At 62.9% G+C, this 57,018-nt stretch carries 54 protein-coding genes (2 of these 54 only partly in view); 26 read left to right on the forward strand and 28 right to left on the reverse strand.

The window, feature by feature from the left end:
- The 13 genes from AC2FME_RS10375 to AC2FME_RS10435 all read right to left on the reverse strand — a co-directional run.
- Positions 1-694 carry the 5' portion of a DUF8689 domain-containing protein gene (locus AC2FME_RS10375; protein ID WP_496711362.1) on the reverse strand. Its footprint begins 614 nt before the window's first position, so only the first 694 of its 1,308 coding nucleotides appear in the window; it begins with the start codon at positions 692-694; its stop codon lies off the left edge, out of view.
- Positions 695-812: 118 nt separating this feature from the next.
- A complete protein-coding gene (locus AC2FME_RS10380; protein WP_496800376.1) occupies positions 813-1,358 on the reverse strand; it encodes a prepilin peptidase in 546 nt (181 codons plus the stop codon).
- Between the two features lie 3 nt (positions 1,359-1,361).
- Positions 1,362-2,213 (reverse strand): tetratricopeptide repeat protein, encoded by an 852-nt coding sequence (locus AC2FME_RS10385; protein WP_496800377.1) that lies wholly within the window; start codon positions 2,211-2,213, stop codon positions 1,362-1,364.
- Positions 2,214-2,242: 29 nt separating this feature from the next.
- Entirely contained in the window at positions 2,243-2,824 is a 582-nt protein-coding gene (locus AC2FME_RS10390) for a tetratricopeptide repeat protein (RefSeq protein WP_496681395.1), read from the reverse strand.
- A 4-nt stretch (positions 2,825-2,828) separates the two neighbouring features.
- Complete coding sequence (locus AC2FME_RS10395) at positions 2,829-3,812, reverse strand: type II secretion system F family protein (protein ID WP_496688411.1); 984 nt, start codon at positions 3,810-3,812, stop codon at positions 2,829-2,831.
- Between the two features lie 10 nt (positions 3,813-3,822).
- The gene (locus AC2FME_RS10400; protein ID WP_496681400.1) at positions 3,823-4,791 is read right to left on the reverse strand and encodes a type II secretion system F family protein; all 969 of its coding nucleotides are present in this window, start codon (positions 4,789-4,791) and stop codon (positions 3,823-3,825) included.
- 11 nt (positions 4,792-4,802) lie between these two features.
- Positions 4,803-6,251, reverse strand: a complete 1,449-nt coding sequence (locus AC2FME_RS10405) for a TadA family conjugal transfer-associated ATPase (protein WP_496681403.1) — start codon at positions 6,249-6,251, stop codon at positions 4,803-4,805.
- A 27-nt stretch (positions 6,252-6,278) separates the two neighbouring features.
- Entirely contained in the window at positions 6,279-7,514 is a 1,236-nt protein-coding gene (locus tag AC2FME_RS10410) for a CpaE/TadZ family protein (RefSeq protein WP_496681406.1), read from the reverse strand.
- A gap of 198 nt (positions 7,515-7,712) precedes the next feature.
- Entirely contained in the window at positions 7,713-8,342 is a 630-nt protein-coding gene (locus AC2FME_RS10415) for an OmpA family protein (RefSeq protein WP_496800378.1), read from the reverse strand.
- A 16-nt stretch (positions 8,343-8,358) separates the two neighbouring features.
- Positions 8,359-9,768 carry a type II and III secretion system protein family protein gene (locus tag AC2FME_RS10420; RefSeq protein ID WP_496800379.1) on the reverse strand — a complete coding sequence of 470 codons (1,410 nt, stop codon included), beginning with the start codon at positions 9,766-9,768 and terminating at the stop codon, positions 8,359-8,361.
- A 207-nt stretch (positions 9,769-9,975) separates the two neighbouring features.
- Positions 9,976-10,857, reverse strand: coding sequence for a Flp pilus assembly protein CpaB (gene cpaB, locus AC2FME_RS10425; RefSeq protein WP_496800380.1), 882 nt, complete (start codon positions 10,855-10,857; stop codon positions 9,976-9,978).
- Positions 10,858-11,094: 237 nt separating this feature from the next.
- A complete protein-coding gene (locus AC2FME_RS10430) occupies positions 11,095-11,331 on the reverse strand; it encodes a hypothetical protein (protein WP_496800381.1) in 237 nt (78 codons plus the stop codon).
- A 227-nt stretch (positions 11,332-11,558) separates the two neighbouring features.
- Entirely contained in the window at positions 11,559-11,804 is a 246-nt protein-coding gene (locus AC2FME_RS10435) for a Flp family type IVb pilin (RefSeq protein ID WP_496800382.1), read from the reverse strand.
- A gap of 352 nt (positions 11,805-12,156) precedes the next feature.
- Here AC2FME_RS10435 and AC2FME_RS10440 point away from each other — a divergent pair, with 352 nt between their 5' ends.
- Positions 12,157-13,023: a lytic transglycosylase domain-containing protein gene (locus tag AC2FME_RS10440; RefSeq protein WP_496800411.1), complete on the forward strand. Its 867-nt coding sequence runs from the start codon at positions 12,157-12,159 to the stop codon at positions 13,021-13,023.
- Positions 13,024-13,072: 49 nt separating this feature from the next.
- Here the strand turns inward: AC2FME_RS10440 and AC2FME_RS10445 are convergent, their stop codons facing one another.
- The 6 genes from AC2FME_RS10445 to tldD all read right to left on the reverse strand — a co-directional run bounded on the left by AC2FME_RS10445 (position 13,073) and on the right by tldD (position 20,437).
- The gene (locus tag AC2FME_RS10445) at positions 13,073-13,699 is read right to left on the reverse strand and encodes a CoA transferase subunit B (RefSeq protein WP_496800383.1); all 627 of its coding nucleotides are present in this window, start codon (positions 13,697-13,699) and stop codon (positions 13,073-13,075) included.
- Positions 13,699-14,403 carry a CoA transferase subunit A gene (locus AC2FME_RS10450; RefSeq protein WP_496800384.1) on the reverse strand — a complete coding sequence of 235 codons (705 nt, stop codon included), beginning with the start codon at positions 14,401-14,403 and terminating at the stop codon, positions 13,699-13,701. The genes AC2FME_RS10445 and AC2FME_RS10450 overlap by 1 nt, the downstream gene beginning before the upstream one ends.
- Positions 14,404-14,490: 87 nt before the next feature.
- Positions 14,491-14,889: a hypothetical protein gene (locus AC2FME_RS10455; protein WP_496800385.1), complete on the reverse strand. Its 399-nt coding sequence runs from the start codon at positions 14,887-14,889 to the stop codon at positions 14,491-14,493.
- Positions 14,890-14,907: 18 nt separating this feature from the next.
- Positions 14,908-17,508: a type I DNA topoisomerase gene (gene topA / locus AC2FME_RS10460; RefSeq protein ID WP_496800386.1), complete on the reverse strand. Its 2,601-nt coding sequence runs from the start codon at positions 17,506-17,508 to the stop codon at positions 14,908-14,910.
- A 144-nt stretch (positions 17,509-17,652) separates the two neighbouring features.
- Positions 17,653-18,789 (reverse strand): DNA-processing protein DprA, encoded by a 1,137-nt coding sequence (gene dprA, locus AC2FME_RS10465; RefSeq protein ID WP_496800387.1) that lies wholly within the window; start codon positions 18,787-18,789, stop codon positions 17,653-17,655.
- 226 nt (positions 18,790-19,015) lie between these two features.
- The gene (tldD, locus tag AC2FME_RS10470) at positions 19,016-20,437 is read right to left on the reverse strand and encodes a metalloprotease TldD (RefSeq protein ID WP_496800388.1); all 1,422 of its coding nucleotides are present in this window, start codon (positions 20,435-20,437) and stop codon (positions 19,016-19,018) included.
- A 176-nt stretch (positions 20,438-20,613) separates the two neighbouring features.
- On the opposite strand from tldD, the gene coxB reads away from it, so the two are divergent.
- The 11 genes from coxB to AC2FME_RS10525 all read left to right on the forward strand — a co-directional run bounded on the left by coxB (position 20,614) and on the right by AC2FME_RS10525 (position 30,581).
- Entirely contained in the window at positions 20,614-21,525 is a 912-nt protein-coding gene (coxB, locus tag AC2FME_RS10475) for a cytochrome c oxidase subunit II (RefSeq protein WP_496681428.1), read from the forward strand.
- Between the two features lie 82 nt (positions 21,526-21,607).
- Positions 21,608-22,564, forward strand: coding sequence for a heme o synthase (gene cyoE / locus AC2FME_RS10480; protein ID WP_496800389.1), 957 nt, complete (start codon positions 21,608-21,610; stop codon positions 22,562-22,564).
- Positions 22,561-22,722 (forward strand): cytochrome c oxidase system small membrane protein, encoded by a 162-nt coding sequence (locus AC2FME_RS10485; protein WP_496713077.1) that lies wholly within the window; start codon positions 22,561-22,563, stop codon positions 22,720-22,722. The genes cyoE and AC2FME_RS10485 overlap by 4 nt, the downstream gene beginning before the upstream one ends.
- Positions 22,722-23,297 (forward strand): cytochrome c oxidase assembly protein, encoded by a 576-nt coding sequence (locus tag AC2FME_RS10490; protein WP_496713075.1) that lies wholly within the window; start codon positions 22,722-22,724, stop codon positions 23,295-23,297. The genes AC2FME_RS10485 and AC2FME_RS10490 overlap by 1 nt, the downstream gene beginning before the upstream one ends.
- A 22-nt stretch (positions 23,298-23,319) precedes the next feature.
- Positions 23,320-24,135, forward strand: a complete 816-nt coding sequence (locus AC2FME_RS10495) for a cytochrome c oxidase subunit 3 (protein ID WP_496681436.1) — start codon at positions 23,320-23,322, stop codon at positions 24,133-24,135.
- Positions 24,136-24,307: 172 nt separating this feature from the next.
- The gene (locus tag AC2FME_RS10500) at positions 24,308-24,985 is read left to right on the forward strand and encodes an SURF1 family protein (protein WP_496800390.1); all 678 of its coding nucleotides are present in this window, start codon (positions 24,308-24,310) and stop codon (positions 24,983-24,985) included.
- Entirely contained in the window at positions 24,982-26,370 is a 1,389-nt protein-coding gene (gene thrC, locus AC2FME_RS10505) for a threonine synthase (RefSeq protein ID WP_496800391.1), read from the forward strand. Before AC2FME_RS10500 ends, thrC begins: the two co-directional genes overlap by 4 nt.
- Positions 26,367-27,629, forward strand: coding sequence for a M16 family metallopeptidase (locus AC2FME_RS10510; RefSeq protein ID WP_496800392.1), 1,263 nt, complete (start codon positions 26,367-26,369; stop codon positions 27,627-27,629). The genes thrC and AC2FME_RS10510 overlap by 4 nt, the downstream gene beginning before the upstream one ends.
- A complete protein-coding gene (locus AC2FME_RS10515) occupies positions 27,629-28,213 on the forward strand; it encodes a GNAT family N-acetyltransferase (RefSeq protein ID WP_496681444.1) in 585 nt (194 codons plus the stop codon). The genes AC2FME_RS10510 and AC2FME_RS10515 overlap by 1 nt, the downstream gene beginning before the upstream one ends.
- 92 nt (positions 28,214-28,305) lie before the next feature.
- Positions 28,306-29,124 (forward strand): MBL fold metallo-hydrolase, encoded by an 819-nt coding sequence (locus AC2FME_RS10520; RefSeq protein WP_496800393.1) that lies wholly within the window; start codon positions 28,306-28,308, stop codon positions 29,122-29,124.
- Between the two features lie 38 nt (positions 29,125-29,162).
- On the forward strand, positions 29,163-30,581 hold the full coding sequence (locus AC2FME_RS10525; protein ID WP_496800394.1) for an FAD-binding oxidoreductase: 1,419 nt from the start codon (positions 29,163-29,165) through the stop codon (positions 30,579-30,581).
- A gap of 37 nt (positions 30,582-30,618) precedes the next feature.
- On the opposite strand, the gene AC2FME_RS10530 is transcribed toward AC2FME_RS10525, so the two are convergent.
- From AC2FME_RS10530 to AC2FME_RS10545, 4 genes are all read right to left on the reverse strand, one after another.
- Positions 30,619-31,101, reverse strand: coding sequence for a fasciclin domain-containing protein (locus AC2FME_RS10530; RefSeq protein WP_005977763.1), 483 nt, complete (start codon positions 31,099-31,101; stop codon positions 30,619-30,621).
- Positions 31,102-31,270: 169 nt separating this feature from the next.
- A complete protein-coding gene (locus AC2FME_RS10535; RefSeq protein WP_170337941.1) occupies positions 31,271-31,810 on the reverse strand; it encodes an adenine phosphoribosyltransferase in 540 nt (179 codons plus the stop codon).
- Positions 31,811-31,915: 105 nt separating this feature from the next.
- Entirely contained in the window at positions 31,916-32,545 is a 630-nt protein-coding gene (locus AC2FME_RS10540; RefSeq protein WP_496800395.1) for a LysE family translocator, read from the reverse strand.
- Positions 32,546-32,606: 61 nt separating this feature from the next.
- On the reverse strand, positions 32,607-33,479 hold the full coding sequence (locus tag AC2FME_RS10545; protein ID WP_496800396.1) for an S-methyl-5'-thioadenosine phosphorylase: 873 nt from the start codon (positions 33,477-33,479) through the stop codon (positions 32,607-32,609).
- A gap of 216 nt (positions 33,480-33,695) precedes the next feature.
- Here AC2FME_RS10545 and AC2FME_RS10550 point away from each other — a divergent pair, with 216 nt between their 5' ends.
- Entirely contained in the window at positions 33,696-35,330 is a 1,635-nt protein-coding gene (locus AC2FME_RS10550; protein WP_496688438.1) for a SulP family inorganic anion transporter, read from the forward strand.
- 133 nt (positions 35,331-35,463) lie between these two features.
- On the opposite strand, the gene AC2FME_RS10555 is transcribed toward AC2FME_RS10550, so the two are convergent.
- Positions 35,464-36,069: a flavin reductase family protein gene (locus tag AC2FME_RS10555; protein ID WP_496800397.1), complete on the reverse strand. Its 606-nt coding sequence runs from the start codon at positions 36,067-36,069 to the stop codon at positions 35,464-35,466.
- Positions 36,070-36,141: 72 nt separating this feature from the next.
- On the opposite strand from AC2FME_RS10555, the gene AC2FME_RS10560 reads away from it, so the two are divergent.
- The 5 genes from AC2FME_RS10560 to AC2FME_RS10580 all read left to right on the forward strand — a co-directional run bounded on the left by AC2FME_RS10560 (position 36,142) and on the right by AC2FME_RS10580 (position 39,180).
- Positions 36,142-36,636, forward strand: coding sequence for a GNAT family N-acetyltransferase (locus AC2FME_RS10560; protein ID WP_496688441.1), 495 nt, complete (start codon positions 36,142-36,144; stop codon positions 36,634-36,636).
- Positions 36,637-36,690: 54 nt separating this feature from the next.
- A complete protein-coding gene (locus AC2FME_RS10565) occupies positions 36,691-37,440 on the forward strand; it encodes an EcsC family protein (protein ID WP_496800398.1) in 750 nt (249 codons plus the stop codon).
- Between the two features lie 114 nt (positions 37,441-37,554).
- Positions 37,555-38,040, forward strand: coding sequence for an NUDIX hydrolase (locus AC2FME_RS10570; protein WP_496713058.1), 486 nt, complete (start codon positions 37,555-37,557; stop codon positions 38,038-38,040).
- A gap of 51 nt (positions 38,041-38,091) precedes the next feature.
- On the forward strand, positions 38,092-38,538 hold the full coding sequence (locus AC2FME_RS10575) for a DUF1178 family protein (protein ID WP_496800399.1): 447 nt from the start codon (positions 38,092-38,094) through the stop codon (positions 38,536-38,538).
- A 3-nt stretch (positions 38,539-38,541) separates the two neighbouring features.
- Positions 38,542-39,180 carry an SDR family oxidoreductase gene (locus tag AC2FME_RS10580; RefSeq protein ID WP_496800400.1) on the forward strand — a complete coding sequence of 213 codons (639 nt, stop codon included), beginning with the start codon at positions 38,542-38,544 and terminating at the stop codon, positions 39,178-39,180.
- Here AC2FME_RS10580 and AC2FME_RS10585 read toward each other — a convergent pair.
- Entirely contained in the window at positions 39,174-39,530 is a 357-nt protein-coding gene (locus AC2FME_RS10585; RefSeq protein ID WP_496800401.1) for a hypothetical protein, read from the reverse strand. The two genes, AC2FME_RS10580 and AC2FME_RS10585, sit on opposite strands and share 7 nt — an antisense overlap.
- A gap of 166 nt (positions 39,531-39,696) precedes the next feature.
- On the opposite strand from AC2FME_RS10585, the gene AC2FME_RS10590 reads away from it, so the two are divergent.
- The 6 genes from AC2FME_RS10590 (at position 39,697) to AC2FME_RS10615 (ending at position 48,507) form a co-directional block, all read left to right on the forward strand.
- On the forward strand, positions 39,697-40,935 hold the full coding sequence (locus tag AC2FME_RS10590) for an aspartate kinase (RefSeq protein WP_149775707.1): 1,239 nt from the start codon (positions 39,697-39,699) through the stop codon (positions 40,933-40,935).
- A gap of 46 nt (positions 40,936-40,981) precedes the next feature.
- Positions 40,982-43,225: a phosphoenolpyruvate--protein phosphotransferase gene (gene ptsP / locus AC2FME_RS10595; protein WP_496683355.1), complete on the forward strand. Its 2,244-nt coding sequence runs from the start codon at positions 40,982-40,984 to the stop codon at positions 43,223-43,225.
- A gap of 146 nt (positions 43,226-43,371) precedes the next feature.
- Positions 43,372-44,817 (forward strand): glucose-6-phosphate dehydrogenase, encoded by a 1,446-nt coding sequence (gene zwf / locus AC2FME_RS10600; protein WP_496795600.1) that lies wholly within the window; start codon positions 43,372-43,374, stop codon positions 44,815-44,817.
- Between the two features lies 1 nt (position 44,818).
- Positions 44,819-46,624, forward strand: a complete 1,806-nt coding sequence (gene edd, locus AC2FME_RS10605) for a phosphogluconate dehydratase (RefSeq protein ID WP_496688448.1) — start codon at positions 44,819-44,821, stop codon at positions 46,622-46,624.
- Between the two features lie 4 nt (positions 46,625-46,628).
- Positions 46,629-47,264, forward strand: coding sequence for a bifunctional 4-hydroxy-2-oxoglutarate aldolase/2-dehydro-3-deoxy-phosphogluconate aldolase (gene eda, locus AC2FME_RS10610; protein ID WP_496683347.1), 636 nt, complete (start codon positions 46,629-46,631; stop codon positions 47,262-47,264).
- 52 nt (positions 47,265-47,316) lie between these two features.
- Complete coding sequence (locus AC2FME_RS10615) at positions 47,317-48,507, forward strand: pyridoxal-phosphate-dependent aminotransferase family protein (protein WP_496800402.1); 1,191 nt, start codon at positions 47,317-47,319, stop codon at positions 48,505-48,507.
- Here AC2FME_RS10615 and AC2FME_RS10620 read toward each other — a convergent pair.
- On the reverse strand, positions 48,504-49,613 hold the full coding sequence (locus AC2FME_RS10620) for a pyridoxal phosphate-dependent aminotransferase (RefSeq protein WP_496800403.1): 1,110 nt from the start codon (positions 49,611-49,613) through the stop codon (positions 48,504-48,506). The two genes, AC2FME_RS10615 and AC2FME_RS10620, sit on opposite strands and share 4 nt — an antisense overlap.
- 144 nt (positions 49,614-49,757) lie before the next feature.
- On the opposite strand from AC2FME_RS10620, the gene AC2FME_RS10625 reads away from it, so the two are divergent.
- The gene (locus AC2FME_RS10625) at positions 49,758-50,540 is read left to right on the forward strand and encodes a crotonase/enoyl-CoA hydratase family protein (protein WP_496800404.1); all 783 of its coding nucleotides are present in this window, start codon (positions 49,758-49,760) and stop codon (positions 50,538-50,540) included.
- A 27-nt stretch (positions 50,541-50,567) separates the two neighbouring features.
- Here the strand turns inward: AC2FME_RS10625 and AC2FME_RS10630 are convergent, their stop codons facing one another.
- Together AC2FME_RS10630 and AC2FME_RS10635 are read right to left on the reverse strand one after the other, a co-directional pair.
- Positions 50,568-51,734 carry a benzoate/H(+) symporter BenE family transporter gene (locus AC2FME_RS10630; protein ID WP_496800405.1) on the reverse strand — a complete coding sequence of 389 codons (1,167 nt, stop codon included), beginning with the start codon at positions 51,732-51,734 and terminating at the stop codon, positions 50,568-50,570.
- A gap of 127 nt (positions 51,735-51,861) precedes the next feature.
- Positions 51,862-55,023 carry a valine--tRNA ligase gene (locus tag AC2FME_RS10635; protein ID WP_496800406.1) on the reverse strand — a complete coding sequence of 1,054 codons (3,162 nt, stop codon included), beginning with the start codon at positions 55,021-55,023 and terminating at the stop codon, positions 51,862-51,864.
- A 145-nt stretch (positions 55,024-55,168) separates the two neighbouring features.
- Between AC2FME_RS10635 and AC2FME_RS10640 the strand changes: the two genes are divergently transcribed.
- Positions 55,169-57,018, forward strand: the 5' portion of a protein-coding gene (locus tag AC2FME_RS10640) for a xanthine dehydrogenase family protein molybdopterin-binding subunit (RefSeq protein WP_496800407.1). 442 nt of this gene lie beyond the right edge of the window; only the first 1,850 of its 2,292 coding nucleotides appear in the window; its start codon is at positions 55,169-55,171; its stop codon lies beyond the right edge, outside the window.

Raw genomic sequence — 57,018 nt, forward strand, 5'->3', positions numbered from 1 at the left:
CATAGCGCGAGTCGAACCGCTTGCGGCGGCGCAGGCTGTTGGGGTCGTCTGGTTCGTCTTCGATCGCGTTGTGCACGATCGGATCATAGACGGTAATCACCTGGCCGGCATATTCGATCGCGCGCGGCACATAAACATTGTCGCCCAACGCATCGCGAATCCCGTTCGAGATTGAGGACTTACCGTTGCCCGGCGGACCATACATCAGGATCGAGCGACCGGCGCTGACCGCGGGCCCGAGATGGTCCAGCAGGCTGTCGGGCAGGACAAGATGACCCATGGCGCTGGTCAGTTGCTCGCGGGTGACTTGGATGTTGCGGATCGACTGGCGCTTGACCTGTTCGCGATAGACATCCAGCGGCACGGGCATAGCGCCGAAATACTCGGACTGGCTCAGCGCATCCAGTGCCCGCGCCTTGCCGGCATCGGTCAGTTGATAGCCCATCTCGTTTCCGCTGTTGGCGTTCAGCGTGCCGGTCGCCTCGAGCAGTTTTTGTTCGCGGGCGATATCGACCAGTTCCTGCGTGACCGATGCCGGCAAGCAGACCGCCTGGGAAATCTGTGTGACCGTGTCGACGTTCTTGCGGAAGATGGTCTTGAGAAGGATGTCCCGCATCATCACCAGCGGAAGCTGCATTTCCTCCAGCCCTTTCGGGGAAGGGGGGGCCATCACGGAAGTGGTCTGCATATTCATGAGCGCTGCTCGTCCATCAAAATGTCACACGATAGTCCCCCGTTAAGGGGCGGATGTGGAAAATCTGGCGCAGCTTTGTGGCAGCACCATGGCGCGGGCGCGGCGCAGGAAAGATGGTTTAAGAACCGTAAATGGCGCCGAGAATTAGGTAGATGGCCAGAGCCCCGGCAAGCGCCAGACCCATAGGAAATTTGTTGCCCTGGTCCCAGCTTTCCCATTCTGGCGCGAACCGGCGCAAGCCGGAATGTTTCGCCAGTCGGTGGGTCGTGAACGCTGCCAAGACCGTGGCCATCAGGATGGCGGCAACCGACAGAAGGTCGCCCAACCAAACATAGGGGGCGGCGGCGGCGCAGAATTTGGCGTCACCGGCCCCCATGACGCCTGCGGCGTTCAGCAGGATGCCAAGAAACAGGACTACGATCAGGTGATACAACTGCCAGGCGTAGACCGGCAGCGAAAAGGACAGCGGGCCAAGCGTTCCGGGCAGCCAATCGCCCGACCAGGGTGGAACCGCGATCAGGCCCACCACCGCGAACACGGCCGCCAAGGCGACGACCGCGTGGTTCTTGATGCGCATCTCACGCATGTCGGTAAAGGCGACATACAGGCAAATGGGCAGGACAAAGGGCAAGAACCACAGTGCCGCGGCAGAAGGGATGGTCATCTATCAGGCTTCCTCGAGTGCGCGCAACGATCGCACCGCCTCGTCGAAATACTGCGGGTGCGTCGCGATGGCCTCGCGGAACAGGTTCTTTGCCAGGTTCACGTCGCCGCGCTTGACGGCCGAGATCGCCATCGTGTTCAACAACTCGGCCCGTTCAGCCTGGGTCATGGGAATCACGGGCATGGAATAGTTGCCCTGTGCGGCTCGGGCCAAGACCAAATTGTTCTTGGCGGTGAACAGGTTTTTGTCCTGGCGGATGGCCTCGGTGAACAGCCGCTCGGCTTCGGCATACTGGCCGCGGCTCAGTTTGGAATACCCCCAATTGTTCATGACACCGGCCGGTCGGGTCGTCAGACCCACGGCAGTCTCATAGAAATGATCGGCGCGTTTCCAATCCTTGTTGGCATCGGCGACCAAGGCTTCGAGGCGGTATCGCTTAAAAGTCTCGTGCGTCGGCGGCACGGAATCAAGGACTTCCTTGGCATCTTTCCAGTTTCCGCTGCGGACCAGCGCATCCGCATATTCAACCCTGTCGGCGCTGGTGGCACCGGGCATCGTGGTCACGCGTTTCCACGCGACCGCGGCTTCGGTGCTGCGTTTGGCGCGAACCAGAGAAATGGCCAGGCCACGCTGCAGGTCGATCCGGTCGGGGTTCTTGCTGGCGGCGCCCTGGAAATAGGTGACGGCCTCGTCCGGGTTCGACGCATTCAACATCACGTCGTTCAGGTTGGTCTCGTCGATGACGTTCACTTCCTGGAACGTGCGTTCGACCTTTTCCTGCTCGGTTTCCTTGGCGCAGGCCGTCAAGATCAGCCCGCATGCCGCGACTGTGGGAATCAGAAAGCTGTGGCGCATTTTTGCGTCCCTTGCTGCTCGTGCCTCTGTTATCGGTTCCTGCGCAACAGGAATGCCCCATCCCCTTGTTGCTCAAGCCGGAATTCTTGTTCTTGCGTAGTATTATTAACAGGATTTTCCATTTTTGCGAGTGCCAAGCGCAGATTGTCCCGGATTGCGTCACTTTCGCCATTGTCCAGCGCATAGGCCCGTTGGAACACCTGCGAGGCTTCGGCATATTCACCGGTTTCCATCAGCAACACGCCCAGATTGTTCCAGGCGATTGGCCATTCCGGGTCTTTCTCCACGGCTTCGCGCAACAGCGGTTCCGCCTGGCCAAGACGCCTGAGCCCAAGATTGGCGGTGCCGATCGAGGTCAGGATCTCGGCGGTCATCCCTTCGGCCAGCGCCGCGCGGGTGAAAGACTCCAGCGCCAGTTCGTATTCTCCGGCGGCCATCAGGCGGTTGCCGACGGCAACTTCGTCGACCGGGCCGCCCTTGGGGTCGATCCCCGGGGGGTAGGGGCCTTGGGTCAGGCCTGTCTCGGTACACGAAACCACCGCGGATGCGGCCGCGGTGGTTGTCAGGATGAAAATCCCTGTTCTTGTGACGCGAAGCAGCGACGTCTGCATCCGGCTATTTGCTCATGTTCGTAAAGTCCATGATCCCCTTGGCCGAAGGCCCGATCAGAATGATCAGCAGCGGCGGGACCGTCAGCATCATTGTGGCAAGCGTCATTTTGGTTGGCAACTTGTTTGCGGCCTCTTCCGCGCGCATAACCCGCTTGTCACGCATCTCGCCCGCATAGACCCGCAATGCATCGGCGATCGAGGTGCCGAAAGTCGCCGATTGGATCATCACGGTCACGAACGAGCTGACGTCCTGCACGCCGCAGCGGGTGCCGAAGTCGCGTAGAACCGTGTCCTTGTCCTTGCCCGCCTTCATTTCGTAGGCAACGGTTTCAAATTCCTGGGCGATTTCCGGATAGGATGATTGCATTTCGGACGCCACGCGAACGATGGCCTGATCCAGCGACTGACCCGCTTCCACGCAGACAAGCATCAGGTCAAGCGTATCGGGGAAGCCGGCGGTGATGGCTTCTTTGCGTTCTTCGATGCGGCGCGTGATCCAGTATTTGGGGATGTAATAGCCGATGGCACCGGGCACCAGCACGCGGATCATCATCTGCTGGCCGGTAAACTCCTGCCCGTTGTTGAACACGGTGACCAGCAACACCCCGATGATGATGCCGGAAATTCCCAAAGCGAACTGCGCAAAATGGAAGAACCGAACCGCGTCCTTCGACCGGTAACCGGCCTGACGCAGCTTGAGCTCCATGGCGGAATATTCTTCCTGGTCCTTCGGCTCAAGAAAGTTGGCGAATTTCTCCAGCTGTTCGTTGCGGCTTGAATTGCGCAGCTGGTCCTTTTTGCTCTTTTTTTCGCGCTTGGGCGCCGCGTTGGCGCGCTGCAGCTTCTTCAGGGGGTCTTCGGGCTGGTTCAGCAGAATGGGGATGGTGATTAGGATCATGAACAGGCCCAGCACGCCCACGACGATCAGCGGCCCGAACTCTCCCAACTGCTGGGTCAGAAAATCATTGATTTGGTTCAGGATTTCCATGCTTGCCCCTTCAGACCTTGATGTTGGTGAGGATGCGCATCACGATCAGGTTCAAGGTCAGCATGATGCCGACAACGAAGCAGGCCGGGATGAACCACGGGTGATCAAGGACCGAGTCATAATAATTTGGGTCCTTCACCAGGATAAACAGCAGGCAGCCGACAGGGAACCCTGACAGGAACTTGCCCGACCACTGTGCCTCGGCGGTGATGGCCTTGACGCGCCGAAACAGACGGAAGCGGGCCCGGATCACCTTGGCAAGACCGGCAAGGATTTCGGCCAGGTTGCCGCCGGACTGCTGTTGAATACCCACCGCAACGGCCAAGAAGCGAAGGTCCTGCATGTCCAGACGCTCGGCCATGTCCTTGAGCGCTTCGCCCACGTCGCGGCCATAGGCGCATTCGTCGGCGATCACACCAAATTCGGTACCCAACGGGTCTTCGACCTCGTTGGCGACGATCTGAACGGACGATACGAACGGGTTGCCCACCCGCAGCGAGCGCACCATCAGTTCGACCGCATCCGGCAGTTGTTCCTCCAGCATTGCCATCCGCTTTTTGGCCTTGCTGTTCACCCAAGCATAGACCGCACCGACCCCGATCGCCACCGACAGCGCAACCCGCAACAGTGTCTCGGTGCGGGTGCCGATGCTCAGCCCCATGAAGGCAACGATCGACAGCAGGGCCATCATCATGATCAACTGGCGCGGGCTGAAGGCGATCGCTGCCTTTTGCGCCTTGTCGGCCAACAGGGAATAGAGCGGGATGCTCTGCGATTTCATGTGCTGCTGCATTTCCTTGCGCAGCTGTTCCAGCACCTGTTCGCGACCGACACCCTTGTCAAGCATGTCCAGACGGCGATTGACCTTGCTGTTCAGGCTGATGGACTTGCCGAAAGCCACCAGATAGATGCCTTCGACCAGCGCCAGAACCCCGACGAAGATCGCGACATAGATGAGCGCCTCGGTAGGCAGTTGCATGTCCGGCTCTCCTACATGGTCGTCGGTTCATAGATCGATGCGGGCAGGTCATACCCCCAAAGACGGAACCGTTCCGAATAGTGGCTGCGTACGCCCGTGGCCGTGAAGTGACCGATGATCTTGTTATCGGGTGTCAGGCCAACGCGTTGAAAACGAAAGATTTCCTGCATCGAGATCACGTCACCTTCCATGCCTGTAATCTCGGTGATCGAGGTCATGCGGCGCGAGCCGTCCTGCAGGCGGCTAGCCTGCACGATCAGGTTCACGGCGCTTGCGATCTGGCTGCGCACGGCCTTGATCGGCATTTCGATCCCGGCCATCGCGATCATGTTTTCCAGACGCGAGATACCGTCGCGGGCCGAGTTGGCGTGGATCGTGGTCATCGAGCCGTCGTGGCCGGTGTTCATGGCCTGCAACATGTCGATCACCTCGGCGCCGCGTGTCTCGCCGACGATGATGCGGTCGGGGCGCATCCGCAGGGCGTTCTTCAGACAGTCGCGCGGGCTGACTTCGCCCTTGCCTTCCACGTTGGGCGGGCGGCTTTCCATCCGGCCAACATGGGTCTGCTGCAGCTGCAGTTCCGCCGTGTCCTCGATGGTCAGGATGCGTTCGGCATCGTCGATGAAGCTGGACAAAGCGTTCAGCGTGGTGGTCTTACCCGAGCCGGTACCACCCGACACGATGATGTTCAGGCGGGTGGACACCGCGGCCTGAAGATAAGCGGCCATTTCCTCGGTAAAGGCGCCGAATTTCACAAGGTCGTCGATGCTGAGCTTGTCTTTCTTGAATTTCCGGATCGACACCAGCGATCCATCCACCGCGATAGGGGGGACCATTGCGTTGAAACGCGACCCATCTGCCAGGCGGGCGTCGACATAGGGGTTCGACTCATCGACACGCCGGCCCACGGCCGACACGATCTTGTCGATGATCCGCATCAGGTGCTTTTCATCCTTGAAGGTGACGTCGCTCAACTCTAGCTTGCCGAACCGTTCGACAAAGATCTGATGCGGGCCGTTGACCAGAATATCGCTGACCGTGTCGTCCTGCAGCAGCGTTTCCAGAGGACCGAGTCCGGTCACCTCGTCATACAGCTCTTTGTTCAGCTGCGAGCGGTCTTCGCGGTTAAGAACGATGTTCTTGGCTTCCAGGACTTCGCTTGCGATGGCGCTGATCTCGGCCCGAAGTTCCGCCTCGGACGCGTTTTCCAGCGCAGCCAGGTTCAGGTTTTCCAGAAGCTCGCGATGCAGCTCGATCTTGATTTCGCTCAGACGCTCTTTGCGCTTGCGCTCGCGGTCCATTCCCTTGACTTCGCCCTGTTTTTTGACCGCGGGCTTGCGCGCGACGGCCGTCGAAGATGACGGCTGGGCCGAGCTCGCAGGTGCTTCCGGAGACTTGGCTGTCTCGGTCGGCGTGGCCACCGGCTGAGCGGCTGGTTGCTTCTTGTATCGTGAAAACACGGCGGCTCCTCCCCTTGGGGGCTGTGATTATGCGGCCTCGGCGCTGTTGCTGCCGAGGCTGTGCAATGACTGAGCAAGTTTGGCGATTTCCCGACGCAGCGGGTTCTTGGCGGCGGAATTGGCCAGCGGCAATCCGTGATCGCCGGCCTGAAGAACCGGTTTGCCACCATCCGGCAGCTGCAGGTCGATTGAAATGCCCAGGCTTTCGCCCATGCGCTTGACCCGGCTCTTGCCATTGAGATCGGTGAATTTCGGCGCGCGGTTCAGCGCGAAACGCAACTTGTTGAAGGGCAGTTCCTCGGCCTGAAGCGCCCGCTTGAGACGCAGCGCGTTCTGGGCCGAGCGCATGTCGAGTTCGATCAGGGCGAAATACACATGTGCAGCCTGCAACACCGTTTCGGACCAATGCACCAGCGTCTTGGGCATGTCGATCAGAACGTAGTCATAGTGTTTGCGGGCCATGTCGATCACGCGCTGAATATCTTCGGGCGTGAGCAGGTCCAGCGGCACCATGTCCGACGGGGCCGTCAGCACGTCGAGCTTGTCATCGAATTTCTGCAGCGCCTGTGCGAACACGTCATCATCCATGGCGGCGGTGTCCGACAGCATCTCGAACACGGCTTCGCGGCGGGGAAGATCCAGATAGGTCGATACGGTCCCGTACTGAAGATCAAGGTCGATCAGGCAGACCCGAGGGGCATCCTTGCCCGAAACGGTTGCAAGTTCCCAGGCAAGGTTCACCGCCATGGTCGTGGCGCCGACGCCGCCGGCCAATCCTTGAACCACCAGAAGCGCGCCTTCCTTCGGCGACCCGGCCGCCAGCGGCACGGCGGTTGGTTGCGGCACCGGTTCGGGATCGGGCTGGTTTATTCGGTCGATGGCTTCTTGCAACTCGTTTTCCGGCAGAGGGTAGGGAACGAACTCGTCCGCCCCCTTGCGCAGCAGTTGATGCAGCGCCGCCGGCGTGACGTCTTCGGCGATCAGAACAACCTTGATGTTTTTGTCCTTGGCCTTCGTGATGATCTCGCCCATCAGCGTCAGATCGTCTTCATCCTCGCCATCGATGGCCAGAGCCACGAATTGAAGGGATTCGGCTTCGGGTTGGTTGAAAAAGGCAAGCGCTTCGGCAAAACCAAGATCACCCCAGCGTTCACCCAGGGCGGTTTCCATGTCCTCGATCAGCAGGTCGAAGTTCTGCACGTCCCGGCTGATCGTACATGCCAGAATGGCGGTATCATCATTTTGCGGCGTGGCGCTCGTCATTAACACAATCCTCGTCGTAGGAGCGCAGCAAACGTCGATACGGTCGAGAATCGTGTGTCGGTTTGCTGTCGCCCTGTTGCGGCCAATTTCGGCCGCAGGTCACCCAATTGTTCACAATGTCGCTTGGAACTGGGGCAAGAATGGGGCGCAAAAAAACCAATTGTAGGGAAACGGGCGACGATGTCGCCCGATTTCCAATTATTGTTCGCTGGTCTCGCCCAGCGCCGTCTCGCGGCTCAACTTGCTCGTGTAGGTCGCGCTTTCGACATACTCGCGATAGATGACCTCGGCGTATTTCCCATCCAGGATGTTGGGATGGCGGTCCACAAGGCCGGATACCTCGGTCACGGTGCGCCGGTTGCGGCGGTCGCGATTCGGTGTCGCCACCAAAGGCTTGGTCTTGCCGAACGACACCAACGCCTCGAGGCGCGCGCGTGAGATCCCCTGTTGAACAAGGAAATTCACCGCCGCATTCGCGCGGCGCAGACCCAGGTTGTAGTTGTAGCTCTGCGAGCCGACCGCATCCGTGTGTCCATAGACGCGGAACCGGGCTTCGGGGAACTGTTTGATCCAGTTGGCCTGCTGCAAGAGGATCCGGCGCGCCGACTCGTCCAACTGGGCGCTGTCGAAGGCAAAGTTGATTTGGGTCGGGACCTCGGCCGCGAAGCGCTGAGCCAGGATCTGGCCATAGGACAACTCGCCGTTCATGACCTGAACGTTGTTCAGGGTCGCATTGCCAAAGGCGCCTTGGTCGATCTCGTAGCCGGCTTCTCGGGTGCAGTTGGCAACCGCGACTGCAAGACCCAGTGTGATCATCCACTTTTGCATTGGTCTGTCCTCCCTATCAGTCCAGGACATAGCCGTAGGAGCTGCCGAAATCCTGTTTGGCAACTTCCGACGCCGCGCCGTTGCCCGTGCGCTCGGTGCGGGCTACACGACCATTGACGAAAAGGTCGAATTCGCTTGGCGGTTTGACCCGATCCGTAGGCAAGGCCAGCGCTTCGCCGCGCGTCGGCGACACAAGATGCGCGGTGATGATGATCACCAGTTCGCTCTGCTCGCGCTGGTATTCGGCGCTTCGGAACAACGCGCCCAGCACCGGAACGTCGCCCAGCCAGGGGATCTGATTGCTCAGGTCGGTAAAGTCGTCCTGGATCAGGCCCGCGATCGCAAAACTTTCTCCGTCGCGCAGTTCAACCGTCGTGCTGGTCTGGCGCGTGATGAAACTGGGAACGTTGTCGCCGTTGATGGTGAAGTTCGAGCCGGTGTCGATGCTGGACACCGACGCGGCCATCTCGAGGTTGATCAGGTCACCGTCAACGACCCGCGGCACAAAGTCGATCTCGACGCCGAAGGCCTTGTATTCGATGGCAACCACGCCGTCATCCTGCGGTACGGGAATCGGAACCTCGCCACCGGCAAGGAACGTCGCCTCCTGGCCAGACAGTGCCGACAGGTTCGGTTCGGCCAAGCTGCGGGCCAAGCCTTTTGCTTCCAGCGCTTCGAGCAGCAGGCGAACCTGGGTCGACCCCGCGCCGAAGCCGAACAGAATGGCGCCCGTATTGGACTGGGCCACCGGAATGTTGTTGGCCAAGGCATTGGTCAGGGCGGGCTGGTTGTTCAGCGTGTTGATGCCGCCGGTCACGTCACCGCCGCCAAAGCCCAGTGACGCTGACAGGTTCTTGGCCACCGAGCGGTTCATTTCGGCAAAGCGGACCTTCAGCATGACCTGCTGCACACCACCGACATTCATCAGGTTCGATACGCGTTCGGGGGCGTAGCGCTCGGCCAGTTCCAGTGCCCGCGCCAGCTTGGCCGAGCTGGAAACCGTGCCAGACAGCACGATCCCGTCATTGGCGGTGCGCACCTCGATCGGTTCGTTTGGCAGAATCTGCCTCAGGCGCTCTTTGAATTCGGTCACGTCCGGTGCGACCCGAACACTCACATTGGTGATCAGATTGCCGGCGCCGTCGAACAAGGTCAGCGTCGTCATGCCGGGCGCCTTGCCCAACACATAGATGGTGCGGTCCGAAAGCGACGAAATATCCGCGATGCCCGCATTCGCGATGCTGAGCTCGGCGAAAGGTGTTTCGCTTTCAACCACGATGGCGCGGTTGATCGGCACATCCAGCGTTTCCGCCGTACCTTTCTTGACCACGCGAAGATTTTCGGCCCAAGCGGCATCGAAGCCGGCCGGGCTCGTAACAAGCGCTACCCCCAAAAGGGTTGCGCCAATCCAGGAACGAAATGTCATGTGACCTGCCTCTCCGATCACCACTCAGTTTTTTGTGGGTCTGTTGCCCTATGATGGCGAACTGTGCGCGAATTCGGGTTTTATTGCAATAATCAAGGGTTTCCGGAATTTTCCTTATGTGGAGAATGGGCAACAACCAAAACGAGAGAAGCCGCGCACATGGCGCGGCTTCATTCCGAATTTGGCTGGCAAGCTATTGAGCAAGCATCAGTTTGTGCAGGGGATCGGAGTCTCTACGATCTGATCGCCCCGGCGGGTCCGAATGGTGCAGACCTTCTCCTCTTGCTTGACCGGAGCTGGTGCGCTCTCCTTGATGCCCAACAGCTTACGCTGGTCCATTTCGATGGCGCTTGCGACGGTTTCATCCTGTACGCCCACCAAAGCCAGCGACAGCCGCCCGGTGTTCTGCGCCTGTGCCAGTGCCGCGATCTGTTCGGGGGTGGCGGCCACCGTCACCGTTCGGGCAATGGTCGTGCCCGTCACGTCGGAACCGGCCGTCTGGTCCACGGCTATCAATTCGATATTCGGCTGGATCAGGCGCGTGATCTCGCCGTTCGCGCCCTCGACCGCGCCCCGCAACGACCCGGTCCAGTACACATCGACCACATCCCCGGGGCGCAGGAAGCCCGAAACGCCCGAGGCCACGTCCACACTGATGGCAAAGGCGCGTTTGCCCTTTTCCAGCAACGAGGTCAGGCCGGCTGGTTCACCCGGTTTGGTGATCTTCACCGCCATGATGGCCTCGTCCTTTTCCATCGCACGCAAAACGAACCGCTCGTTCTGGCCCGTTTCGGGGAACAGCGCGCTCATGTCGGTGAACGTGCCTTCGGGAATCGCGTTTTCGGGCCATTCGACCACGCGCACATCCTCGGCGGTCAGCGGTTCACCATATTTCAGTTTGCGATTCGAGACGATGACGCCCACGGTCGGCACCGCGTCGACCTTGGCATTTGCGAGCGCCTCCTGGGCGGCTTGGCGTTCGCGTGCCAGTGCGTTCTGATATTCGGAAATGTAATTTCGGGCCATGTACACCGCGCCACCAGCCAGGGCGACCCCGACGATCAGGACAAGTCCAAAAACAGCTCGCATGCGTTCACCTCTTTATGTTGTTGGTCGCACGTGTATCGGCCCAAACAAGACATTGAAACAGCATATTTGATAAATCCGAATTGTGTCGAAATGTGGGACAAATTCGAGATTTTCAGCAGGGTTGTTTGGGGAAATCTCGAAAATGCCGCGCCACAAGCGCAAACCATGGTGCAATGGCTGGTTGCGTTGGCCGACCCAAAGCCCGACCTTTTGAAAGGCGGGCTGGATTTCGCCGCGTCAATTCCCGCTGATGCCCGCGGTCACGATGCCGCCGTTCCCTCCGGCGCTGGTGCCGGTGCTGACGGTCGAACCGCTCAACGCCGTATCAACGTTGCCGCCCATGTTGGTTGTCGCCGTCTGTATGACCAGATAGGTCACCATCGACAGTCCAACGACCAGCGCGGTTACGACAACCCAATCAACTGTGACAGCGCCGCCTTCGTTGCAAATGAATTTTTTTGCAAAGCGGATCATTGTGTATACCCCTTAACCGTTCGGGTCTCTTGCTTTGCGCCCACTCCGCAGCTGTTGCCGAACGTACCGTTGCTTTCGTCTCCTCGTGGAACCTGACCGCGCGTCCAAGGCGGGCGGCCGACAGGCCGGGCGGCGAGCTATGCCCATTTCGACACTCGGAATCCTGAGTTTTGGCGAAAAAAAAGCCGCGCCAGTTCTGGCGCGGCCAATCTTGCATGGTCCGGGGCTTAGCCGCCGGTGCCGTTTGTGCTTGCGGTGATACCGCCCTCTGTGCCGCCGTTGACTGTCGTGCCGGTGGAAACGGTTGCGCCGGTCAGAGTTGTATTTACGTTTTCGGCCAGGCCGGTCGCACCCGACGAAATCCCTTGATAAGCAACGGTGCCCAGGCCCACGACGGCCGCGGTCAGAACGACCCAGTCAACAGTCACGGCGCCGCTTTCGTCGTTGCGGAATTTCTTGAAGAGCTTGATCATGTTACGTCCCTCCTAAAGGATCACTAAGCTAATAAAACCTCGGGGTCTTTCCAGAGCGTCCTCTCTCAGTCTGCTCATGACCGTCTCGGTATGGCATTATGTTTGCCCTGCCCGCATGGCAGGATTTGGGCCAAACAGATGATTTTCTTCCGCGCGCTTAACTTTTTAGTCATTTTTCTTGGAACACATTGAAGTGTAACAAAAAAAAATTCCTCATATCTTCGGGGTGGGGCGCGTTCCGATGCAAAATTGCGGCAAATGAGGCAAAAACGCCCCAATTCATGTGGTTTTTCTGGCCCGCCGCGCGGATTCGCGTAACAAATCAACGCCAAAAGAAGATGAGGCAGGTAAGATGAGAATCCCGAGCGTACTGACATGCGCCGGCGTTTTGGCGTTTGCAGCAGCTTTCGTTGCACCGGCCCAGGCCACCGATATCGAACCGCGCGGCGTCTACAAACGGATCAAGGCGCCCAAGCCGGGCACGCGTCCGCATGTCACCGTCCAGATATCGGCCGAGGAACATGCCAAGGCGCCATCGGCCCCCAGCACGGGCGCCACGCTTGTCGTGCCCGACATCATTGCCCGCACCAAAGTACCGGCGGCCAACCTTCCGCAGATCCAGCCCGAGAAAACGCCCGAAGGTGCATACAAGGCCTTCTGGGCGAGGATTTCGCCTGACATGGCCCAGGCTGGTCCGGGAAGGCTGGATCCAGCGCTTCAGGCGCTGGCAACGGTCGGGGTCGCTTCGCCGCGGCTCCAAACACTGCAGCGCATCGTCGAGCAGCGCGGCGTGGATATCCTGCGCTCGACCGTGGGCACGAAGGTATCGCCCGCGCTGGTATTGGCCGTGATGTCGGTGGAGTCCGGAGGACGCGAGACAGCCGTCAGCTCGGCTGGGGCGCAGGGGTTGATGCAGCTGATGCCCGCCACCGCCAAGCGGTTCGGGGTGACCGACAGCATGCTGCCGGAGGAGAACATTGCCGGTGGCGTGAAATATCTCGACTGGTTGATGGGAGAGTTCGGGAGCGATCCGATCCTCGTGCTGGCCGGTTACAACGCGGGGGAGGGCGCAGTGCGCAAACACAATGGCGTGCCGCCTTACGCTGAAACCCGCGACTATGTGCCCAAGGTGCTGGCGGCGTTCCAGGTCGCCCGCGCCTTGTGCGCCACACCTCCCGATCTTGTTTCCGACGGTTGCGTGTTTCAGACCATGAAGTGAAAAAGGCCCGCGCAATCGCGGGCCTTTTCAGTTCCCAACGCCAACCGGGTCAAGCGACGATGGTCGCCTCGGTCGCCGCGCGCATCTCTTCTTCGCTGACGCCATCGGCCAGTTCGACGATCTTCAACCCGCCTTCGACCACGTCCAGCACGCCCAGGTTGGTGATGATGCGGTCAACCACGCCCTTGCCGGTCAGCGGCAGGGTGCATTCCTTCAGCACCTTGCTGTCGCCGTGCTTGTTGGTGTGGTCCATCACCACAATGACCCGTCCGACGCCGGCTACCAGGTCCATCGCGCCGCCCATGCCCTTGACCAGCTTGCCCGGTATCATCCAGTTGGCCAGATCGCCTTTCTCGTCGACCTCCATCGCGCCCAGGATCGCCGCCGCGATCTTGCCGCCGCGGATCATGGCAAAGGACGTGGCGCTGTCGAAATAGGCGGTGCGGGGCAGTTCGGTGATGGTCTGCTTGCCGGCGTTGATCAGGTCGGGGTCCTCTTCGCCCTCATAGGGGAAGGGGCCCATGCCCAGCATGCCGTTTTCCGATTGCAGGGTGATGTCCTTGTCGCCCACATAGTTCGCCACCAGCGTCGGAATCCCGATGCCGAGGTTCACATACATGCCGTCTTCCAGTTCCTCGGCCGCACGCGCGGCCATCTGATTGCGGTCCCAGGGCATTACGCTTCCTCCTTCTTGCGGGTGGTGCGCTGTTCGATGCGCTTCTCGTGCTGACCTTGAATTACCCGGTGCACATAGATGCCGGGCAGGTGGATGCAGTCGGGGTCCAGCGAACCGCGCGGCACGATCTCTTCGACCTCGGCCACACAGATCTTGCCGCAGGTCGCGGCCGGCACGTTGAAGTTGCGGGCGGTCTTGCGGAACACCAGGTTGCCGGTGTCGTCGGCCTTCCATGCCTTGACGATGGCCAGATCGGCAAAGATCCCTTCCTCGAGGATATAAGTCTCGCCGTTGAACTCCTTGTGCTCCTTGCCCTCGGCGATCACGGTGCCGACGCCGGTCTTGGTGTAGAAGCCCGGGATGCCCGCGCCACCGGCGCGCATGCGCTCGGCCAGGGTGCCTTGCGGGGTGAATTCCAGCTCAAGCTCGCCCGACAGGTACTGGCGCATGAATTCGGCGTTCTCACCGACATACGAGCTGATCATCTTCTTGACCTGCCGCGTCTGCAGCAGGATGCCGATGCCGAAATCGTCGACGCCTGCGTTGTTCGAGGCAAAGGTCAGATCCTTCACGCCCGACTCCTTGATCGCCTGCAGCAGCAATTCGGGAATGCCGCACAGGCCGAACCCGCCGGCCGCGATCAGCATGCCATCCCGAAGTACCCCATCGAGGGCCTCGGTGGCATTGGCATAGACTTTCTTCATGGAAAACTCCCCCAACGACATGGTGATGGGCAGGTTGTGCCGCCACGTCATTGGGAAGTCAATGAAACCTGCGGGCGGGTGGTATTTCTACCTAGGTGCAGTGGGAGATGAGCTCGGATTCTCCAACCGATATGGCCCGAGCTTCTCGCGCAAGGCCACGGACAGCGAGGGCTTGTGATAGATGCCCTTTCTTACCCAGCTATCAGTCAATTGAAACTGGCGTGTTTCGTTCCACCCCAGCATTTCATCGTGCGGCACGAGATACCAAAAGCCGTCACTAGGGAATGCCATCCAAATGTTTCGACCAATGTATCGTTTGTCGATGGTCCAGCGAGACTTCTGTTGTACCACCCTTAGATCGCCATCGATTTCCCGATAGGCGATCAAATCCACGCCTTCATCAAAAACAGGAATGAAAACGTTATAATTCAACCTCAATAGTGTTGAGCAAAGTTCATTTCTCAGGATGATTTCGTTTTTGCTCACTTTTCACCCCTCCGCCCTCTATTTACTCTTCTTCTTGGGCGCAGCCTTTTTGCGGGTGCCTTTCTTGGCCGCCTTCTCATTGACCAGTTCCACCGCCATTTCGGGCGTCACGTCTTCGGGCTTGATGTCCTTGGACAGGGTCGCGTTGATCTTTTCCCACTTCACATAAGGCCCATAGCGCCCGTCCAGAACCTGGATCGCGCCGCCATCGGGATGCTCGCCCAGTTCCTTCAGCGGTTTGGCCGCAGCCCGCCCACGCCGCCCGGGGTTTGCGCGCTTTTCCGCCAACAGTTCGACGGCCCGGTTCATGCCGATTTCGAACACGTCGTTGGGATCCTTGAGGTTGGCATAGACCGGCTTCGCCTCATCCGGCAGCTGGTGCATGATATAGGGACCGAAGCGCCCGAAATTGGCGCTGATAATACCACCCTCGGGGTGTTCGCCGATCTCGCGCGGCAGGCTCAGAAGGGTCAGCGCCTTCTCAAGGTCCATGGCATCCTTGTTCCAGCCCTTTGGCAAAGAGGCGCGCGGCGGTTTCTTGTTCTCGGGCGTGGCTTCGCCGCGCTGGACATAGGGGCCGAAGCGTCCGGATTTCAGCCAGATCTCATCTTCGCCATCCATGCCCAGCAGACGTTCCTCGCCCTCGGCGCCTTCACCGGCGATGGGGCGGGTATAGGTGCATTCGGGATAGTTCCCGCAGCCCACGAATCCGCCGGTCCGCGAGGTTTTCAGGTGCAGCCGTCCGACCCCGCATTTGGGGCAGATGCGCGGATCCGAGCCATCCTCGCGCGGGGGGTACAGCTGCGGGGCCAGCGCCTCGTCCAGCTTGTCGAGCACTTCTGAAATCCGCAGCTCGGACGTCTCGGCGATCGCGGCCGAGAAATCGCGCCAGAACTTGGATAGCAGGTCCTTGTAGTCGCGGGCGCCGGCGCTCACCTCGTCCAGCTGCTCTTCGAGGTTGGCAGTGAATTCGTACCCGACATACTGGCGGAAGAAATTCAGCAAGAAGATCGTGACGATCCGGCCCTTTTCCTCGGGGATCAGGCGGTTCTTGTCCTTGCGGACGTAACCGCGGTCCTGAATCGTGGTGACGATCGAGGCATAGGTCGAGGGTCGCCCGATACCCAGTTCTTCCATCCGTTTGACCAGTGTCGCCTCGGTATAGCGCGGCGGCGGTTGGGTGTGGTGTTGCAGCGCCAGAACCGTCTGGTTGTCCGACAGGATGGCCTTCTTGTCCGCGCCGTCGGCGGTAGCCTTGTCAAACTGATCCTTCAGCGTGGTCTTGGCAAAGCGCGCCGGATCACCCTGCATGATCTGGGGCAGGCGCTTGTCATCCTCGTCCTCGACATCGTCGCGGCCTTCCTCGTAGACGCGCATGAAGCCGTCGAATAGCACGACCTGACCGGTGGCGCGCAGGCCCACTTGGCCGTCATCGCTGCCGATTTCGACGGTGGTGCGTTCCAGCCGCGCGGCCGCCATCTGGCAGGCGATCGTACGTTTCCAGATCAGATCGTACAGCTTGCGCTGATCGTCATCCGACAGTTTCAGGGCGGCCGCATCCTTGGTCATGTCCGTGGGCCGGATGCATTCGTGCGCTTCCTGCGCGTTCTTGGCCTTGTTCTTGTACATGCGCGGGCTGTCCGGCACGTATTCGGCACCGAACCGGTCCTTGATCGCGTCCCGCGTGGCCGCGACGGCCTCGGGCGCCATGTCGATGCCGTCGGTTCGCATATAGGTAATGTGCCCGGCCTCGTACAAACGCTGGGCCACCTGCATCGTGTGGCGCGCGCCCATACCGAACTTGCGGCTGGCTTCCTGCTGCAGGGTCGAGGTCATGAACGGAGCGCTGGGGTTGCGCGCGGCCGGCTTGGCCTCGACCGAGGTCACGCTCAGCGCGCGGCTGGTGATCGCCTGAACCGCCAGTTCGGCCTGGGTTGCATTGGCGATGTCATGCTTGTCCAGCTTCTTGCCGGCCAGCGTGACTAGCCGCGCCTCATAGGTCTGGCCGCGCGGCGTTTCGAACAGCGCCTTGACCGACCAGTATTCAACGGGCTTGAACGCCTCGATCTCCATCTCGCGCTCGACGATCAGGCGCAGGCAGACCGATTGCACGCGTCCGGCCGATTTCGCGCCGGGCAGCTTGCGCCACAGAACCGGCGACAGGTTGAAACCGACCAGATAGTCCAGCGCGCGCCGGGCCAGATACGCCTCGACCAGAGGCATGTCGACCTCGCGCGGGTTCTGCATCGCCTTGGTCACCGCATCCTTGGTGATGGCGTTGAAGGTCACGCGCCGAACCTCGGTGTCCTTCTTGATCGAGCGGCGTTTGGTCAGCGCCTCCTGCAGGTGCCAGCTGATCGCCTCGCCCTCGCGGTCGGGGTCGGTGGCCAGGATCAGCGCGTTGTCATCCTTGAGCGCATCCGCGATGGCCTTGACGTGTTTGCGGCTATCGGCGGCGACCTCCCATTTCATGGAAAAATCGTGGTCCGGATCGACCGATCCGTCTTTCGGAGGCAGGTCGCGAACATGGCCGTACGAAGCCAGAACCGTGTAGTCGGGGCCGAGATATTTGTTGATCGTTTTTGCCTTGGCCGGGGATTCTACAACAACTACAGGCATTTAGTCTAAAACCTCGCTCGACGGATTGGGCGGCATGTATGGCCGTGCAAGATGTGGAGGGCAAGGCGGATTTGTCAATGCACTGTATTGCGCGTCCGAATTCCGGTGCGCTGCGAGCCGGTGAAACGACAAATCGAACCCGGGTCAGACGGCCAGAGACAACAGCCCGCCCGCCTGTCTTTGGATGCGCCCCGCCAGCTCCAGTTCGACCAGAATCGGGCCGACGGCGCTGGCCGGAACCTGCACGTCCCGGATCAGTTGGTCTTCGGCCACCGGCGAAGGACCAAGGCGCGACAGGATCATACCCTGCAAGTCGTCGGTCGAAATCGGATGCACCTGATCCGGAGCGGGCTGCGGGGAAGCGGACGCATCGAACAGATCGGTTGTCTGTGGAGGCAGGGCTTCGATCACGTCGTCGACCGATCGCACCAGCGTGGCGCCTTCGCGGATCAACAGGTTGCACCCCGCCGCGCGCGCGTCGAACGGATGGCCCGGCACGGCCAACACGTCGCGCCCCTGGTCCAGAGCGTCGCGCGCAGTGATCAGGCTGCCGGATTTGGCAGCGGCTTCGACCACCACCACCGCCTGCGCCAGGCCCGAGATGATCCGGTTGCGACGGGGAAAATGCCGGGCTTGCGGGGTGACGCCCATGGGCTGTTCGGACAGGCGCAGACCCCGCAGCGCTATATCGCGGGCCAAATCCGTGTTCTCGGCCGGATAGATGACGTCGACACCACCGGCCATCACTGCGACCGTTCCAGATTCCAACGCGACCTTGTGGGCAGCGGTATCGATTCCCCGCGCCAACCCCGAAACCACGACATAGCCTTGTGCGCCCAGCCCGTCTGCCAGTGCGCGGGCCATCCGTGCGCCCAACGACGAACAGTTCCGAGCCCCGACAAGGGCAATCATCTTCCGATGCAGGATTGACGTATCCCCAATTGCCCAAAGCAGGGGGGGCGCATCGGACAAGTCCGCCAGCATTGAGGGGTAGTCAGCCGAGCCAAGGCACAAAAGCCGCGCTTTGGCGGCTTTTGCGGCCTTGAGCTCTGCCTCGATCATGCCGGGTGGGCATGTTTCATACCCTTTGACTCCGGCAGCGCGTGCCACTTCCGGCAGCGCGGCCAGCGCATTCTGCGCCGAGCCATGTTCGTGCAGCAGGCGCCGGAACGTGGCCGGGCCGACCTTGCGCGAACGCATCAGACGAAGCCAAGAAAACCGGTCCTCTTCCGTGGTGGGTGGGAGTGGGGGGTGAATGGAAGATTGCTGCTCTTCGGTCATCCGTGGCTCCGCCTGATTGCAGAACTGGTTTACGGCTGGCCGGGTTAACAGCGCGTGAATCTCGAAAAATTTTAGGAGTTAAGGCGAGTGTTTCAGGCGTGATTGTCGATATAATATTGAAAAGATAACAAAAATTTTTTTCCTGCCTGGCGTCCGCGCGGGTGCGAAATGTTTGGAAGGGCGGCCCCGGTTAACCGAGCCGAGGCCGCTCCGACATTGATTCGCCTCAGGCGGCAGACCCGCCCACGGTCAGGCCATCCATCAATACTGTGGGTTGGCCCACACCGACCGGAACCCACTGGCCGTCCTTTCCACAGGTCCCCATACCCGGATCCAGCGCCATGTCATTGCCCAGACCCCGGATACGCTTCAGCGCCGACGGGCCGTCGCCGATCAGCGTCGCGCCCTTGACCGGGGCGCCGATCTTGCCGTTCTCGACCCGGTAGGCCTCGGTGCAGCTGAACACGAACTTGCCGTTTGTGATGTCGACCTGGCCGCCGCCGAAACCCACGGCCCAGATGCCGTCCTTGATCTCGGCAACCAGATCCGCCGGGTTGGCATCGCCGCCCAGCATGATCGTATTGGTCATGCGCGGCATTGGCTTGTGCGCATAGCTTTGCCGCCGTCCGTTGCCGGTGGGGGTCACCCCCATCAGGCGCGCATTCTGGCGGTCCTGCATGTAGCCGGTCAGGATCCCGTCCTCGATCAGCACGGTGCGCGAACTGGGCGTGCCCTCATCATCCACGGTGATCGAGCCCCGGCGATCGGGGATGGTCCCGTCATCGACCACGGTCACGCCCTTGGAGGCGATCCGCTGCCCCATCAGCCCGGCGAAGGCCGAACTGCCCTTGCGGTTGAAATCTCCTTCCAAGCCGTGGCCGATCGCCTCGTGCAACAGGATGCCAGGCCAGCCGGGGCCCAGTGCGACTTCCATCACGCCGGCCGGAGCTGGAACGGCGTCAAGGTTGACCAAAGCAATGCGCAAGGCTTCGCGGGCCTTGTCCTGCCAATCGGCCGGATCAAGCAGCCCGTCGAGCCCGACCCGTCCGCCGCCGCCGGCCGAACCGCTCTCGCGGCGGCCGTTCTGCTCGACGATGACCGAGACATTGACCCGCGTCATCGGGCGCACGTCGCGCACCAGGGTCCCGTCAGGGCGCAGGATCTCGACCTCCTGAACCGATGCGGCAATCACCGCGCTTACCTGAACAACGCGCGGATCAAGGTCGCGGGCGAAGCTGTCGATCTGGCGCAGGGTCTCGATCTTGACCGGAAAGCTGGCGGATTCGATCGGGTCCTCGTCGGTGTACAGGTTCTTGTTCGTCGCTCGCGGTGAGTCGGCAAGTGTCCCTCCACCATCCCCGACGGCCAGCCGCGCGGTTTCGGCCGCGCGTTTCAATGCCGGGATGGATACGTCGGTAGAATGGGCATATCCTGCCACTTCACCCTGAACCGCCCGCAGGCCGAACCCCTCGGACGCATCGTACGAGGCCGACCGCAGACGACCGTCATCAAAGACCAGAGATTCGGACTTGCGGCGCTCGACGAACAGTTCGCCGTCCTCGGCGCCATCGGTGGCCGACCGCAGCACGGTCAGCGCCTCGTCTTGCGGCAAAACGGTTTCGAACGGGCGAAACGGGGCGTGAGTCATTGGTTGCGGCCTTTCGGATTTGATCCAGATCAAAAATAGCGTCTGTTTGACGCAAGCATTTTGCTTTATCTAGCCCCCGGAATATGGTTTTTAACGCGGCCAAAGACAACGGGAGAGGTGTGACCGATTCACACCTGTTCGCCAGAGACGCAAAGATCAAACGATCAGGACAGAAAATGAAGAATGCTTTGATGCTTTCGGGGGTGTTCGCAGCCCTCTCCAGCCTTCCCGCCATGGCTCAGGACCTTGAGATCATCGGCAAGCCGGTCGACGGCGGCATGGGTTTCCAGCCCGCGGCCACCAGCCTGGCCGAAGGGATTCAACGCCTTGACGGCATGATTCTGGTGATCATCACCGCGATCTGTCTGCTGGTCGCAGGCCTGCTGGTCTATTGCATCGTGCGCTACAACCAGCGTGCAAACCCGACGCCGGCGCGATTCTCGCACTACACCCCGGTCGAGATCGCCTGGACCCTGGGCCCGATCCTGATTCTGGTGTTCATCGGGGCATTCTCGCTGCCGGTTCTGTTCAAGCAGCAGGAAATCCCCGAGGGCGACGTCGTCATCAAGGTGACCGGCAACCAGTGGTACTGGACCTACGAGTATGTCGATCACGAATTTGCCTTCGACAGCTATCTGCTGGGGCACCCCGCCACCCTGGACGAAAGCGCCCGTCCGGCCGATGCCGAAGTCACGCCGTTCGTTCTTGATGACGCGATGCGCGCCAAGCTGGCCGATGCCGGCTACAGCGAGGATGAGTGGCTGCTGGCCACCGACACCGCCGTCGTGGTGCCCGTCAACAAGGTGGTGGTGATGCAGGTCACCGCGGCCGACGTGATCCACTCGTGGACGATTCCAGCCTTTGGCGTCAAGCAGGACGGTATTCCGGGCCGCTTGGCCGAGCTGTGGTTCAAAGCCGACAAGGAAGGCATCTATTTCGGTCAGTGTTCCGAGCTGTGCGGCAAGGACCACGCTTACATGCCGATCACCGTCAAGGTCGTCAGCGAAGAAGCCTATGAGGAATGGCTGAAATCGGCGCAGGAAGAATATGCCGGCCTGCCCGCGTCGTTCCAGATCGCTGCGAACTGACCGCCTTAGGGCCTGAGGCCCGATCGAAACCAAGGACAGGCTGCGCGGGTTTCGCGCAGCTTTCGCACCACAAGGACCTGTCATGACCGACGCGAGCATCAATGCCAGCACACTTGCCGCACAACCCCGTGCGGACGAGGCCGGCTTTGGCGACTATTTCGCGCTGCTCAAGCCGCGGGTGATGTCGCTTGTCGTGTTCACCGCGTTGGTGGGGCTGCTGGCCGCACCTGTGTCCGTGCACCCCTTCGTCGGGTTCTGCGCGATCCTGTTCATCGCCATCGGCGGCGGCGCCTCGGGTGCGCTGAACATGTGGTGGGATGCGGATATCGACAAGGTAATGAAGCGCACCAAGGGTCGTCCGATCCCGTCGGGCAAGGTCGAACCCGGCGAGGCGATGGCGCTGGGCCTTGCCCTGTCGGGCCTGTCGGTGATCATGCTGGGCTTGGCGACCAACTGGTTCGCGGGCGCGTTTCTGGCCTTTACCATCTTTTTCTATGTCGTGATCTACACGATGTGGCTCAAGCGCCTGACGCCGCAGAACATCGTGATCGGCGGCGCCGCGGGAGCGTTTCCCCCGGTGATCGGCTGGGTTGCCGCCACGGGTTCGATGACGCTCGAACCGTGGCTGATGTTTGCCCTGACCTTCATGTGGACACCGCCGCATTTCTGGGCGTTGGCGTTGTTCATGCGCTCGGATTATGATGACGCAGGCGTGCCCATGCTGACAGTGACGCATGGACGCCGCGTCACACGGACCCATATCCTAGTCTATACCGCATTGCTGGCCCTGCTGGCCGTGGGCACCGCTTTCTCGGGCATCGGTGGCCCGATTTACTTGGCTGTGGCTGTAGTTTTGAACGCGCTGTTCCTGCAGGGGGCTTGGGCCATCTCGCGTCGCACTGAAGACGATGCCGAGGCGGACAATTTCAAGGTCGAGCGCAGCTTTTTCAAGCTGTCGCTGATGTACCTGTTCCTGCATTTCGGCGCGATTCTCGTCGAGGCGTTGCTGAAACCCTACGGGTTGGGAGGCTGGTCATGAGCCTGCGCAAAAGCCATGAGCTGCACCAGCGCCGGTTCGGCCGCAACCTGGGTGTTGGGCTGACGTTGGCGGCGTTCATCGTGATCATCTTCGGCCTGACCATAGTCAAGGTCTCGGGCAGCGATTTCGGTGCGGACATCGAGGAGGTTCAGAACTGATGGCTTTGACCGGACCGCAGAAGACCGTTGCGCAGACCGTTGGTCTGGTTGTTCTGATGGGCAGCCTGGCCTGGGCGGCTGTGCCGTTCTACGACTGGTTCTGCCGGGTCACCGGGTTCGGGGGCACCACCGGAGTGGCTGAGGCCACGCCTGATGAGATCCTCGACCGGGTGGTGACCGTTCGCTTCGACGCGTCCAAGGCCAAAGACATGCCGTGGGAGTTCAAGCCCGTCGAGCGCGAGATGAAGGTGCGTATCGGCGAGACCGGTCTGGCGTTCTACGAGGCGTACAACCCGACGGACAAGCCAGTTGCGGGACAGGCATCGTACAACGTGACGCCTTATTCCGCCGGAGGATACTTCCAGAAAATCGCCTGTTTCTGCTTTGAAGAGCAGGTTCTGGAGCCCGGTGAGCGGGTCGAAATGCCCGTAACTTTCTTCGTCGACCCCGAAATGGTGGAAGACCCCGAAGCTCAGTATGTTCATACGATCACGCTGTCGTATACATTCTACGAAATCGACCTGCCCGAGGGCTATGCCGCCCTTGATGCGCAGGCAGAAACAAACACGAACTAACGCCTGTAGGTGAGGGACGCTGATGGCACACGCAAAAAACCACGATTACCACATTCTGGCCCCGTCGATCTGGCCGCTGATCGGCTCGATCGGTGGCTTCGTCATGCTGTTCGGAGCCGTCTTGTGGATGCACGGAGTGACGTCCTTCGTGTTCTGGGCCGGTCTTGTGGCGGTTCTGTACACGATGTTCGGCTGGTGGTCGGACGTGGTGGCCGAAAGCCGCGCCGGTGACCATACACCGGTCGTGCGCATCGGTCTGCGCTACGGCTTCATCCTGTTCATCATGTCCGAGGTGATGTTCTTCTTTGCCTGGTTCTGGTCGTTCTTCAAGCATCGGATGTACCCGATGTACGAATATGCCGGTACTGAATACGTCCAGCCGGATATCCACGCGGTGGATCCGTTCCACCTGCCGCTGATCAACACGCTGATCCTGCTGCTGTCGGGTTGTGCCGTGACCTGGGCACACCACGCCCTGGTGCACGAAAATGACCGCAAGGCACTGGTCCAGGGCCTGGCAATCGGCATCTTTCTTGGGGTCGTTTTTACGGCTTTGCAGGCCTATGAATATTTTGAACTGCTGGCCCACGAAGGATGGGAATTCGGCGGCGACCAGTTCTATTCGAACTTCTTCATGGCCACCGGCTTCCACGGTGCACATGTGATCATCGGCACCATCTTCCTGACGGTCTGTCTGATCCGTGCGATGCGGGGCGATTTCACTCCGGAAAAACACATCGGCTTCGAGGCGGCTGCCTGGTATTGGCATTTCGTCGACGTCGTCTGGCTGTTCCTGTTCTTCGCGGTTTACATTTGGGGCCAAGCACCGCTGATGTAACGCCCGCGAGGCTGTCGAATTGCAAAAGCCGCCCCTCGGGGCGGCTTTTTCTCGATCAGGGGCGCATGGGATTGCGCCCCGTACAATTGCACGGTTGCATTTCCGTGCGCACAGACCGTAACAAGACGCCGGCTTGACCCCGAGCCGGTATGACACGCAACAAGGGCCAGATATGCGCCGCATCCTGTTTCTGCTGATTTTCGGGCTCGCCGGGCTGGCGGTTCTTGTGTCTCTGGGCACTTGGCAGGTTCAGCGTCTGGCGTGGAAAGAGGGCATTCTGGCCGACATCGAAGCCCGGATCGCCGCCGATCCGGTATCGCTGCCCGAGGCGGTCGATCCCGATGCCGACCGTTATCTGCCCGTCGAGGTTTCGGGCGAGATGCTGCCCGGCGAAATCCATGTACTGGTTTCGGTCAAGCAGGTCGGGCCGGGCTATCGGATCATCGCGCCGTTCCGAACTGGTGATCGCACGATCCTGGTGGACCGGGGCTTTGTCCCCACAACGGCCAAGCAGGCCGAGCGCCGGACCGGACCCATGCAGGTTGTCGGAAATCTGCATTGGCCGGATGAGATCGACAGCTACACCCCCGATCCGGACCCGGCGGGCAACATCTGGTTTGCCCGCGACGTGCCCGCGCTGGCCGATGCGCTTGGGGCCGAACCGATCCTACTGGTTGCCCACAGCCAGACCGATCCCACCATCACGCCGCTGCCGGTGGATACGGCGGGTATTCCCAATGACCATCTGCAATACGCGGTGACATGGTTCGGCTTGGCGCTGGTCTGGGCTGCAATGACCGGATATTTCCTGTGGCGCGGCCGCGCCCCATCAGAAAGTGACGCGCAATGAAATACATCTCGACCCGCGGGCAGGCGCCCGAACTGAGCTTTGAAGAGGCGATGCTGACCGGTCTGGCCCGCGACGGTGGCCTTTACCTGCCTGCGGAAATTCCGGTTCTGAGCCAGGACGAGATCGCCGCGCTGGCCGGGCTGCCCTATGAGGAGATCGCGTTCCGCGTTATGTGGCCGTATGTCAGCGGCTCTTTCGCCGGGGACGAGTTCAAAGAGATCATTGCACGCGCCTATGCCGGGTTCGGTCACGATGCCCGCGCGCCGTTGAAGCAGCTGAACGAGAACCACTTTCTGCTGGAGCTGTTTCACGGGCCCACGCTGGCCTTCAAGGATTTCGCCATGCAGCTGATCGGTCAGCTGTTCCAAGTGGCGCTGAAACGGCGGGGCGAGCGTGTTACCATCGTGGGCGCCACCAGCGGTGATACCGGATCGGCCGCGATCGAGGCGTTTCGGGGGCTGGATGCGGTCGATGTGTTCATCCTGTTCCCGCATGGCCGCGTGTCCGAGGTGCAGCGCCGCCAGATGACCACCCCCGCCGACAGCAACGTGCACGCGCTGGCCGTCGATGGCGATTTCGACGACTGTCAGGCCGCCGTGAAGGACATGTTCAACGATTTCGACTTCCGCGACGGGGTCAAGCTGGCGGGGGTGAACTCAATCAACTTTGCCCGGGTGCTGGCGCAGGTGGTCTATTATTTCTCGGCCGCGACCAGCCTGGGTGCGCCGCACCGCAAGGTCAGCTTCACGGTGCCCACCGGCAATTTCGGCGACATCTTCGCCGGCTATATCGCCAAGCGGATGGGTCTGCCCATCGACCGTCTGGTGGTGGCGACCAACCAGAACGACATCCTGCATCGCTGCCTGTCGGGGCAGGGCTATTTCAAGGGAGACACCATCCCCTCGATCAGCCCGTCAATGGACATTCAGGTCAGCTCGAACTTTGAACGCGCGCTGTACTATGCCTATGGCGAAGACGGGCGGGCCGTGGCGCAGTTGATGGACGAGTTGAAACAGGGCGGCTTCCACGTCAGCCAAGGCGCGATGGAGGCTCTGCGCGAAAGTTTCGACTCGGGTCGTGTGTCCGAAGCGGAAACGCTGGCCACGATCAAATCCACGCTGCAACACAGCGCCGAGTTGGTCTGCCCGCACACTGCCGTGGGCATCAAGGTGGCCGAGGACACCCGCGCCGCCGATGTGCCGATGGTCACGCTGGCCACCGCGCACCCTGCGAAATTCCCCGCCGCGGTTGAGCAGGCCAGCGGTGTGCATCCGCCTCTTCCCTCGCGCATGTCCGATCTGTATGAACGTCCGGAACGGGTGACCCGCATCGCCAACGATCTGGGCGCCATCGAGGATCATATCAAAAGGCACATTGCTGAGTGACTGTCAGACTGGACCAACTAACGAACGGCTTTCGGATCGTCAGCGAACAGATGCCGGGGCTGCAATCGGCCGCCATCGGCATCTGGGTGACCGCCGGCGGGCGGCACGAGCGGATCGAACAGAACGGCATCGCGCATTTCCTCGAGCACATGGCCTTCAAGGGCACCGAGCGGCGCTCGGCCCTGCAGATCGCCGAGGCGATCGAGGATGTGGGCGGCTATATCAACGCCTATACCTCGCGCGAGGTGACGGCCTATTACGCCCGGGTGCTTAAGGATGACGTGGCGCTGGCGATGGACGTGGTCGGCGACATCGTCCTGAACCCCGTCTTCGACCCGCGCGAGATCGAGGTTGAGCGCGGCGTGATCCTGCAGGAGATCGGCCAGGCGCATGACACGCCCGACGACGTGATCTTTGACTGGCTGCAGGAACAGAGCTATCGCGATCAGCCGCTGGGCCGCACCATCCTGGGGCCGACCGAACGGGTCAGCGCCTTTTCGCGCGACGACCTGTCGGCCTTCGTGGCCGAGCACTATGCGCCCGACCAGATGATCCTGTCGGCGGCGGGCGCCGTCGATCATGACCAGCTGATGAAACTGGCCGAAGAGATGTTCGGCCATCTGCAACCCCGCAAGGGGCTGCTGCCTGAGCCCGCCCGGTTCACCGGCGGCGAGGCGCGGCGGGACAAGGTGCTGGAGCAGGCGCATTTCGCGTTGGCGCTGGAAAGCCCGGGCTATCGCGATGACGAGATCTATACCGCGCAGATCTATTCGACCGCGCTGGGCGGCGGCATGTCCTCGCGCCTGTTCCAGGAAGTGCGCGAGACTCGCGGCCTGTGCTATACGATCTTTGCCCAGACCGGCGCCTATGCCGACACGGGAACGACCACGATCTATGCCGGCACCTCGGCCGATCAGGTGGGCGAGCTGGCCACCATCACCATCGACGAGATGAAGCGCGCCGCCGAGGACATGAGCGACGAGGAGGTTGCCCGCGCCCGGGCGCAGATGAAGGCCGGGATGCTTATGGGGCTGGAAAGCCCCTCGAACCGGGCCGAGCGTCTGGCCCGGCTGGTGCAGATCTGGGGCCGTGTTCCACCGCTCGAGGAAACCGTGGCCAAGATCGACGCGGTCAACACCGCAGACGTCCGCGCCTTTGCCGAGAAGATGGCGGTTCAGGCCCCGGCGGCGCTGGCGCTTTATGGGCCGGTCGGTAGTGCGCCGACGCTCGAGCAGTTGCAGGAGAGGCGCGCGGCGTGATGCTGTTGGGCAGACGCAGGCTGAAACTCGAGACCGAGCGGTTGAGCTTGCGCCCGCCCGTGCATTCCGACTTCAACGACTGGGCCGCGCTGCGGCTGGCCTCGCGCGAGTATCTGACCCCGTGGGAGCCGATCTGGGCCAAGGACCATCTGACCCGCAAATCGTTCACCAACCGTGTCTACTGGGCGCAACGCTCGGTGGCCAATGGCACGGCAGTTCCGCTGTTCCTGTTCCGCCGCGCCGACGACGTTCTGGTGGGCGCCATCACGCTGGACAACATCCGCCGGGGGCCGGCGCAGGCCGGAACCCTGGGATATTGGACCGGGCAGGTTTTTGCCCGGCAGGGGTATATGCGCGAGGCCATCGGCGCCGTGGTGCATTACGCCTTTACCCGCCTGGACCTGAGCCGGATCGAGGCCGCCTGCCTGCCGGAAAACGCCGCCTCTCGCGGGCTATTGGAAAGCTCGGGCTTCAAATACGAGGGCGTCGCGCAATCCTATCTGCAGATCAACGGGCGTTGGCGGACGCATGTGCTCTATGCGTCGCTGCGATCGGACCGGCGCGGGCGGACGGACGCGGGCTAGGCCGCCCGTTCGGCGCTGGTGCTGGCGGGACTGTTTGCAAAATCTTGGCCCCGTGACGTGACTCGGGTACCGGATGCGCTAGACTGTCTGGCATGAGGAGTATTTTGACGGGTCTGATCTTGCTGGCAGGGACGGCGGTGGCGCAGGAGCGTCGGCCGAGCCATTGCATCGCCATCGCCCAGAACACCCCCGGAATCCAGTATCTGCACAAGGCGGCGTGGCAGGATCCGGTGCCCGAATTTTCGGTCCGGATTAGCTATGTCGCGCATGCGTCCTTTCTGATCCAGACACCGGGCGGGCTGAATGCGGTGACCGACTATACCGGCTTCATCGGCGGCGCGGATCTGATCCCCGACATCGTGACGATGAACCACGCCCATGACACCCATTGGACCGCCTATCCCGATCCGGCCATACCGCATGTGCTGCCGGGGTGGGGCGAGTTCGGGCAGGGCATCGAACACCATCTCGATCTGGGCGAATTGCTGGTGCGCAACGTTTCGACCGATATTCGGTCCGCGTATGGCGGGGTGGAAGAGCGCGGAAACTCGATCTTCGTGTTCGAGGTCGAAGGCCTGTGCATCGGCCATCTGGGGCATCTGCACCATGTGCCATCCGACGAACAGTTCGCGGCCTTGGGGCGGCTGGACGTGGTCATGGCGGCGGTGGACGGGGGCACGACCATGCCCTTGCCCGAGATGATCTCGGTACTGCAACGGCTGAAAAGCTCGGTCATCATTCCGATGCACTGGTTCTCGGGATATTCGCTGGACCGGTTCCTGGCCGATATCCGATCCGACTTTCCGGTGCGCCGGGACGGGGTTTCGGAAATCGAAGTATCGCTGCGGACCTTGCCGGACCGCCCGACGGTGGTGGTGCTCGAGCCGCGATACTTGATGGAGCTGGAATAAGCCTTGCCGTCCGCCGCAGGCTTGGGCATGCAGAGGGCATGCATTTGAACCCTGCCGACGAAACCTTTGCCGAAACCATCCGCGCCTGCCTGGGTGACGATATTCTGCGCTCGGTCGAGCCGCGTTATCTGGAAGAGCCGCGCAGCCGCTTTGCCGGGCATGCGGGTCTGCTGGCCTTGCCTCGCACGGTTGAGCAGGTCGCAGCCTTGGTGCGGTTGGCGTCCGAGGCCCGCGTGCCGGTGGTGCCATACGGTGGCGGTACTGGCCTTGTGGGCGGGCAGGTCATGGCGGATGGCCCCGCGCCCCTGATCCTGTCGCTCGAGCGGATGCGCGCGATACGGGCCGTTTACCCAACCGAAAACATCCTGATCGCCGAGGCTGGCGCGGTGCTGGCCGACATTCAGGCCGCGGCCGGGACGGCCAACCGGCTGTTTCCGCTGTCGCTGGCGGCGCAGGGGTCCTGCCGGATCGGGGGAAACCTGGCCACCAATGCCGGGGGCGTGAACGTCCTGCGCTATGGCAACGCGCGGGATCTGTGCTTGGGGCTCGAAGCGGTTCTGCCCAACGGGGACATCTGGCACGGGCTGGGGCGGCTGCGCAAGGACAACACCGGCTATGACTTGCGCAACCTGCTGATCGGGTCCGAGGGCACGCTGGGGGTCATCACCGCCGCCTCGCTCAAGCTGTTCCCGCGTCCTGCCGGGCTGGGCACGGCGATCTTTCAGGTGACCAGCCCCGAAGCGGCGATCGACCTGCTGGCCCTGGCCCGGGACCATCTGGGCGAAACCGTCAGCGCGTTCGAAGTGATCCACAGACAGGGGCTGGATTTTCTGGCAGAGGTCTTGCCGGACGTGCGGCAACCCTTTGACACACCGCCGGAATGGTCAGTCCTGATCGAGCTGGGATTGCCGACCGGGCACGAGCCCGAGGCGGCGCTGGAGTCCTTGTTCGTCGCTGCCGAGGCCCGCAGTCTGGTGTCAGACGGCGTCATCGCCCAGAGCGCCGCGCAGCGCGACGCGCTGTGGTCGGTGCGCGAACGTATCCCCGAGGCGAACCGGTTGATCGGTTCGGTGTCCAGCCATGATATCTCGGTTCCGATTTCGCGGATCCCCGACTTCATCCGCCAAGGTGGCAAGGCGATTGCGGCCCTCGGACCGTTCCGGGTGAACTGTTTTGGTCATTTGGGGGACGGCAACCTGCACTACAACGTCTTCCCGCCCAGAGGCCGCGACCGGGGTGAGTTCGATGACCGGCGCGCCGCGATCAAGCGCGCGGTTCATGACCTGGTGCATGAATTTGAAGGATCGGTCAGTGCCGAGCATGGGGTGGGCCGTCTGAAGACCGGCGATCTGGAACGCTATGGTGATCCGGCCAAACTGTCGGCCATGCGCTCTATCAAGGCTGCTTTGGACCCGCTCGGCATAATGAACCCGGGCGCCGTCCTGTCAAATGCGTGAGTGCGGCCCGGTGCGCCGGGCCGCAACTACCAATCCGTTACGATGCGGGCAGGATAACCTTGTCGATGACGTGGATCACGCCATTGCTGGTTTCGATATCTGCCTGAACGACATTTGCGTCATTGACCATGACACCGTTGTCGAGGTCGATTGTGATCTCTCCACCCTGAACGGTGGCGGCGGTCATGTCGTCGGACAGATCACCCGACATCACCTTGCCCGGTACCACGTGGTAGGTGAGGATCGCCACAAGCTGATCCTTGTTCTCGGGCTTCAGCAGCGTTTCCACGGTGCCTTCGGGCAGAGCGGCAAACGCCTCATCGGTGGGCGCGAAAACGGTGAAGGGGCCTTCGCCCTTCAGCGTGTCAACCAACTCGGCCGCCTGTACGGCTGCGACCAGAGTGTTGAAACTGCCGGCGCTTACAGCGGTGTCCACGATGTCTTTGCCGTGGCCGTCGGCCATGGCAGCGGTCGAAAACAGGATACTGGCGACGCCGGCAACAGCGAATTTGCGAAACATGATCTACTTCCCTTGTTGAGGATGTCATCGGCGACATCAGGGGCGATACGGCGACAGGCCGGAAAAAGATCACGCGTCGGCGGCAAAAAACCGACTGGAAAACGAACGACCCTGCGCTAAGCACGCGGTGTTTCCAGCGGCAAGTCACGAAATAGTGACTGTTGTCTGTTCACAGCCCTTCGAATTCGCACAGGACATGGACGTCCATGCCCATCTCCTCCAGCACCTTCCGCCCACCCAGCTCGGGCAGGTCGATGATGAAGGCGCAGCTTACGATTTCACCGCCCAGACGTTCGATCAGCTTGATGCCTGCCGCAGCAGTGCCGCCGGTGGCGAGTAGGTCATCGACCACCAAAACCTTTTCGCCGGGCTGGATCGCGTCATCGTGGATCTCGACGATAGCCTCGCCGTATTCCAGCTTGTATTCCTCGCTGATCGTGGTGCCCGGCAGTTTGCCCTTCTTGCGGATCGGAACGAAGCCGACACTCAGCTGGTGCGCGATCGCGCCCCCCAGGATGAAGCCACGCGCCTCGAGCCCCACAACCTTGTCGATGCGTTCGCCGGCATAGGGGTGCAGCATCTGATCGATGGCCATGCGAAACCCACGCGGATCGGCAAACAGGGTCGTCACGTCGCGGAACATGATCCCTTCGTGGGGGAAATCGACGATGGTCCGAATGTAATCCTTGACCGTTTTGCTTCTGGACATGGGGCGACCCTTCTTGCGTCAGAACACGGCGGTGTTTGGCGCATCGCGGCCAGTCATGCAAGCGGCAGTTGCCGGCCTGCGCGTTTTTGCTGCGGAGGGGGCGGCTCAGGTCGGGCGGCGCAGTACCGCCGTGGCCACGCCCATTCCGATCAGGGTCAGTCCTCCGAAACGGGTCATGCCGGTGATGATGCCGGGGTGGCCGATTACGCGGCGCAGCCGGTCGGCCAGCAGAGCATAGGCCAGGGCGTTCAGCCCGGCCAATCCCACGAAAGTGGCGATCAAAATGGCGAATTGCGAGCCCAACGGCTCGGCCGGGCGCAGGAATTGCGGCACGAAGGCGATGAAGAAAGCGATGGATTTGGGGTTCAGCGCAGTGACAGCGGCCGCATGGCCGAACACGCCGCGCGCGGTGACGGCGCGCTTGGTAGCAACCGCCTGCATACCGTCGGACGGCGCACTGCGCAGCAGCTTGATGCCCAGCCAGACGAGATATGCGGCGCCTACCCATTTCAGCACCGAAAACAGCGTGGCCGACGCTAGCACCAGTGCCCCAAGCCCCAGCAACGACGCGGTCATGGCGATCAGGTCCCCCAGCGCAACCCCTGTGGCCGAGGCCACGGCCACGCTGCGCCCTTTGGACAGCGCATAGCTCAGCACCAACAGAACCGTCGGTCCCGGGATCAGCAGAAGGGCGGTCGAGGCGGCGACGAAGGCCAGCCAAAGTTCAAGATCCATCACGCACCTCAGTCAGATCCGCCGCAGCAAGCCTGAAAAAACACTCGGCCTAAAGGGCCACTCATAACACCCGGCCTGCCACCGCATCCAGCTTGGCCAGCAATAGCGGGTCGCGCTTTTCCGGAGCTGTCAAAATCGCGTGGTCCAGCGCCCGGTCGCAGCCATGCGGGCAGGGCGCGCGGTCTGCTCCCAGCAGGGCGGGCAGGCCTTTGACCAACGCGCGCGCCTTCTCGGCATTACCGGTCAGCGTCGCGATGATCGCGGTCACGTCCACCTCGCCGTGATCGGGGTGCCAGCTGTCATAGTCGGTAACCATCGCTACCGAGGCATAGCAAAGCTCGGCCTCGCGGGCCAGTTTGGCCTCGGGCATGTTGGTCATGCCGATCACGTCGCAGCCCCACTGCTCGCGGTACATCTTCGATTCCGCCAGCGTCGAGAATTGCGGCCCTTCCATCGCCAGGTAGGTGCCGCCACGGTGCACGGTGATACCGGCCGCCCGGGCAGCGGATTCACAGGCATCGCCCAGGCGCGGGCAGGTTGGATGGGCCACGCTGACATGGGCGACGCAGCCGGTGCCGAAAAAGCTTTTCTCGCGGGCGAAGGTGCGGTCGATGAACTGATCGACGACCACGAAATCTCCCGGCGCCATGTGCTCGCGGAAGGACCCGCAGGCCGAAACCGAGATCACGTCGGTCACCCCCAGCCGCTTCAGCGCGTCGATATTGGCGCGATAGGGCACCTCGGTCGGTGAATGCACATGCCCGCGCCCGTGGCGGGGCAGAAAGGCCATCCCTATGCCGTTCAATGTCCCGGTCAGGATCTGGTCGGACGGCGCGCCCCAGGGCGTTTCCACGGTAACCCATTGCGGCGTTTCCAGCCCATCGATGTCATAAATTCCCGATCCGCCGATGACGGCAATCTTTGTCTGGGCCACGTTCGTTCTCCGCTGCGATACCTGCCTGTGGGAATTTCTGCGGGCTTGTCGGGCATTTGGCAAGGCTTGCCGGTGTTTTTGCGCCCCACAGGGGCCACAAGGCGCGCGGCCTTGCAGTTTTTGCATGACAGCCTGCCATCGATGGGCTAGCAGACAGCGCCGAAGGCGGGTATACGACCGCCTTCGCGCGAACATTCTGACCCACAGGACCATTTCATGCCCCGAGCCTTGCTGGCAAGCTTTGCCAATCGCCTCGCTATTCCCGATCTGAGCTGGATGCCGGACGAAAAGCTGACCCCCGCCCGCCTGCGGATCGAGCTTCTGTCGGGCCTGACCGTCGCCCTGGCCTTGGTGCCCGAAGCGGTGGCCTTTGCCTTCGTCGCCGGGGTTCACCCTCTGGTGGGCCTCTACGCGGCGTTCCTGGTGGGGCTGATCACCGCGCTGATCGGGGGCCGTCCGGGTATGATCTCAGGCGCAACCGGTGCGCTGGCGGTCGTCATGGTGGCGCTGGTGGCGCAGCACGGGGTCGAATACCTGTTCGCCACGGTGGTCTTGATGGGCATTCTGCAGATCATCGCGGGGGCCATGCACTGGGGCCGGTTCATCCGACTGGTGCCGCATCCGGTGATGCTGGGCTTTGTCAACGGCCTGGCCATCGTAATCTTTCTGGCGCAACTGGGCCAGTTCAAGGTGCCGGGCACGATGGAAAACACTGGCCACGGCATGAGCGGCGGTGAATGGCTGTCCGGGATGCAACTCTATACGATGCTGGGGCTGGTCGCGCTGACCATGGCGGTGATCTGGGTGATGCCGCGCATCACGCGCATCGTGCCAGCGCCGCTGGCGGGCATCGTCGTGGTTGCCGCGTTGGTGATTGGCATGGGGCTGGATGTCCCGCGCGTCGGTGACCTGGCCTCGATCGAGGGCGGACTGCCGAAATTCCATATCCCCATGGTCCCGCTGAACTGGGAGACCTTCGAAATCATCCTGCCCTACGCCGTGATCCTGGCCGCCATCGGCCTGATCGAATCTCTGCTGACGCTGAACCTGGTGGGCGAGATTACCGGCAAGCGCGGCGGTGCATCGCAGGAATGCATCGCGCAGGGCACCGCCAACGTCGTGACCGGGTTCTTTGGCGGCATGGGCGGCTGTGCGATGATCGGGCAGTCGATGATCAACGTGAAGTCCGGCGGCCGCACGCGCATCGCGGGGATCGCTGCCGCGCTGTTCCTGCTGGTGTTCATTCTTGTCGGTTCGCCTCTGATCGAACAGATCCCGCTGGCCGCGCTGGTTGGCGTGATGTTCATGGTGGTGATCGGCACCTTCGCCTGGAACTCGTTCAACATCCTGCGCAAGGTACCGCTGACCGACGCCTTCGTCATCGTTCTGGTCACCGTCGTCACCGTGATGGAAGACCTCGCCGTGGCCGTCGTGGTCGGTGTGATCGTTTCGGCGCTGGCCTATGCCTGGAACAACGCCAAGCGCATCCACGCGGTCACCCGCGACTCCGAAACCGAGAAAGGCGCCAAGGTCTACGAGATCAAGGGCCCGTTGTTCTTTGGCTCGTCCGAGGGGTTTGTTGAACTATTCGATGTCCAGAACGACCCGGAAACGGTGATCGTGGACTTTGCCGACAGCCGAGTGGTTGACCAATCGGCCCTGCAGGCCATCGAAAACGTCGCCGCGAAATACGAGGCGGCAGGCAAGCGTGTCATGCTGCGCCATCTCAGCCGCGACTGTCACAAGCTGCTCAAGAAAGCGGGTCACCTGATGGTCGATAGCGACGATGACCCGGATTACGGCCTTGCGGTCGACTATTCTGTTCGAACCGGCATTCTGGGCGGCCACTGAGGAAATGCGAGGCTCTGCCTCGCGCTCCGGGATATTTACAGCCAGATGAAGAACGCGCGAGTCCTTCATCTGGCCAAAATTATCCCGGGGGAGTCGCGCACAGCGCGGCGGGGGCAGAGCCCCCCAACCCGGCTCAATCGTCTGGACGATTGAGGGAAAACAATTCCGTAACCACCGAGTAGTCGCGATAGCCAAGCCGCGACAATGGTTGAAAGGTGGTGACGTCGAACTTGCCGTCCTTCAGGCAGTCATCGCGCAGGTGCACGCCGATGACCTCTCCGAAAACCACCCGGTTGGCTTGGCCAGGCAACGTGACGATCTGGGTCAGTTTGCATTCCAGCGCGGCAGGGGCGCCTTCGATGCGGGCGCATGGGATGGTTTCGCATTCCACCGGTGTCAAGCCGGCGTGGGCGAACTCGTCCACCTCTTTCGGAAGGCTGGCTGAGCTTGCGTTCATCGCATCCCGATGGGCCTGGGCCACCACGTTGACGCAAAAGACGCCGGTCGCCTCGATATTGGCGATGCTGTCCTTTCCGCTGTCTTGGTCGTGCTTTGTGCCGGTGGAGGCGAACATTACCTGCGGAGGAGTATAGGCGACCCCGTTGAAGAACGAATAGGGCGCCAGGTTGTTGATTCCGTCCGCGCTGCGGGTCGAGATCCATCCGATCGGGCGCGGCGTGATGATGGCGTTGAACGGGTTGTGCGGCAATCCGTGACCGTCTTCGGGGCGATAGAACATCTGATCTCCAAGCGTTTGCTCAAGGCCTAGCGAAGTGCTAGGGCGATTTCCAGAGTCGAAAAGAGGGCCGCGGTGCAGCAGTTCGGGATCAGGCCGGAAGAGCCGGAGGATTGGTGGGAAGTCGAAGCCCTCTACGACCTGTGCTTTGCGCCGGGGCGCGAGGCGCTGTCGTCCTACCGCCTGCGCGACGATGTTCCGCCAGTGTCAGGGCTGTCGATGGTGGCTCGCGACGGGCAGGGGATTTTGGCCGGGGCCATCCGATTCTGGCCGGTTCATGTTGGCGCACACGATGCGCTTTTGCTGGGGCCCGTGGCCGTCCACCCAACCCACCAGGGCGAAGGGTTGGGTGGTTTTCTGATCCGTGAAGGCATCGAAGCGGGGCGGGCCAAAGGGTGGGAGCGGGTCATGCTGGTCGGTGACGCGCCCTACTATTCACGCTTTGGGTTTGCCCGGCTCGAGGGGGTAGAGATGCCGCCGCCAACCAACCCGGATCGTGTGCTTGGCCTGGATTTGGCGCCCGGCGCCTGGAAGGGAATAGGCGGAGAAGTCACGCGTTGGACACGCTGACCTATTGAAAGCGCACGCACTGATGCCGATCTTTCGGGTGCAGGAGGAGACCGGATGCACGATATTTTGCGAGTGCAGTGCCCTGACCCCGAAGCCGAGCTTGACCGACTTGCGGGATACTATCGCGACGCCGGGGGCGCCGGCGTGAAGTTTCTGAACCGCATGGGCGGATCGGCGGAATCATTGCTCGAGCAATTGCCAGCTCCGGTTCGATCGGGTCTGACGGGGGCTACCGAACAGGCGCTGTGGGTGGCCGTCCGTGCGGCGAACGGATCGCGGCGCGCAGTCCCGGATCAAGAGCCGTGGGTCAACACGATCGTCGCCACCACCATGGGCGCAGTTGGCGGTACGGGCGGCTTGACCACCGCGCTGATCGAACTGCCGGTCACGACGACCATGCTGTTGCGTGCGATCCAGGGGGCTGCCGCCCGCGAGGGGTTCGATCCATCGGCCGAAAACGTCAAGTTCGACTGCGTGCGGGTTCTGTCCGCTGCCGGCCCGCTGTCGCATGACGATGGCGCCGACCTGGGTTTCTTCTCGGTGCGCCTGACATTGACCGGCCCGGCGATACAAAAGCTGATCGCGGCCGTTGCGCCCAGACTGTCGGTGGCGCTTGGTCAGAAATTGGCCGCGCAGACCCTGCCGGTGCTTGGGGCCGTTGCCGGGGGCGGCATCAACTATGTCTATTCCCGTTATTACCAGCAGATCGCCCGGGTTCACTTCGGCCTGCGTCGGTTGGCCGTCGACGCCGACATTCCACATGAAGATCTGGTTCAGCGGCTGGAGCGCCGCATAATTGGGTGACAGATCGCCCCAAATTGGACAATTCCGCCCGAAGTGGTAGTTTGAAACTGACCGACCTGCGGGACAAGCGGGCGGTTTAGCAGGAAAATGAGGCCTGTCGAGAGGATGCTGAACGTGAAAGACGCCGGGATTTCGTCGGACGGCGCATTCGCCTCCGAGCCACTGCCGGTCATTCGGCAAGTGGCGGCCTTGTGCCATCGACAGACGCAGGCAGGGCTTGAAGTTCTGTTGATATCTACGCGCGGGTCCGGCCGCTGGATCATTCCCAAGGGTTGGGCAATAACCGGGCTGAGCGACGCGGAGTCCGCCGCGCGCGAGGCTTGGGAAGAGGCCGGCGCGACCGGCCATTGCGACACCCGGCGTATCGGAAGTTTCGCCCATGCCAAGCACCACAAGCGGCTGGGGCGCGTGATGTGTCTGGTCGACGTCTTCCCTCTGCGGGTCACCGAGGTGGCCGAAATTTTCCCCGAGGCCGGTCAGCGGCGCAGGGCATGGTTCAAGCTGGACGAGGGGGCCGACAGGGTTTCCGGGCGGGACCTGTCCGCATTGCTCCGGGGCTTTTCGCCTGCTGAGGCCCGAGGCTCAGCGAGAAAGGCTTGATATCGCCATGTCTGACGGTATCTATTCAACAACCGACTTTTGGGACGCAAGATGATTCAATACGCCCTGAAATGCAGCAACGGTCACGGGTTCGACAGCTGGTTCCAGTCGGCCGATGCCTATGACAAGCTTGCCAAGGCGGGCATGGTATCCTGCGCGCAATGCGGCTGCACGTCTGTTGAAAAAGCGATCATGACGCCTCGCGTGCAAACAGGGCGCACGGCCGAACCCCAAATCCCGCGATCCGCCCCCGACCCTGGCGCAGCTCCGTCCCGTGTCGAAATCGAACGCGTTCTGAAAGAGCTGCGCACCAAGGTCGAGGCCAACTCCGACTACGTCGGGCGGGATTTCGCGCGCGAGGCCCGCAAGATTCATCTGGGCGAAGCACCCGAGCGTCCCATATATGGCGAGGCCAGGTTGGAGGAGGCGAAGGCGCTGATCGAAGATGGTGTGCCGGTGGCGCCTCTGCCTTTCGTGCCCAGCCGAAAGACGAACTGAGCGATGCATGTTCTGATCACCGGCGCCAATCGGGGGATCGGACGGGCTCTGGCCGATCTCTACCAAGGGCAGGGCCACCAGGTCACCGGCACCGCCCGCGATGGCAGTGCCAAGGTCAAACTGGACGTGACCAATCCGGCCGATCATGCGGCTATGGCGCGCGCGCTGCACGGGCAACCGGTTGACCTGCTGGTGTGCAACGCGGGCGTCTATCTGGACAAGGGCCAGACGATCGAGGGCTATCCGGCCGAGATGTGGGCCCAGACCTTCGCCGCCAATGTGACCGGCGTGTTTCTGACTATTCAGGCCCTGCTGCCCAATCTGCGGGCCGCCCGCGGCAAGATCGCGATCATCTCGTCGCAGATGGCCTCGCACACACGGGCGCCAGGAGGGAGTTATATCTATCGTGCTTCAAAGGCTGCCGCGCTGAATCTCGGGCGCAACCTGGCGGTCGATCTGAAGCGGGACGGCATCGCCGTCGGTATCTATCACCCCGGATGGGTGCGGACGGACATGGGCGGTCAGGCCGCCGACATCACCGTCTCACAGGCCGTTGCCGGGCTGGCCGAGCGTTTCGAGGCGCTAAGCCTGGATACCACCGGGTGTTTCGAAACGTGGGACGGGCAGGCGCATCCTTACTGAGCTGCCAGCGCTGCTTTGGGAATCTCGTAGACTTCACCGGGATCGATGAAGATCACCAGAATATCGCCGCGGGTTTCCGACGTGATCTGTGCGGTTGCGCTGCTGGAATCCGGCTTTCCATCGGTGAAATAGATGCGGCGCACCTCGCCAGTGGGCAGTTGTACCGCCAGCGTGGCGGTTCCGTCCTCTTTACGGCGCAACTCGGCCGGGCAGCTTTGCAGGGGTTGGCCGGACAGGGCAGTGCAAGGCACGGTTCCCAAGGCGTTTTGACCATCCGTGCCGGACAGGGTGGCCACCTGGGCCACCGCAGGTGTGGACATCAGGGCAAGGGCGGAAGCGAAACGCAGCATGAAAAACCTCATGGTGTAAACGGCTGATCCCACGCTGGCATTGCCGGCACCGGTTGTAAAGCGGCCGCGCGCCGCAGGGCGCGCCCCTTTGCACTCTTGCCCTATCGGGTCCCCTCGCATAAGACGCACGGGACCGGAAATCCAAGGCGCGGAGACATTTGCCCCCATGCCCGTACTCGTGATGAAATTCGGCGGCACATCCGTCGCCAACCTCGACCGCATCCGCCGCGCAGCCAAGCGCATCGGCGTCGAAGTGGCCAAGGGCTATGACGTCATCGTCATCGTGTCGGCCATGTCGGGCAAGACCAACGAACTGGTAGGCTGGGTTGACGAGATCTCGCCGCTGTATGACGCGCGCGAATATGATGCCGTAGTTTCCTCGGGCGAGAATGTCACCGCCGGTCTGATGGCACTGACCTTGCAGGAAATGGACATCCCCGCCCGCAGTTGGCAGGGCTGGCAGGTGCCGCTGCTGACCGATGGCGCCCATTCGGCGGCGCGGATCCTGGACATTCCAACCGACAACATCAACCAGAAGTTCGGCGAGGGCATGAAGGTCGCCGTGGTGGCGGGTTTTCAAGGCCTCAGCCCCGAGGGGCGGATCACCACGTTGGGTCGGGGTGGCTCGGACACCACCGCAGTGGCTTTTGCCGCGGCCTTCGACGCCGAACGCTGCGACATCTACACGGATGTGGATGGCGTCTATACCACCGATCCGCGCATCTGCGAGAAGGCGCGCAAGCTGGACAAGATCTCGTTCGAGGAAATGCTCGAACTGGCCTCGTTGGGGGCCAAGGTGCTGCAGACCCGCTCGGTCGAGCTGGCGATGAGGTACAAGGTGAAACTGCGTGTTCTCTCGAGCTTCGAGGAACAGTCCGACGAGGCCGGAACCCTGGTCGTCGACGAGGAGGAAATCATGGAATCCAATGTAGTCTCGGGTGTGGCCTATTCGCGGGACGAGGCCAAGATGACCGTCGTGTCGGTCGCCGACCGCCCCGGCATCGCCGCGATCATCTTCAACGCGCTCAGCGATGAGGGGATCAATGTCGACATGATCGTGCAGAACATCTCGGACGAGGGGCGCACGGACATGACCTTCTCCTGCCCAACCAACCAGGTGGCGCGCGCCGAAAAGGCGCTGCTGGCGGTCAAGGAGCGTGGTGATCTGAACTATGCCGAACTGGTCGCCGATACCGATGTGGCCAAGGTTTCGGTTGTGGGAATCGGCATGCGCTCGCAATCGGGCGTGGCGGCCAAGATGTTCAAGGTACTCTCGGATGAGGGGATCAACATCAAGGTCATTACAACCTCCGAGATCAAGATTTCCGTGCTGATCGACCGGAAATACATGGAACTTGCCGTTCAGGCGCTGCATGATGCCTTTGAACTGGACAAGGCGGCCTGAGCGTTTCGGCCAAGGTCCCGCCTGACACCGCAGGATAGACCGGGCGATGGCAGACGGAATGGAAACGGAATCCCGCAAGCTGCTGGGGCGGCTGCGCGAGGAGATGGCAAGCGAGGCGGCCGGTCAGGAGCGTCTTGACCGGATCACGCACCTGATCGCGGACAGCATGCGGTGCGAGGTGTGCTCGATCTACCTGTTCCGCGACGACGAAACCCTTGAACTCTGCGCGACCGAAGGGCTTGCCCCTGAAGCTGTGCACCAGACCCGCATGCGACTGGGCGAGGGCCTGGTGGGGCGCGTGGCCAAGTTCGGCAAGGTGATCAATACAGCCGATGCGCCTTCGGAAAAGGGTTTCCGCTACATGCCGGAAACAGGCGAGGAGCGGTATTCGTCGTTCCTGGGCGTGCCGATCCAGCGGCTGGGCCAGAAGCTGGGCGTTCTGGTCGTGCAGTCGCGCGACGCGCGCGAGTTTTCCGCCGACGAGGTCTATGCGCTGGAAGTGGTCGCGATGGTGCTGGCCGAGATGGCCGAGCTGGGCGCCTTCGTGGGCGAAGGGGCGGCCTTGTCGCCGTTGCACCAGCAATCGCGGCTGTTGCGGGGTGGGCCCGCGCAGGAAGGGTCGGCCGAAGGTCATGTTTGGCTGCACGAACCGCGCGTCGTGGTCACCAACCCCATCGCCGATGATCCGCACCGCGAGCTTGAGCGCCTGAACGCGGCGGTCGAAGAACTGCGCGTGGGCGTCGACAAGATGCTGGAAATCTCGCGGGGCGGCGATACCGAACAGCTGCAGGTCCTAGAAGCCTATCGGATGTTCGCCAATTCCAAGGGCTGGATGCGGCGGATGGAGGAGGATATCGCCCGCGGCCTCAGCGCCGAGGCGGCCGTTGAAAAGGAGCAGTCGCAGGCCCGCGCCCGGATGAACCAGGTCACCGACCCTTATCTGCGCGAACGGCTGGCCGATCTGGACGATCTGTCGAACCGCCTGCTGCGCATTCTGACGGGGCAGGGCCGCGACAACGGCAAGGAGATGCCGCCCGATCCGATCCTCGTGGCGCGCAATATAGGCCCCGGCGATCTGCTTGAATATGGTCGGTCGCTGAGGGGCATCGTGCTCGAGGAAGGCTCGGTCGGCAGTCATGCCACCATCGTCGCCCGCGCCTTGGCCATCCCGCTGGTTGTGCATGTGGGCCGGATCACGACTGAGGCTTTGAACGGCGACCACATTTTGGTCGATGGCGACGAGGGGGTGGTGCATCTGCGCCCCGAGGATACTGTGGTCAGCGCCTTCCGCGACAAGATGGCCATGCAGGCCGAAGCGCAGAAACGCTATGCCTCGATCCGTGAAACCCCGACCGTGACCAAGGATGGCGAGCGGATAAACCTGGTGATGAATGCCGGCCTGATGGCCGACCTGCCGTCGCTCAAAACGTCTGGGGCCGAGGGCGTTGGCCTGTTCCGCACCGAATTGCAGTTCCTGATCCGCAACCAGATGCCGAAGCGGTCCGAACTGGTGGCGCAGTACAAACGCGTTCTCGATTCGGCCGATGGCAAGCGCGTGGTATTCCGAACGCTGGATATCGGGTCGGACAAGGTGCTGCCCTACATGAAGCATGTCGCCGAGCCCAACCCGGCGCTGGGCTGGCGCGCCATACGCGTGGGCCTGGACAAGCGCGGGGTCATGCGCATGCAGCTGCAGGCGCTGATCCGCGCCGCGGAGGGGCGACCGTTGACGGTGATGTTCCCCTTCGTGGCGCAAGCCGATGAATACCGCGAGGCCCGGTGGGAGGTGAACAAGACCATCGAGCGCGAAAAGCGCCTGGGCCATGTTCTGCCTGAAACGCTTGAAATCGGGGCGATGTTGGAAACACCGTCATTGGCCTTTGCCCCCCAGAAATTCTTTGACGAGGTCGATTTCATCTCGATCGGTGGCAACGACCTGAAACAGTTCTTCTTCGCCGCCGACCGCGAGAACGAGCTGGTGCGACGCCGCTATGACACCCTGAATGTCAGCTTCCTCAGCTTGATCGAGCGCATCGTCGAACGGTGCGGAATTTCCGACACGCCGCTGAGTTTCTGCGGCGAGGATGCCGGCCGCCCGATCGAGGCGCTGTGCCTGGCGGCGATGGGCATCCGCACCCTGTCGATGCGCCCGGCCTCGATCGGCCCGGTCAAGAGCCTGCTGCTGCGGTCCAACCTGCAGGAGGTCCGCAAGATCATCGCCGACGCCCGCCATCGCGGCGAACAATCGGTGCGCCCGGCGATCATGGAGTATCTGCGCGCCAACGGCTGAAGGCATGATGGCCGCGAAAAAGGGCCCGTTAGCGAATTCCGGGCTTGCTTTTTGGGCTTGGTCTTTCTATCCAAGCCACAAATGTTAGCGGTAACAGGGTGTCTGGCTGCAGACTGCGCCGGATTGTCCGAAAAAGGGAGCCAGCCATGGTTTCACGCGTAATCCCCGTAGATCCATTCGATCTGGTCCTGTTCGGCGCGACCGGAGATCTGGCCCAGCGCAAGATCCTGCCGGGCCTCTACCATCGGTTCGAAGTAGGGCAGATGCCCGAAGATGCGCGCATCATCGGGACCGCGCGGTCGGATATGGACGATGACGGGTTCCGTGCTCAGGTGCGCAAATCGATGAAGGAATTCGCGCCGTCCTTCAAGAAAGACGTTCTGGACCGGTTCCTGGCCCGGGTCGAATACGTGCCCGTGGATGCGCTGGGCGAAAACGGTTGGGACAAGCTGGCCAAGTCACTGCGCCCCGACGTGGTGCGCGCCTTTTACCTGTCGGTCGGTCCGAAACTGTTTCCCGGCATCGCGCAGCGCCTGCATGATCACGGGCTTGCCACGCCCGACAGCCGCATCGTGGTCGAGAAACCCTTTGGCCATGACCTGGCCTCGGCCAAGGCGCTGAACGAAGGTTTGCGCGCCTGTTTCGAAGAACATCAGATCTATCGGATCGACCATTACCTAGGCAAGGAAACGGTGCAGAACCTGATGGCGCTGCGCTTTGCCAACTCGCTGTTCGAACCGCTGTGGAACGCGACCCACGTGGATCATGTCCAGATCACCGTGGCCGAAACCGTCGGGGTCGAAGGGCGTGGCGCCTATTACGACCAGTCCGGCGCGATGCGGGACATGGTGCAAAACCACCTGGTGCAGCTTTTGTGCCTGACTGCAATGGAGCCGCCTTCGACCTTTTCGCCCAACGCGGTGCGCAGTGAAAAGGTCAAGGTGATCGAAGCACTGGAACCTGTGGCCTCGACCGACATCGCCCGCGGCCAGTACCGGGCGGAAAAGGGCGGCGACGGGTATGTCGATCATGTGGGCAACCCTGACAGCCTGACCGAAAGCTATATCGCGCTGAAGGTGCGCGTAGGTAATTGGCGCTGGGCGGGAGTTCCGTTCTATCTGCGCACGGGCAAGCGTCTGCGCGCGCGTGAATCCGAAATCGCGGTGTTTTTCCGCGACCCGCCGCACACGATCTTTCCCAATGTCGGCCCGCTGCACGGCAACGTGCTGGTGATCCGCCTGCAGCCCGACGAGGGCATCACCCTGCGCACCACGATCAAGGATCCCGGCCCGGGTGGCTTCCGCCTGACGGATGTGGCGCTGGACATGAGCTTTGCCGAGGCGCTGGGTGCCGATGTGCGCGCGCAGGACGCCTATGAGCGGCTGGTGATGGACGTGATCCGCGGGGACCAGACCCTGTTCATGCGCGGCGACGAGGTCGAGGCCGCCTGGGCCTGGGTCGATCCCATCATCAAGGGCTGGGAAGAGCGCGGCGACCGTCCCTCGCGCTATGATCAGGGCAGTTCCGGCCCGGAAGACGCATTGATGCTGATGCATCGCGACGGGCGCCGCTGGCGCCAGATCGGAGGTTGAGATGGTTCACAACGTCATCACCGATGTCACCCAAAGAATAATCGAGCGTAGCGCCGATCCCCGCCGCACCTATCTGCAGCGGATGGAGCAGGCTCGGTCCGAAGGGCCGGCACGCGCGCATCTGTCCTGCAGCGGCCAGGCCCACGCCTATGCCGGGGCAGGGGCCGATCAGCAGACGCTGGCCACCACCAGCGTGGGCAATCTAGGCATAGTCACCGCCTATAACGACATGCTGTCGGCGCATCAGCCGTTCGAGCGCTATCCCGAACTGATCCGGCGCGCGGCCCGTGCCGCGGGCGGCACCGCGCAGGTGGCGGGCGGGGTGCCGGCCATGTGCGACGGGGTCACGCAAGGTGAGGCCGGGATGGAACTGTCGCTGTTCTCCCGCGACGTGATCGCGCTGGCGGCGGCGGTGGCGCTCAGCCACAATACATTTGACGCGGCGGTGTTCCTGGGGGTCTGCGACAAAATCGTGCCGGGGCTGGTGATCGCAGCGCAGAGCTTTGGCCATCTGCCGGCGGTGTTCCTGCCCGCCGGCCCGATGACCAGCGGCCTGCCCAACGACGAAAAGGCCAAGGTGCGCCAGAAATTCGCCGCCGGCGAAGCCACGCGCGAAGAACTGATGGCCGCCGAAATGGCCGCCTATCACGGGCCGGGCACCTGCACCTTCTACGGCACCGCCAACACCAACCAGATGTTGATGGAGTTCATGGGCCTGCACCTGCCGGGCTCCAGCTTCGTCAACCCCAACACGCCGCTGCGCGATGCGTTGACCGAGGAAGGCGCCCGCCGTGCCCTGTCGCTCAGCGCGCTTGGCAACAATTACACGCCGGTGTGTCAGATCCTCGACGAACGGGCTTTCGTGAACGGCATTGTGGGGCTGATGGCTACGGGCGGGTCGACCAATCTGCTGATCCACCTGATCGCCATGGCCCGTGCCGGGGGTATCGTGCTGGACTGGCAGGATTTCTCGGACATCTCGGGCGTCGTGCCCCTGGTCGCGCGGGTCTATCCCAACGGTTTGGCCGACGTGAACCATTTCCATGCCGCGGGCGGGCTGGGGTATACCATCGGCACGTTGCTGGACGAAGGCCTGTTGCATCCCGACACGCTGACCGTGGCGGGGCAGGGGCTGCATCATTACACGCAGGAACCCAAGCTGATCGATGGCGCGCTGGTCTGGGAGGACGGCGCCGGCCACAGTCTGAACGAAAAGATCCTGCGCCCTGCCAATGACCCGTTCCAGCCCACCGGTGGCCTGTCGCGCCTGAGCGGCAATCTGGGTACCGGCGTGATGAAGGTCTCGGCCGTGGCGCCCGAACACCAGGTGGTCGAGGCCCCTGTGCGCGTCTTCCACGACCAGGACGAGGTCAAGGCCGCGTTCAAGGCCGGCGAGTTCACCGGCGATGTCATCGTCGTGGTCCGCTTCCAGGGGCCCAAGGCCAATGGCATGCCAGAGCTGCACTCGCTGACGCCGATCCTGTCGATCCTGCAGGGGCGCGGGCAGAAGGTGGCTCTGGTGACCGATGGCCGCATGTCGGGGGCCTCCGGCAAAGTGCCCGCGGCGATCCATGTCTGCCCCGAGGCGCTGGATGGCGGCCCGATCGCCAAGCTGCGCGATGGCGACCTGCTGCGCGTCGACGCGGTGCAGGGTCAGCTTGAAATCCTGACCCCCGGCGTGCTGGACCGCCCCGTCGCCACCGCCGATCTTTCGGCGCATCAATACGGGGTCGGCCGCGACCTGTTCACCACGTTCCGCAACGCCGTCGGCTCGGCCGATGCCGGTGCCAGCATTTTCGGAGCCTGATCCTATGTCCGCAAAAACCCAACGCACCCGCGAGATCTGCGGATTGGCGCCCATCGTCCCGGTTCTGGTCGTCGATGACGCCGCGCATGCCCGCCCGCTGGCCGAGGCACTGGTGGCCGGTGGCTTGCCCGCGCTCGAGGTGACCTTGCGCACGCCCGCCGCGCTGGACGCGATCCGCGCCATGGCGCAGGTGCCCGGCGGGGTCGTGGGGGCCGGCACACTGGTCACGCCCGAAGATGTCCGCGCCGCGAAAGAAGCCGGCGCGCAATTCGGCGTATCGCCCGGTGCTACTGATGCCCTGATCGCCGCCTGTGAGGCCGAGGGCCTGCCGCTGCTGCCCGGCGCGGCCACCGCGACCGAGGCGATGCGCCTGCTCGAGCAGGGCTATGACATGCTGAAATTCTTCCCGGCCGAAGCTTCGGGCGGGGCGCCTGCGCTCAAGGCGATCGGCGCGCCGCTGCCGCAGATCACCTTTTGCCCGACAGGCGGCGTTTCGCCCGCCAACGCGCGCGACTACCTGTCCCTGCCCAATGTGATCTGTGCGGGCGGCAGCTGGGTCGCGCCGAAACAGATGGTGGCGCAGGGCGAGTGGGCGAGGATCGAAGCCCTCGCGCGTGAGGCGGCCGCGCTGATGGATTGACCTCGCCTGACCCGGCGCTAGGGTGGGCTCCATATCAGGCAGGTTGATCCACATGACAGACAATATATCCTTGGCCCAAGGGCGAAGTTATCTGGCCATTCCGGGCCCTTCCGTGATTCCGGACGCGGTGCTGCAGGCCATGCACCGCCCGTCGCCCAATATCTACGCCGGCGAGTTGGTCGAGATGATGCCCGACCTGACGGCCGACCTGCGCCGCGTGGCCCGTACCCGGCACGAGGTGGCGATCTACATCGCCAACGGCCACGGCGCGTGGGAGGCGGCACTGTCCAACGTTCTGGCGCCAGGGGAAACCGTGCTGGCTCCGGCTTCGGGGCGGTTCACCCATGGCTGGGCGGAAATGGCCGAGCGTCTGGGCGTGAAGGTCGACCTGATCGATTTCGGCCCTTCCAACCCGTGGGACATGGACCGGATTGCACAGACCCTGCGGGCTGATGCCAACCACCGGATAAAGGCGGTTCTGGCGGTTCATGTGGACACGTCCAGCTCGATCCGCAACGACATTTCGGCGCTGCGGGCGCTGCTGGACGATCTGAACCACCCGGCATTGCTGATGGCGGATTGCATCGCCTCGCTGGGCTGCGACCGTTTCGAGATGGATGACTGGGGCGTCGATGTCATGGTCACCGCCTGCCAGAAGGGGCTGATGACCCCGGCGGGCATGTCCTTCGTGTTCTTCAACGACCGGGCCAAGGCCAAACGGGCCGCGATGCCGCGGGTTTCGGGCTATTGGGACTGGCAGCCACGATCAGAGCCCGACTGGTTCTATCAGTATTTCGGCGGCACCGCGCCAACCCACCACCTGTATGGTCTGCGCGCCGCCCTGGATCTGATCCATGCCGAAGGGATTGAGCAGGTCTGGGCCCGCCATGCGCGGCTGGCACAGGCCGTCTGGGCCGCTTGCGAGAGGTGGGCCGAGGGCGGGGCGCTGCACCTGAACGTTGGTGATCGCACGCATCGCAGTCATGCCGTCACCGCCCTGCGCCTGACCGAGGGTCGCGGCACGCCCCTGCGCAGCTATACCGAGCGGCATTTGGGCCTGACCTTGGGTATCGGGCTGGGCATGGCGGACGAGGACGCGTGTTTCCGGCTGGGCCACATGGGCCATCTGAACGGTCACATGGTCATGGGCCTGCTGGGCGGCATCGAAACCGCCATGGCCGCGTTGGAGATCCCGCGCGGGTCCGGCGCGCTCGAGGCTGCGGCGGCGGTTCTGGCGGGCTAGGCGTTGCGCGCTGCCGCCAGCGCCTGCGGCAGGGCGGCGGCAAAGGCGTTCAGGTCGGCTTCGGTGCCGCAACTGACGCGGATGCAGCGGTTCTGCGGGGCTGCAAATGGCATCCGCACGAAGATCCCCTGCGCCACCAGCGCATCCAGCACCGCCTTGGCAAATGCTCCGTCGCGCCCGCAGTCGATCGCCACGAAATTGGTGGCCGAGGGCAGCGGGCTCAGCCCGTTGTCACGCGCAATCGCGCCGATCCGGTCGCGGGCCGAGACTATCCGCGCCTGTACCTGCTTCAGCCAGTCTTGATCGTGCAGGGCGGCCAGCGCCCCGGCCTGCGCCATGCGGTTCATGCCGAAATGGTTGCGCACCTTGTTGAAGGCCGAGATCAACCCGGGCGCTCCGATCGCATAGCCGACCCGCGCGCCGGCCATGCCGTAAACCTTGGAAAAGGTGCGCATCCGGATCACGCGCGGATCATCCGCCGCGACCGGCGCGGCGGTGCCGTCAGGCGCGCATTCCACGTAAGCCTCGTCCAAAACCAGCAGACAGCCGTCCGGCAGGGCGTCCAGCGCCGCGACGATGTCCGCGCCGCGATGCCAGCTGCCCATCGGGTTGTCCGGGTTGGCCAGATAGACCAGCTTGGCCCCGACCTCGGCCGCCTTGGCGAACAGGGCGGTCAGGTCTTCGTGATCGTTGGCATAAGGCACCTTGTGGATCGCCCCGCCATAGCCTGCGACGTGGTAGTTGAAGGTGGGATAGGCCCCGTCCGAGGTCACGACCGCATCGCCCGGACCGACCATCAGGCGCACCAGATAGCCCAGCAGCCCGTCGATGCCTTCGCCGACCACGATGTTGTCGGGGTTGAACCCGTGGTGATCGGCCAGCGCATGGCGCAGATCGTGGTTCTCGGGGTCGCCATACATCCAGATGCCGTCAGCGGCCTGACGCATCGCCTCGATCGCGCGGGGCGAGGGGCCGAACACGCTCTCGTTCGCGCCCAGCCGGGCGACGAAGGGCGCACCGCGCTGGCGCTCCTGCGTCTCGGGGCCGACGAAGGGCACGGTTGCAGGCAGGGATTGGGCAAGCGGGGTGTATCTGGGTCCGGTCATGGGCGCAGATAATCCCAAGGGCATGGCCGGGGCAAGCCTTGCATGGGGCCGGGGCGTCCGCACTGATCTGCCCTCACGTCGGGCTGGCGTCGGCTGCGGGTTTCGGGGCATGGTTTGCCCGGAACATCAAACCCGGAGGCCCAGATGGCGCGCGTATCAGTCGAATACAGGAACCACATCGCCCACGTCACCCTGACCCGCGGCGACAAGATGAACGCGCTGGATGATGCGATGATCAAGGCGATCCTGGCAGCGGGGCAAGAGGTCGCCGCCTCGGACGCCCGTGCCGTGGTGCTGTCGGGCGAGGGCAAAAGCTTCTGCGCGGGGCTCGACATGGCCAGTTTCGCGACCATGGCGCACAAGGACCCGACCGAGTGGCTGATGACCCGCAGCCATGACGACGCGAATGAGATGCAGGAACTGGCGCTGGTCTGGCGCCGCGTGCCGGTGCCGGTGATCTGCGCCATTCAGGGCGTGGCTTATGGTGGTGGCCTGCAGATCGCGCTGGGCGCCGATATCCGCATTGCCTATCCCGACGCCAAGCTGGCCGTGATGGAGATGAAATGGGGCATCATCCCCGACATGGGCGGCATGGTCCTGTTGCCGAAACTGGTGCGGTCGGACGTGCTGCGCCTGCTGACCTACACCGCGCGGCCCATCGGTGCTGCACAAGCCGCCGATTGGGGGTTGGTCACCAGCCTGTCGGATGATCCACTGACCGAAGCCATCGCACTGGCCGAGGATATTGCGGGCAAGAGCCCCTCGGCCATTCGCGCCGCGAAACGTCTGATCGAGGTGGCCGAATGCAAGTCGCGCGCCGAGGTTCTGCTGGCCGAATCCGCCGAACAGGTCGAATTGATCGGCAAACCCGACCAGATGGAAGTGGTGATGGCCCAGATGCAGGGCCGTAAGCCCGAATTCAAATAGAGCTCGCGGGGCGCAGCCAGTTAGCCCTCAGCCCCGCAGGCGCGTCGTCACCCCATAGGCGATGCCGCCTGCCAGCAGACCCCAGACCGCCGCGCCCAGGCCGAACACGGTGATGCCCGAGGCGGTGATGGCAAAGGTCAGGATCGCGGCTTCGCGCTCGGCCGGAACCTCGAGCGCGGCGAAGGTGGCATTGGCCATGACGCCAATCAGCGCAACGCCGGTCAGCGTGCCCATCAGCATCGGATCGGCATGGGCGGCAAAACCGGTGATGGCCACAGCGAATACCCCGAACAGGCAATAGAACACCCCAGCCATGACCGCAGACCAATAGCGCTGATCCCGGTCGGGGTGGCTGTCCTCGTTCGAACACATGGCGGCGGTGATGGCCGCGAGGCAGGTCGCAGGCGCGCCGAAGAAGGCCGACAGGATGCTGGCCCCACCCACGGCCGAGAACAGCCGTCCTGCGACCGGGGCATAGCCAAAGCTGCGCATGACCGCGATGCCGGGGATGTTCTGAGTGGCCATCGTGACCACGAATAGCGGCACCCCGATGCCAATCATCGACGGGACCGAGAAGGTGGGCGTGGTCCAGACCGGCGCGGCCAGCAGGTGGTCGGGGCGGACCGATGGGCCGTCAGAAAACAGAACGACGACCAGCGCGGCGGCCAGAACGGCGGTGGGGACCGCCAGCAGTCTGTGCACGCGTCCAGCGATGAACCAGGTCAGGATCACCGGCAGGGCCTGCCAGGGGATCTCGACCGCGGCCTTGAACGGGACGATGCACAGCGGCAGCAGCACCCCGCCCAGCATCGCCTGCGCCAAGGAGGTGGGAATGGCCGCGGCCAACCGCCCCACAGGGCGCCACAGCCCGGCCAACACGGTCAGCGCACCTGCAAACAGGAACGCGCCGGTGGCACCCGAGAATCCCGCAGCCGGCGCGGCCGAAACCGCCAGCAGCGCCGCACCGGGCGTGGACCAGGCTACGCTGATCGGTTGGCGGTACCACAAGCTGAGCAGGATGGCAGCCAGCCCCATGGCAAGGGCGGCCATCATCAGCCCCGATGCCGCCTGCGGCCCCGAGGCACCCATGGCGTCCAGCCCCTGCAGGACAATCGGAAACGAACTGAAAAAGCCGACTATGGCCACGACCAGCCCGGTTGAAACGGTCTGCATCGGCGGAAAGGGTCTGGACATGGGGCCCTCGGTGGATTGGTCCCGAGATTGCTAGCAACCGTTTGGCACGGTGAACAGGGGCGGGTGGAAAAAACCCCGCCGGCGTGCGCGGCGGGGTTTCGTCGAGCGAGTGCGGGGGGCTGACGGATCAGGCGATCTCGGCCAGTCGGGCCAGCGCCTCGTTGATGCGGGCCTCTTCCTCTTCGCGGGCGGCTAGGTTGGCCTTGGCCTCTTCCACCACCTCTTCCGGGGCCGAGGCCACGAATTTGGGGTTGTTGAGACGCCCGCGCAGACCGCCCAGTTCCTTGGCCAGTTTGCCCTTGGCTTTTTCCAGCCGTTCCTTTTCGGCGCCGATGTCGATGATGTCGGCCAGCGGCAGGCCAAAGGACGCGCCGGGCGCCGCGATCGAGATCGTGCCCTTAGGCAGCGTATCGGCCTTGGTCAGGCTGTCGATCCGGGCCAGCCGCTTGATCAGCGCCTCGTTCCGGTCCCAGGCGGCTTGGCCGTGGGCGTCGATCTCGGTTACCAGCATCGGCACGTACAGGCCCGCCGGAACGCGCATCTGGGCGCGGGCCGAGCGGGTGTTCTCGATCACCGAGATCACCCAGTTCATCTCGCGATCCGCGTCGGCATCGACCAGATCGGCAGCGGCATAGGTTGGCCAGTCGGCATGCACCAGCATCTTGGCGCGGGTGCCGGTCAGGCCCCACAGCTCTTCGGTGATGAAGGGCATGATCGGGTGCAACAGGATCAGGCACTGATCCAGAACCCAGCGCATGGTGGCGCGGGTCTCGGCCTGGGCCTCGGCATCGTCGCCCTGCAGCAGCGGTTTGGACAGTTCCACGTACCAGTCACAGACCTTGCCCCAGACGAAGGCATAAAGCCCGTTGGCGGCATCGTTGAAGCGATAGCTCTCCAGCGCCGCGTCGACCTCTTCGCGCACGCGGGCGGTTTCGCCGATGATCCAGCGGTTCACGGCCGCCTTGGGCTGCAGGTCGGCCACGTCAAGCTGCGGCACGGCGTCGGTGAAGACCTCGTTCATCTCGGCAAACCGGACGGCGTTCCACAGCTTGGTGCCAAAGTTGCGATAGCCGGTGATGCGCTCGCGCGACAGTTTCAGCACGCCGCCGATGGCTGCCATCGAGGCGTTGGTAAAGCGCAGCGCGTCGGCGCCGAACTCGTCCACGATTTCCAGTGGGTCGATGACGTTGCCGGTGGTCTTGGACATCTTCTTGCCCTTCTCGTCGCGGACGAGCTGGTGCAGATAGACAGTGTGGAACGGGATTTCGTTCACCACGGCCAGCTGCATCATCATCATCCGGGCGACCCAGAAGAACAGGATGTCGAACCCGGTGATCAGGACATCGGTGGGGAAGTAGCGCTCCAATTCCTCGGTCTGTTCGGGCCAGCCCAGTGTGCCGATGGGCCACAGGCCGGACGAGAACCAGGTGTCCAGCACATCCGGGTCGCGCCAGACCGGATAGACCAGCTTGGTCGGATCGCGGTCGATCGCGTATTGCGCCAAGCTTTCGGCGAACCGGTGGATCGCCTCGTGCTTGTCGGCCACCTCGATCACCGTGGCGTGGCTGAGCGGGCTGGGAATGTCGGCATTGTCATCCAGGAACTTTCCGGTGACGTCCTCGAAGCTGGCGGCGCACTCCATGACCGCGCCCCGGTGCAGCATGCCGCCTTCGTTCAGCAGCCGGCCCAGTTCGACCAGGTCCAGCTCGCCGTCGTTTTCGTCATCCTTGAAATCCTCGGCCGACAGGTCCAGCCCGTACCAGACCGGAATCTGATGCCCCCACCACAGCTGGCGGCTGATGCACCAGGGCTCGATGTTCTCCAGCCAGTGGTAATAGGTCTTTTCGCCCGATTCCGGGATGATCTTGACCCGGCCGTCGCGCACCGCGTCCAGCGCGGGGCCCACGATCTTTGACGTCTCGACGAACCACTGGTCAGTCAGCATCGGCTCGATCACCACCTTCGAGCGGTCGCCGAAGGGCTGCATGATCGGTTTGCTTTCGACCAGCGGCACCAGCGCGTCGGCGCCCTCGGCATCGGGTTTCAGCGCGGTCGATCCCAGGCGCGGATCGTCCGCGCGGGTCATCACGGCCAGGCCTTCGGCGGTGATTTCTTCGACCACCTTGGCGCGCGCCTCGAACCGGTCCAGGCCGCGCAGATGGTCGGGCACCAGGTTGATCGCGTCGATCTCGTTCTCGGTGAATTCGCGCCCACGGGCATATTCCTGGGCCTTGGCGGCTTCGTCCGCATAGGGCGCGCCGTCGGCCCGCATGTGGCCACGCGTGTCCATCAGGCGGTACATCGGGATTTTGCCGCGCTTGGCCACCTGATAATCGTTGAAGTCATGCGCGCCGGTGATCTTCACCGCGCCCGAGCCGAAATTCGGGTCGGGGTATTCGTCGGTGATGATCGGGATCTGGCGGCGATGCTCTTTCGGGCCCACCGGGATTTCGCACAGCTTGCCGACGATCGGCGCATAGCGTTCGTCCGACGGGTGCACCGCAACCGCGCCGTCGCCCAGCATGGTCTCGGGGCGGGTCGTGGCGATCGAGATATAGTCGCGCTCTTCCTCGAGGATGACGTTCCCGTCCTCGTCCTTTTCGACGTAGGTGTAGGTCTCGCCCCCGGCCAGCGGGTACTTGAAGTGCCACATATGGCCGGCGACCTCGATATTCTCGACCTCGAGGTCCGAGATCGCGGTCTCGAAATGCGGGTCCCAGTTGACCAGCCGCTTGCCGCGGTAGATCAGGCCCTTGTCGTACATGTCGACAAAGACCTTGATGACCGCGTCATGAAAGTTGGGGCTGTTTTCGTGGCCCGTGCGCGGGTCGCCGGCCGCGCCGGCCATGGTGAAGGCGTTGCGCGACCAGTCGCACGAAGAGCCGAGGCGTTTCAGCTGTTCGATGATGGTGCCGCCGTACTGGCCCTTCCACTCCCAGACCTTGGCCAGAAACTCCTCGCGCGAGTAGTCGGTGCGCTTTTTGCCTTCCTCGGCCATCAGCTTCTTTTCGACCTGCATCTGGGTGGCGATGCCGGCGTGGTCCTGGCCGGGTTGCCACAACGTGTCGAACCCGCGCATCCGGTGCCAGCGGGTCAGGATGTCCTGCAGGGTGTTGTTGAACGCATGGCCCACATGCAGCGCGCCGGTCACGTTCGGCGGCGGGATCATGATGCAAAAGCTCTCGTCGCGCGACTTGTTCGCGCCTGCCTTGAAGGCTTCGGCCTCTTCCCAGGCCTTGTAGATCCGGGCCTCGGCCTCGGCCGCGTTGAATGTCTTGTCCATCGCCATCGGGTGCGTCCTGCGTCATCGATCTTGGGTCAGCGCCTGCAATAGCGAATGGCGGCGGGAAGGGAAAGGGCCAAGCACCCCGCGCACTGGACATCCGCCGCATCACGGCTAGGCTCGCGGTCTGAGGCAGCGAAAGGGGCGCGTCATGGAAAAGTTCGGCAAAAGCCAGCCGGTCTCCAGGACCGAGGATCGGCGGTTCCTGACCGGGCAGGGGCGCTACATGGACGATACGGTACCACCCGGCGCACTGCACGCAGTGTTCTTTCGCAGCCCGGTGGCGCATGGCGACATCACCGGGCTGGACCTCAACGCCGCCCGCGCCGCGCCCGGCGTGCGGCTGGTGTTGACCATCGACGACCTGATCGCCGCCGGAATCGACCCGGTGCTGAGCGCCACGATCCTTGTCAACCGCGATGGCACCCGCGCCGCCAATCCCCCGCGCCACATGCTGGCCCGCGACCGGGTGCGGTTTGTCGGCGAGCCGGTGGCGATGGTCGTCGCCGAAACGCTGGCGCAGGCCCGCGACGCCGCCGAACTGATCTGGATGGACACCGCCGACCGCCCCGCCAAGCTGGACCTTGCGCCGGGCGGTGAGCCGCTGCACCCCGAGGCGCCCGACAACCGCGCCTTTGACTGGGCCGTGGGCGACGAGGCCGCGACCCAGACCGCCTTTGACGCCGCCGCCCATGTCGTGTCGCTGCAGGTGGCCGACAACCGGGTGATCGTGAACTCGATCGAGCCGCGCGGCTGCAATGCGGTCTGGTCCGATGGGCGGCTGCATTTCAGCTATGGCGGGCAGGGCGTGTGGGGAATGAAGGCGCAGTTGGCCGACAAGCTGCGGCTGGACCCGCAGGCGGTCCATGTCACAACGCCCGACGTGGGCGGCGGGTTCGGCATGAAGGCGATGCCGTATCCCGAGTATTTCTCGGTCGCGGTAGCGGCGATGCAACTGGGCCAGCCCGTGCACTGGATGTCGGACCGGACCGAGGCGATGCTGTCCGACCACCACGGGCGCGACCTGACCTCGCTGGCCGAACTGGCCTTTGACGAGGATCTTCGCATCACCGCCTACCGGGTGCACAGCCGGTGCAACCTGGGCGCCTACAACAGCCATTTCGGCCAGGCGATCCAGACCAACCTGTTCAAATGCGTACTGCCTGGCGTCTATGACGTGCAGAAAACCTATTTGCGGGTCGAGGGGTTCTATACCAACACCACCCAGGTCGACGCTTATCGCGGTGCCGGCCGCCCCGAGGCGATCTATGTGCTGGAACGCGCGATGGACCGCGCCGCGCGGGAACTGGGCGTCGACCCTTGGGAGCTGCGCCGCCGCAATTTCATCAGGCCCGACGCCTTTCCCTATGTCTCGGCCACAGGTGAAACCTATGACGTGGGCGATTTCGACATGGTCCTGTCCCGCGCCGCCGAACAGACCGCCGGTTTCGCCGCGCGCAAGGCCGCCGACGCCGAACGCGGTCTGATCCGGGGGCAGGGGCTTTGTTACTATATTGAAAGCATTCTGGGCGACCCTTCCGAAGGCGCAAAAGTCGAATTCTGTCAGGACGGAACCGTGAATCTTTATGTCGGGACGCAATCGAACGGGCAGGGGCACGAGACGGTCTACGCCCAGTTCCTGTCGGATCAGACGGGGATTCCGGCCGACCGGATCCGGGTCGTGCAGGGCGACAGCGACCGCATGGCGCAGGGCGGCGGCACCGGCGGGTCGCGCTCGGTCACGGTCCAAAGCGCGGCGACGCTGGTCACGATTGACCAGATGATTGCCGCATTCACGCCCTATCTGGCGGATAAAATGGGGGTCGAGGAAAGCGATGTGACCTTCGACCATGAAACCTTTCGCGCGCCGGGGTCGAACCTGACGCCCACGCTGATCGAAGCGGCTGAAATGGCCCGCGCGGATGGCCGCACCGACCTGCTGCAGCACGAGGCCCGCACGCGGCTAGAGGCGCGCAGCTATCCCAACGGCGCCCATGTCGC

Source organism: Ruegeria sp. BHSC026, assembly GCF_059613065.1.

Bases quoted from the DNA above. Each gene is read 5' to 3' on its own strand.
- AC2FME_RS10380 (WP_496800376.1), bottom strand. From the start codon at position 1,358: ATGACCATCCCTTCTGCCGCGGCACTGTGGTTCTTGCCCTTTGTCCTG.
- AC2FME_RS10385 (WP_496800377.1), bottom strand. From the start codon at position 2,213: ATGCGCCACAGCTTTCTGATTCCCACAGTCGCGGCATGCGGGCTGATC.
- AC2FME_RS10390 (WP_496681395.1), bottom strand. From the start codon at position 2,824: ATGCAGACGTCGCTGCTTCGCGTCACAAGAACAGGGATTTTCATCCTG.
- AC2FME_RS10395 (WP_496688411.1), bottom strand. From the start codon at position 3,812: ATGGAAATCCTGAACCAAATCAATGATTTTCTGACCCAGCAGTTGGGA.
- AC2FME_RS10400 (WP_496681400.1), bottom strand. From the start codon at position 4,791: ATGCAACTGCCTACCGAGGCGCTCATCTATGTCGCGATCTTCGTCGGG.
- AC2FME_RS10410 (WP_496681406.1), bottom strand. From the start codon at position 7,514: ATGACGAGCGCCACGCCGCAAAATGATGATACCGCCATTCTGGCATGT.
- AC2FME_RS10415 (WP_496800378.1), bottom strand. From the start codon at position 8,342: ATGCAAAAGTGGATGATCACACTGGGTCTTGCAGTCGCGGTTGCCAAC.
- AC2FME_RS10420 (WP_496800379.1), bottom strand. From the start codon at position 9,768: ATGACATTTCGTTCCTGGATTGGCGCAACCCTTTTGGGGGTAGCGCTT.
- cpaB (WP_496800380.1), bottom strand. From the start codon at position 10,857: ATGCGAGCTGTTTTTGGACTTGTCCTGATCGTCGGGGTCGCCCTGGCT.
- AC2FME_RS10430 (WP_496800381.1), bottom strand. From the start codon at position 11,331: ATGATCCGCTTTGCAAAAAAATTCATTTGCAACGAAGGCGGCGCTGTC.
- AC2FME_RS10435 (WP_496800382.1), bottom strand. From the start codon at position 11,804: ATGATCAAGCTCTTCAAGAAATTCCGCAACGACGAAAGCGGCGCCGTG.
- AC2FME_RS10440 (WP_496800411.1), top strand. From the start codon at position 12,157: ATGAGAATCCCGAGCGTACTGACATGCGCCGGCGTTTTGGCGTTTGCA.
- AC2FME_RS10445 (WP_496800383.1), bottom strand. From the start codon at position 13,699: ATGCCCTGGGACCGCAATCAGATGGCCGCGCGTGCGGCCGAGGAACTG.
- AC2FME_RS10450 (WP_496800384.1), bottom strand. From the start codon at position 14,403: ATGAAGAAAGTCTATGCCAATGCCACCGAGGCCCTCGATGGGGTACTT.
- topA (WP_496800386.1), bottom strand. From the start codon at position 17,508: ATGCCTGTAGTTGTTGTAGAATCCCCGGCCAAGGCAAAAACGATCAAC.
- dprA (WP_496800387.1), bottom strand. From the start codon at position 18,789: ATGACCGAAGAGCAGCAATCTTCCATTCACCCCCCACTCCCACCCACC.
- tldD (WP_496800388.1), bottom strand. From the start codon at position 20,437: ATGACTCACGCCCCGTTTCGCCCGTTCGAAACCGTTTTGCCGCAAGAC.
- coxB (WP_496681428.1), top strand. From the start codon at position 20,614: ATGAAGAATGCTTTGATGCTTTCGGGGGTGTTCGCAGCCCTCTCCAGC.
- cyoE (WP_496800389.1), top strand. From the start codon at position 21,608: ATGACCGACGCGAGCATCAATGCCAGCACACTTGCCGCACAACCCCGT.
- AC2FME_RS10485 (WP_496713077.1), top strand. From the start codon at position 22,561: ATGAGCCTGCGCAAAAGCCATGAGCTGCACCAGCGCCGGTTCGGCCGC.
- AC2FME_RS10490 (WP_496713075.1), top strand. From the start codon at position 22,722: ATGGCTTTGACCGGACCGCAGAAGACCGTTGCGCAGACCGTTGGTCTG.
- AC2FME_RS10495 (WP_496681436.1), top strand. From the start codon at position 23,320: ATGGCACACGCAAAAAACCACGATTACCACATTCTGGCCCCGTCGATC.
- AC2FME_RS10500 (WP_496800390.1), top strand. From the start codon at position 24,308: ATGCGCCGCATCCTGTTTCTGCTGATTTTCGGGCTCGCCGGGCTGGCG.
- thrC (WP_496800391.1), top strand. From the start codon at position 24,982: ATGAAATACATCTCGACCCGCGGGCAGGCGCCCGAACTGAGCTTTGAA.
- AC2FME_RS10515 (WP_496681444.1), top strand. From the start codon at position 27,629: ATGCTGTTGGGCAGACGCAGGCTGAAACTCGAGACCGAGCGGTTGAGC.
- AC2FME_RS10520 (WP_496800393.1), top strand. From the start codon at position 28,306: ATGAGGAGTATTTTGACGGGTCTGATCTTGCTGGCAGGGACGGCGGTG.
- AC2FME_RS10525 (WP_496800394.1), top strand. From the start codon at position 29,163: ATGCATTTGAACCCTGCCGACGAAACCTTTGCCGAAACCATCCGCGCC.
- AC2FME_RS10530 (WP_005977763.1), bottom strand. From the start codon at position 31,101: ATGTTTCGCAAATTCGCTGTTGCCGGCGTCGCCAGTATCCTGTTTTCG.
- AC2FME_RS10535 (WP_170337941.1), bottom strand. From the start codon at position 31,810: ATGTCCAGAAGCAAAACGGTCAAGGATTACATTCGGACCATCGTCGAT.
- AC2FME_RS10540 (WP_496800395.1), bottom strand. From the start codon at position 32,545: ATGGATCTTGAACTTTGGCTGGCCTTCGTCGCCGCCTCGACCGCCCTT.
- AC2FME_RS10550 (WP_496688438.1), top strand. From the start codon at position 33,696: ATGCCCCGAGCCTTGCTGGCAAGCTTTGCCAATCGCCTCGCTATTCCC.
- AC2FME_RS10555 (WP_496800397.1), bottom strand. From the start codon at position 36,069: ATGTTCTATCGCCCCGAAGACGGTCACGGATTGCCGCACAACCCGTTC.
- AC2FME_RS10565 (WP_496800398.1), top strand. From the start codon at position 36,691: ATGCACGATATTTTGCGAGTGCAGTGCCCTGACCCCGAAGCCGAGCTT.
- AC2FME_RS10575 (WP_496800399.1), top strand. From the start codon at position 38,092: ATGATTCAATACGCCCTGAAATGCAGCAACGGTCACGGGTTCGACAGC.
- AC2FME_RS10580 (WP_496800400.1), top strand. From the start codon at position 38,542: ATGCATGTTCTGATCACCGGCGCCAATCGGGGGATCGGACGGGCTCTG.
- AC2FME_RS10585 (WP_496800401.1), bottom strand. From the start codon at position 39,530: ATGCTGCGTTTCGCTTCCGCCCTTGCCCTGATGTCCACACCTGCGGTG.
- AC2FME_RS10590 (WP_149775707.1), top strand. From the start codon at position 39,697: ATGCCCGTACTCGTGATGAAATTCGGCGGCACATCCGTCGCCAACCTC.
- ptsP (WP_496683355.1), top strand. From the start codon at position 40,982: ATGGCAGACGGAATGGAAACGGAATCCCGCAAGCTGCTGGGGCGGCTG.
- zwf (WP_496795600.1), top strand. From the start codon at position 43,372: ATGGTTTCACGCGTAATCCCCGTAGATCCATTCGATCTGGTCCTGTTC.
- edd (WP_496688448.1), top strand. From the start codon at position 44,819: ATGGTTCACAACGTCATCACCGATGTCACCCAAAGAATAATCGAGCGT.
- eda (WP_496683347.1), top strand. From the start codon at position 46,629: ATGTCCGCAAAAACCCAACGCACCCGCGAGATCTGCGGATTGGCGCCC.
- AC2FME_RS10615 (WP_496800402.1), top strand. From the start codon at position 47,317: ATGACAGACAATATATCCTTGGCCCAAGGGCGAAGTTATCTGGCCATT.
- AC2FME_RS10620 (WP_496800403.1), bottom strand. From the start codon at position 49,613: ATGACCGGACCCAGATACACCCCGCTTGCCCAATCCCTGCCTGCAACC.
- AC2FME_RS10625 (WP_496800404.1), top strand. From the start codon at position 49,758: ATGGCGCGCGTATCAGTCGAATACAGGAACCACATCGCCCACGTCACC.
- AC2FME_RS10630 (WP_496800405.1), bottom strand. From the start codon at position 51,734: ATGTCCAGACCCTTTCCGCCGATGCAGACCGTTTCAACCGGGCTGGTC.
- AC2FME_RS10635 (WP_496800406.1), bottom strand. From the start codon at position 55,023: ATGGCGATGGACAAGACATTCAACGCGGCCGAGGCCGAGGCCCGGATC.